General features: G+C 71.5%; 51 protein-coding genes and 1 tRNA gene (2 of these 52 cut by a window edge). 35 read left to right on the top strand and 17 right to left on the bottom strand.

Annotated elements, in window-relative coordinates:
- The 3 genes from tig to BOSE127_RS14070 form a co-directional block, all read left to right on the top strand.
- Positions 1-340, top strand: the end of a protein-coding gene (tig, locus tag BOSE127_RS14060; protein WP_017886005.1) for a trigger factor. Its footprint begins 968 nt before the window's first position; only the last 340 of its 1,308 coding nucleotides appear in the window; its start codon lies beyond the left edge, outside the window; the stop codon is at positions 338-340.
- Positions 341-507: 167 nt separating this feature from the next.
- Positions 508-1,137 (top strand): ATP-dependent Clp protease proteolytic subunit, encoded by a 630-nt coding sequence (locus tag BOSE127_RS14065; RefSeq protein WP_035807635.1) that lies wholly within the window; start codon positions 508-510, stop codon positions 1,135-1,137.
- A 26-nt stretch (positions 1,138-1,163) separates the two neighbouring features.
- Positions 1,164-1,823: an ATP-dependent Clp protease proteolytic subunit gene (locus tag BOSE127_RS14070; protein WP_031259232.1), complete on the top strand. Its 660-nt coding sequence runs from the start codon at positions 1,164-1,166 to the stop codon at positions 1,821-1,823.
- Positions 1,824-1,886: 63 nt separating this feature from the next.
- Here BOSE127_RS14070 and BOSE127_RS14075 read toward each other — a convergent pair whose 3' ends face one another.
- Positions 1,887-2,495 carry a copper resistance CopC family protein gene (locus tag BOSE127_RS14075; RefSeq protein WP_056071387.1) on the bottom strand — a complete coding sequence of 203 codons (609 nt, stop codon included), beginning with the start codon at positions 2,493-2,495 and terminating at the stop codon, positions 1,887-1,889.
- A 50-nt stretch (positions 2,496-2,545) separates the two neighbouring features.
- Positions 2,546-3,280 carry a YcnI family copper-binding membrane protein gene (locus tag BOSE127_RS14080; protein ID WP_017886001.1) on the bottom strand — a complete coding sequence of 245 codons (735 nt, stop codon included), beginning with the start codon at positions 3,278-3,280 and terminating at the stop codon, positions 2,546-2,548.
- Positions 3,281-3,515: 235 nt separating this feature from the next.
- Between BOSE127_RS14080 and clpX the strand changes: the two genes are divergently transcribed.
- Entirely contained in the window at positions 3,516-4,796 is a 1,281-nt protein-coding gene (gene clpX, locus BOSE127_RS14085; protein WP_017886000.1) for an ATP-dependent Clp protease ATP-binding subunit ClpX, read from the top strand.
- Positions 4,797-5,000: 204 nt separating this feature from the next.
- Here the strand turns inward: clpX and BOSE127_RS14090 are convergent, their stop codons facing one another.
- Positions 5,001-7,025: a M3 family metallopeptidase gene (locus tag BOSE127_RS14090; protein WP_159557693.1), complete on the bottom strand. Its 2,025-nt coding sequence runs from the start codon at positions 7,023-7,025 to the stop codon at positions 5,001-5,003.
- A 100-nt stretch (positions 7,026-7,125) separates the two neighbouring features.
- The gene (locus BOSE127_RS14095) at positions 7,126-7,707 is read right to left on the bottom strand and encodes a TetR/AcrR family transcriptional regulator (RefSeq protein ID WP_159557695.1); all 582 of its coding nucleotides are present in this window, start codon (positions 7,705-7,707) and stop codon (positions 7,126-7,128) included.
- A 120-nt stretch (positions 7,708-7,827) separates the two neighbouring features.
- Between BOSE127_RS14095 and BOSE127_RS14100 the strand changes: the two genes are divergently transcribed.
- Positions 7,828-8,667, top strand: coding sequence for an alpha/beta fold hydrolase (locus tag BOSE127_RS14100; protein ID WP_140449372.1), 840 nt, complete (start codon positions 7,828-7,830; stop codon positions 8,665-8,667).
- A 132-nt stretch (positions 8,668-8,799) separates the two neighbouring features.
- Here BOSE127_RS14100 and BOSE127_RS14105 read toward each other — a convergent pair whose 3' ends face one another.
- Positions 8,800-9,051 carry a hypothetical protein gene (locus BOSE127_RS14105; protein ID WP_159557697.1) on the bottom strand — a complete coding sequence of 84 codons (252 nt, stop codon included), beginning with the start codon at positions 9,049-9,051 and terminating at the stop codon, positions 8,800-8,802.
- Positions 9,052-9,116: 65 nt separating this feature from the next.
- Positions 9,117-11,711: a valine--tRNA ligase gene (valS, locus tag BOSE127_RS14110; protein ID WP_056071378.1), complete on the bottom strand. Its 2,595-nt coding sequence runs from the start codon at positions 11,709-11,711 to the stop codon at positions 9,117-9,119.
- Between the two features lie 347 nt (positions 11,712-12,058).
- Between valS and proP the strand changes: the two genes are divergently transcribed.
- On the top strand, positions 12,059-13,564 hold the full coding sequence (gene proP, locus BOSE127_RS14115; RefSeq protein WP_236559558.1) for a glycine betaine/L-proline transporter ProP: 1,506 nt from the start codon (positions 12,059-12,061) through the stop codon (positions 13,562-13,564).
- 149 nt (positions 13,565-13,713) lie between these two features.
- On the opposite strand, the gene BOSE127_RS14120 is transcribed toward proP, so the two are convergent.
- Genes BOSE127_RS14120 through BOSE127_RS14135 form a run of 4 tightly spaced genes read right to left on the bottom strand, consistent with a single transcriptional unit; the run spans position 13,714 to position 18,996 of the window.
- The gene (locus BOSE127_RS14120; protein WP_159557701.1) at positions 13,714-15,462 is read right to left on the bottom strand and encodes an ATP-binding cassette domain-containing protein; all 1,749 of its coding nucleotides are present in this window, start codon (positions 15,460-15,462) and stop codon (positions 13,714-13,716) included.
- Positions 15,459-16,358 carry an ABC transporter permease gene (locus tag BOSE127_RS14125; RefSeq protein WP_159557703.1) on the bottom strand — a complete coding sequence of 300 codons (900 nt, stop codon included), beginning with the start codon at positions 16,356-16,358 and terminating at the stop codon, positions 15,459-15,461. The genes BOSE127_RS14120 and BOSE127_RS14125 overlap by 4 nt, the downstream gene beginning before the upstream one ends.
- Entirely contained in the window at positions 16,355-17,350 is a 996-nt protein-coding gene (locus BOSE127_RS14130; RefSeq protein ID WP_017885991.1) for an ABC transporter permease, read from the bottom strand. Before BOSE127_RS14130 ends, BOSE127_RS14125 begins: the two co-directional genes overlap by 4 nt.
- 5 nt (positions 17,351-17,355) lie before the next feature.
- Positions 17,356-18,996, bottom strand: coding sequence for an ABC transporter substrate-binding protein (locus BOSE127_RS14135; RefSeq protein ID WP_236559559.1), 1,641 nt, complete (start codon positions 18,994-18,996; stop codon positions 17,356-17,358).
- Positions 18,997-19,184: 188 nt separating this feature from the next.
- Between BOSE127_RS14135 and BOSE127_RS14140 the strand changes: the two genes are divergently transcribed.
- The 6 genes from BOSE127_RS14140 (at position 19,185) to BOSE127_RS14165 (ending at position 23,042) form a co-directional block, all read left to right on the top strand.
- A complete protein-coding gene (locus tag BOSE127_RS14140; RefSeq protein WP_159557705.1) occupies positions 19,185-19,382 on the top strand; it encodes a hypothetical protein in 198 nt (65 codons plus the stop codon).
- Complete coding sequence (locus tag BOSE127_RS14145; protein WP_159557707.1) at positions 19,379-19,564, top strand: hypothetical protein; 186 nt, start codon at positions 19,379-19,381, stop codon at positions 19,562-19,564. Before BOSE127_RS14140 ends, BOSE127_RS14145 begins: the two co-directional genes overlap by 4 nt.
- Positions 19,565-19,773: 209 nt before the next feature.
- Positions 19,774-21,519, top strand: coding sequence for a hypothetical protein (locus tag BOSE127_RS14150; protein WP_159557709.1), 1,746 nt, complete (start codon positions 19,774-19,776; stop codon positions 21,517-21,519).
- Positions 21,495-22,070: a hypothetical protein gene (locus BOSE127_RS14155; RefSeq protein ID WP_159557711.1), complete on the top strand. Its 576-nt coding sequence runs from the start codon at positions 21,495-21,497 to the stop codon at positions 22,068-22,070. The genes BOSE127_RS14150 and BOSE127_RS14155 overlap by 25 nt, the downstream gene beginning before the upstream one ends.
- Entirely contained in the window at positions 22,067-22,405 is a 339-nt protein-coding gene (locus BOSE127_RS14160; RefSeq protein WP_159557713.1) for a hypothetical protein, read from the top strand. Before BOSE127_RS14155 ends, BOSE127_RS14160 begins: the two co-directional genes overlap by 4 nt.
- 37 nt (positions 22,406-22,442) lie before the next feature.
- On the top strand, positions 22,443-23,042 hold the full coding sequence (locus BOSE127_RS14165) for an acyl-CoA-like ligand-binding transcription factor (protein WP_159557715.1): 600 nt from the start codon (positions 22,443-22,445) through the stop codon (positions 23,040-23,042).
- A gap of 375 nt (positions 23,043-23,417) precedes the next feature.
- Here the strand turns inward: BOSE127_RS14165 and BOSE127_RS14170 are convergent, their stop codons facing one another.
- On the bottom strand, positions 23,418-24,440 hold the full coding sequence (locus BOSE127_RS14170) for a cation diffusion facilitator family transporter (protein ID WP_071252298.1): 1,023 nt from the start codon (positions 24,438-24,440) through the stop codon (positions 23,418-23,420).
- A gap of 244 nt (positions 24,441-24,684) precedes the next feature.
- Between BOSE127_RS14170 and ileS the strand changes: the two genes are divergently transcribed.
- From ileS to BOSE127_RS14195, 5 genes are read left to right on the top strand one after another with little or no spacing between them, the layout of a single operon-like run.
- Positions 24,685-27,942 carry an isoleucine--tRNA ligase gene (gene ileS / locus BOSE127_RS14175; protein WP_159557717.1) on the top strand — a complete coding sequence of 1,086 codons (3,258 nt, stop codon included), beginning with the start codon at positions 24,685-24,687 and terminating at the stop codon, positions 27,940-27,942.
- Positions 27,939-29,492, top strand: a complete 1,554-nt coding sequence (locus BOSE127_RS14180) for a bifunctional folylpolyglutamate synthase/dihydrofolate synthase (RefSeq protein WP_201300457.1) — start codon at positions 27,939-27,941, stop codon at positions 29,490-29,492. The genes ileS and BOSE127_RS14180 overlap by 4 nt, the downstream gene beginning before the upstream one ends.
- On the top strand, positions 29,489-29,905 hold the full coding sequence (locus tag BOSE127_RS14185) for a DUF4233 domain-containing protein (RefSeq protein WP_017885985.1): 417 nt from the start codon (positions 29,489-29,491) through the stop codon (positions 29,903-29,905). The genes BOSE127_RS14180 and BOSE127_RS14185 overlap by 4 nt, the downstream gene beginning before the upstream one ends.
- Positions 29,906-29,940: 35 nt before the next feature.
- Positions 29,941-30,360, top strand: a complete 420-nt coding sequence (gene ndk / locus BOSE127_RS14190; protein ID WP_017885984.1) for a nucleoside-diphosphate kinase — start codon at positions 29,941-29,943, stop codon at positions 30,358-30,360.
- 14 nt (positions 30,361-30,374) lie between these two features.
- Complete coding sequence (locus tag BOSE127_RS14195; RefSeq protein ID WP_017885983.1) at positions 30,375-31,223, top strand: DsbA family protein; 849 nt, start codon at positions 30,375-30,377, stop codon at positions 31,221-31,223.
- A 68-nt stretch (positions 31,224-31,291) separates the two neighbouring features.
- On the opposite strand, the gene BOSE127_RS14200 is transcribed toward BOSE127_RS14195, so the two are convergent.
- Complete coding sequence (locus BOSE127_RS14200; RefSeq protein WP_159557719.1) at positions 31,292-32,155, bottom strand: DsbA family protein; 864 nt, start codon at positions 32,153-32,155, stop codon at positions 31,292-31,294.
- A 31-nt stretch (positions 32,156-32,186) separates the two neighbouring features.
- Positions 32,187-32,789 carry a vitamin K epoxide reductase family protein gene (locus tag BOSE127_RS14205; RefSeq protein WP_236559560.1) on the bottom strand — a complete coding sequence of 201 codons (603 nt, stop codon included), beginning with the start codon at positions 32,787-32,789 and terminating at the stop codon, positions 32,187-32,189.
- Between the two features lie 347 nt (positions 32,790-33,136).
- Between BOSE127_RS14205 and BOSE127_RS14210 the strand changes: the two genes are divergently transcribed.
- Both BOSE127_RS14210 and BOSE127_RS14215 read left to right on the top strand, forming a co-directional pair.
- On the top strand, positions 33,137-36,055 hold the full coding sequence (locus BOSE127_RS14210; RefSeq protein ID WP_159557721.1) for an Rne/Rng family ribonuclease: 2,919 nt from the start codon (positions 33,137-33,139) through the stop codon (positions 36,053-36,055).
- A gap of 1 nt (position 36,056) precedes the next feature.
- Positions 36,057-36,989, top strand: a complete 933-nt coding sequence (locus BOSE127_RS14215; protein WP_159557723.1) for a hypothetical protein — start codon at positions 36,057-36,059, stop codon at positions 36,987-36,989.
- An 84-nt stretch (positions 36,990-37,073) separates the two neighbouring features.
- Here BOSE127_RS14215 and BOSE127_RS14220 read toward each other — a convergent pair whose 3' ends face one another.
- Positions 37,074-37,346, bottom strand: coding sequence for a DUF4031 domain-containing protein (locus tag BOSE127_RS14220; RefSeq protein ID WP_017885978.1), 273 nt, complete (start codon positions 37,344-37,346; stop codon positions 37,074-37,076).
- Positions 37,347-37,525: 179 nt separating this feature from the next.
- Here BOSE127_RS14220 and rplU point away from each other — a divergent pair, with 179 nt between their 5' ends.
- The 15 genes from rplU to BOSE127_RS14295 all read left to right on the top strand — a co-directional run bounded on the left by rplU (position 37,526) and on the right by BOSE127_RS14295 (position 54,210).
- A complete protein-coding gene (rplU, locus tag BOSE127_RS14225; RefSeq protein WP_027464715.1) occupies positions 37,526-37,834 on the top strand; it encodes a 50S ribosomal protein L21 in 309 nt (102 codons plus the stop codon).
- Between the two features lie 12 nt (positions 37,835-37,846).
- A complete protein-coding gene (gene rpmA, locus BOSE127_RS14230; RefSeq protein ID WP_017885976.1) occupies positions 37,847-38,098 on the top strand; it encodes a 50S ribosomal protein L27 in 252 nt (83 codons plus the stop codon).
- A 104-nt stretch (positions 38,099-38,202) separates the two neighbouring features.
- The gene (gene obgE / locus BOSE127_RS14235; protein WP_017885975.1) at positions 38,203-39,780 is read left to right on the top strand and encodes a GTPase ObgE; all 1,578 of its coding nucleotides are present in this window, start codon (positions 38,203-38,205) and stop codon (positions 39,778-39,780) included.
- Between the two features lie 7 nt (positions 39,781-39,787).
- Positions 39,788-40,606, top strand: coding sequence for a glutamate 5-kinase (proB, locus tag BOSE127_RS14240; protein ID WP_017885974.1), 819 nt, complete (start codon positions 39,788-39,790; stop codon positions 40,604-40,606).
- 796 nt (positions 40,607-41,402) lie between these two features.
- On the top strand, positions 41,403-42,668 hold the full coding sequence (locus tag BOSE127_RS14245) for a glutamate-5-semialdehyde dehydrogenase (protein ID WP_159557725.1): 1,266 nt from the start codon (positions 41,403-41,405) through the stop codon (positions 42,666-42,668).
- A gap of 40 nt (positions 42,669-42,708) precedes the next feature.
- Positions 42,709-42,909 (top strand): hypothetical protein, encoded by a 201-nt coding sequence (locus tag BOSE127_RS14250; protein WP_017885971.1) that lies wholly within the window; start codon positions 42,709-42,711, stop codon positions 42,907-42,909.
- Between the two features lie 11 nt (positions 42,910-42,920).
- Positions 42,921-43,520 (top strand): nicotinate-nucleotide adenylyltransferase, encoded by a 600-nt coding sequence (gene nadD, locus BOSE127_RS14255; protein ID WP_082046874.1) that lies wholly within the window; start codon positions 42,921-42,923, stop codon positions 43,518-43,520.
- Positions 43,517-45,034 (top strand): hypothetical protein, encoded by a 1,518-nt coding sequence (locus BOSE127_RS14260; protein WP_159557727.1) that lies wholly within the window; start codon positions 43,517-43,519, stop codon positions 45,032-45,034. The genes nadD and BOSE127_RS14260 overlap by 4 nt, the downstream gene beginning before the upstream one ends.
- A 132-nt stretch (positions 45,035-45,166) precedes the next feature.
- Positions 45,167-45,541 (top strand): ribosome silencing factor, encoded by a 375-nt coding sequence (gene rsfS, locus BOSE127_RS14265; protein WP_159557729.1) that lies wholly within the window; start codon positions 45,167-45,169, stop codon positions 45,539-45,541.
- A 108-nt stretch (positions 45,542-45,649) separates the two neighbouring features.
- A tRNA-Ala gene (locus BOSE127_RS14270) sits at positions 45,650-45,722 on the top strand.
- Positions 45,723-45,804: 82 nt separating this feature from the next.
- A complete protein-coding gene (locus tag BOSE127_RS14275) occupies positions 45,805-46,728 on the top strand; it encodes an aldose 1-epimerase family protein (RefSeq protein ID WP_056071341.1) in 924 nt (307 codons plus the stop codon).
- The gene (locus tag BOSE127_RS14280; RefSeq protein ID WP_159557731.1) at positions 46,707-48,224 is read left to right on the top strand and encodes an anthranilate synthase component I family protein; all 1,518 of its coding nucleotides are present in this window, start codon (positions 46,707-46,709) and stop codon (positions 48,222-48,224) included. The genes BOSE127_RS14275 and BOSE127_RS14280 overlap by 22 nt, the downstream gene beginning before the upstream one ends.
- A 43-nt stretch (positions 48,225-48,267) precedes the next feature.
- Complete coding sequence (locus tag BOSE127_RS14285; protein WP_235517631.1) at positions 48,268-49,137, top strand: hypothetical protein; 870 nt, start codon at positions 48,268-48,270, stop codon at positions 49,135-49,137.
- Positions 49,134-50,762, top strand: coding sequence for a DNA polymerase Y family protein (locus BOSE127_RS14290; RefSeq protein ID WP_159557733.1), 1,629 nt, complete (start codon positions 49,134-49,136; stop codon positions 50,760-50,762). Before BOSE127_RS14285 ends, BOSE127_RS14290 begins: the two co-directional genes overlap by 4 nt.
- 37 nt (positions 50,763-50,799) lie before the next feature.
- Entirely contained in the window at positions 50,800-54,210 is a 3,411-nt protein-coding gene (locus tag BOSE127_RS14295; protein ID WP_042538478.1) for an error-prone DNA polymerase, read from the top strand.
- 82 nt (positions 54,211-54,292) lie between these two features.
- Here BOSE127_RS14295 and BOSE127_RS14300 read toward each other — a convergent pair whose 3' ends face one another.
- Together BOSE127_RS14300 and BOSE127_RS14305 are read right to left on the bottom strand one after the other, a co-directional pair.
- Entirely contained in the window at positions 54,293-55,804 is a 1,512-nt protein-coding gene (locus BOSE127_RS14300; protein WP_017885963.1) for a sensor histidine kinase, read from the bottom strand.
- Positions 55,801-56,478 (bottom strand): response regulator transcription factor, encoded by a 678-nt coding sequence (locus BOSE127_RS14305; protein WP_017885962.1) that lies wholly within the window; start codon positions 56,476-56,478, stop codon positions 55,801-55,803. The genes BOSE127_RS14300 and BOSE127_RS14305 overlap by 4 nt, the downstream gene beginning before the upstream one ends.
- 170 nt (positions 56,479-56,648) lie before the next feature.
- Here BOSE127_RS14305 and BOSE127_RS14310 point away from each other — a divergent pair, with 170 nt between their 5' ends.
- Positions 56,649-56,981 carry a hypothetical protein gene (locus BOSE127_RS14310; RefSeq protein WP_156155313.1) on the top strand — a complete coding sequence of 111 codons (333 nt, stop codon included), beginning with the start codon at positions 56,649-56,651 and terminating at the stop codon, positions 56,979-56,981.
- 66 nt (positions 56,982-57,047) lie between these two features.
- On the opposite strand, the gene BOSE127_RS14315 is transcribed toward BOSE127_RS14310, so the two are convergent.
- On the bottom strand, positions 57,048-57,671 hold the 3' portion of the coding sequence (locus BOSE127_RS14315; protein ID WP_082046881.1) for an FUSC family protein. Its footprint extends 471 nt past the window's final position; 624 of the gene's 1,095 nt are visible here — the last part of the coding sequence; its start codon lies off the right edge, out of view; it ends in the stop codon at positions 57,048-57,050.

Below are 57,671 nucleotides of genomic sequence, written 5' to 3' on the forward strand. Positions count from 1 at the left end.
GGAGCACCGCAAGGAGGTCTCCGAGTCCAGCGAGACCGCCTTCCGCTCGCAGATCCTCCTCGACGCGATCGCCGAGAAGGAAGAGATCCAGGTCTCGCAGGAGGAACTGACCCAGTACCTCATCCAGGCCGCCGCGCAGTACGGCATGGAGCCGGCCGAGTTCATCAAGGTCATCGACCAGAACGGCCAGATCCCCGGCATGGTCGGCGAGGTCGCCCGCTCGAAGGCGGTCGCGACCGTCCTGTCCAAGGTGACCGTCAAGGACACCAACGGCGACGCCGTCGACCTGTCCGCCTTCACGGCGGGCGTCGCGCAGGAGCCGGCAGGGGACGCCGAGTAACGATCTCGACGCCACCAGTACGACAGACGGGAGGCGCGGTGCCAGCTGGCACCGCGCCTCCCGTCCGTATTTCCGCACCACCGCATTGCTGTCGGCGAACAGACGAGAACTGGTGCGTTGCACCCGATAAGTTCGACAACAAGCGACAACTGAACGGGAGCTTTTCCATGGCCGAAGCAACACTGAACCCCAGTGTTTTTGACCGCCTTCTGAGAGACCGGATCGTGTGGCTCGGCTCCGAGGTCCGCGACGACAACTCGAACGAGATCGCAGCCAAGCTGCTGCTGCTCGCCGCCGAGGACCCTGAGAAGGACATCTACCTCTACATCAACTCGCCCGGTGGTTCGATCACCGCCGGCATGGCGATCTACGACACGATGCAGTTCGTCCCGAACGACATCGTCACCGTGGGCATCGGCCTCGCCGCGTCGATGGGACAGTTCCTGCTGTCCTCCGGCACGCCCGGCAAGCGCTACATCACGCCGAACGCGCGCGTGCTGCTCCACCAGCCCTCCGGCGGCTTCGGCGGCACCGCTGCCGACATCCAGACGCAGGCCAAGGTCATCCTCGACATGAAGCAGCGCATGGCGGAGCTCACGGCCGAGCAGACCGGCAAGTCGGTCGAGCAGATCCTCAAGGACAACGACCGCGACAACTGGTTCACGGCCCAGGAAGCGCTCGAGTACGGCTTCGTCGACCACCTCCGCGCCTCGAGCGCCGAGGTCATCGGCGGTGGTGGCACCGTCGGCGACGGCGAGACGCCCACCAGCGCAGCCGAGCCCGACGCCCAGTCCTGATCACCACCGAAGAAAAGGAAACGAGAATGCATCTCCCCATGCTCGGTGGCGCGCAGAACGTCCCGGCTCCGTCCAATCGGTACATCCTGCCGAGCTTCGAAGAGCGCACGGCATACGGCTACAAGCGCCAGGACCCGTACGCCAAGCTCTTCGAGGACCGCATCGTGTTCCTCGGCGTGCAGGTCGACGACGCGTCGGCTGACGACGTCATGGCCCAGCTGCTCGTGCTCGAGTCGATGGACCCCGACCGCGACATCGTGATGTACATCAACTCGCCCGGTGGCTCGTTCACCGCGATGACGGCGATCTACGACACGATGCAGTACATCCGTCCGCAGATCCAGACGGTCTGCCTCGGCCAGGCTGCCTCGGCTGCGTCGGTGCTGCTCGCCGGTGGCACCCCCGGCAAGCGCCTCGCGCTGCCGAACGCCCGTGTGCTGATCCACCAGCCCGCGACCCAGCAGGGTGGCGGTCAGGCGTCCGACATCGAGATCCAGGCGGCGGAGATCCTCCGCATGCGCACCTGGCTCGAGGAGACGCTGTCGAAGCACTCCAACAAGACGCCGGCGGAGATCAACCACGACATCGAGCGCGACAAGATCATGTCCGCGCAGGAAGCCGTGGAGTACGGCCTGATCGACCAGGTCCTCACCAGCCGCAAGAACCTGCCGGCGCTCGTCAAGTAGCTCCAGCAGGAACGACGAAGGCCCCGCACCGAACGGTGCGGGGCCTTCGTCGTTGCGTTGTGGCTAGTCGTCGGTGTCGTCGGACTCCGGGGCCGGCTTGCGGCGCAGGAGCAGCAACACCGCGACGACCACCCCGACGAGCACGATGCCACCGGCGCCGATCCAGATCGCGTCGGACGCGGCCGAGTCGCTCGACCCCGAGGCCGTACCGGTCGTGGTGTCCGATCCGCCGTCGTCGTCACCCGCGGTGGCGCAGGTCGGGGGTTTCGCCGCGCCCGACGCCGGGGTGAAGCCCGACGGTGCCTTCCACGTGAAGGGGTACTCGTCGGACACGGTGTGGCCGTCGGCGGAGACGATCTGCCACTCGACGGTGTACTTGCCGGAGTCGCCGAGCGCGGCGGCCGTGGTCATCGACGGCCCCTCGACGTCGACGCAGCCGTCCTCGTAGTACCGGCCGTCGGGCCCGACGATGCGGAACGCGAAGCCCGACCCCGATCCGCCGATGTCGAGCAGCTTGTCGTTCGTGGTGATGTCGAAGTCCTCGGGCAGCTCGGTGAGCGTGCCGCGGACCTCCGGGTCGGACGAGATCAGGTAGTTGTGCGCGCTGGCGGGACCGGCGAGCCCGAGGACCGCACCACCGGCGATCGCGACGGCCGCGGCGGTCCCGGCCACGAGCCTCCGGGCAGAGGACCACTGGCGGGACCGACGCGGGCCGCGCTGCGTCACTTGGTGGAGCTCCGACGACGCGTGCCGGCGACGGCGACGACCAGGGCGACGGCGCCGAGCACCAGGCCGCCGAGGCCGAGGAAGCGACCGACCAGGTCGGGGTCGCTCGAGGCGGTCGTGCTGGCAGCCTCGGTCGTCGGGGTCGCGGCGATCGGGTCGCCGTCGTCGTCCGTCGGCTCGGCGGCGGTCAGGGTGATCGAGGGCGCCGGGTGCTCGGGCTCGGCTTCGCCGGCCTGCTGCTCCTGGTTCCACTCGACGCTGCCCTTCTCGCAGGTCTGGATCGCGGGGAACTCGACCAGGTCGCCGGCCTTGCCGTCCGGCAGCGAGAACGAGAGCGCGAAGGTGTCGCGCTCGTCGGCGGGCAGCGGGGTCTTCGCGGTGTACGTGACGCTCGTGACGCGCTCGGCGGCCGTCTCGGCGTGGTCCTCGTCGGAGGCCGAAGCCGAGGCCGACGGGTCGGTGTAGGGCTCGGTCGCCTTCGTGATCTTCCAGTTCGGGTTCACGGTGGGCGTCACCTCGATGACGGACTCCGGCACCTGGAACTCGATCTTCGTGGTGGGGGAGCCGTCGCAGCCGTGCGGGACCGAGAAGGTCGCCGTGGTGTAAGAGTTCGCGGCGGTCGACGTGGCCGTCGCGGACACGTGCGCGCTGGCCGCCGTGGCACTGCCGAGGACGATGACGGCTGCGACGCCGAGGGTGACGGCGCCGCCGGCGGCGAGACGCTTCTGCATGGGGTTCCTTCCGGGTGGTTCTGCACGTGCTGTTCTACAAGTTGTAGAGAAGTCCGGATCACCGTAGCAGGCTCGCACGCCCTGGGCGAACGCGCTGCGCGATTGCGGAGGGGCATCGCGGTCGGTGTCACCGGTTGCGGTTAGGCTCGTGTCCACGACGAGGTGCCCACCAGCAGCGGTGCACCAGCGGTGGTGCGACAGCGCGGCCGGCATGTCCAATCAGGGAGGCACGGGAATGGCACGCATCGGAGAGAGCGGCGATCTCCTCAAGTGCTCGTTCTGCGGCAAGAGCCAGAAGCAGGTCCAGCAGCTCATCGCCGGACCGGGCGTCTACATCTGCGACGAGTGCGTCGAGCTCTGCAACGAGATCATCGAGGAACGTCTGGCCGAAGCCGGCGAGGACACCTCGAGCGGGGACTTCGAACTGCCCAAGCCGCGGGAGATCTTCGACTTCCTGCAGGAGTACGTCATCGGGCAGGACCCGGCGAAGCGCGCCCTCGCCGTGGCCGTCTACAACCACTACAAGCGCATCCGGGCGCAGGGGCAGATCACCGCCGCCGAAGACCGCGACGACATCGAGATCGCCAAGTCGAACATCCTGCTCATCGGCCCGACCGGCTGTGGCAAGACGTACCTGGCGCAGACCCTGGCCAAGCGCCTCAACGTGCCGTTCGCCGTCGCCGACGCCACCGCCCTGACCGAGGCCGGCTACGTCGGTGAAGACGTCGAGAACATCCTCCTCAAGCTGATCCAGGCCGCCGACTACGACGTGAAGCGTGCCGAGACCGGCATCATCTACATCGACGAGGTCGACAAGATCGCCCGCAAGGCCGAGAACCCGTCGATCACCCGCGACGTCTCCGGCGAAGGCGTGCAGCAGGCGCTGCTCAAGATCCTCGAGGGCACGGTCGCCTCGGTCCCGCCGCAGGGCGGTCGCAAGCACCCGCACCAGGAGTTCATCCAGATCGACACGACGAACGTGCTGTTCATCGTGGCCGGTGCCTTCGCCGGGCTCGAGGACATCGTGTCCTCGCGCGTCGGCAAGCGCGGGATCGGCTTCGGGGCGCCTCTGCACAGTGCGACCGACCACCAGGACCTGTACTCCGAGGTCCTGCCGGAAGACCTGCACAAGTTCGGCCTGATCCCCGAGTTCATCGGTCGTCTGCCCGTCGTCACCACGGTGTCGCAGCTCGACCAGGCGGCGCTCATGCAGATCCTGACCGAGCCGAAGAACGCGCTGGTCAAGCAGTACCAGCGGATGTTCCAGATCGACGGCGTCGAGCTCGAGTTCGACCAGGGCGCGCTCGAGGCCATCGCGGACCTCGCGGTGCTGCGCCAGACGGGTGCTCGCGGGCTCCGCGCGATCCTCGAAGAGGTCCTCGGCCCGGTGATGTTCGACGTCCCGTCCGACGACGACGTCGCCCGCGTGGTCATCACCCGCGAGTCCGTGCTCGAGAACGCCGCCCCGACGATCGTGCCGCGGCCCCGGGCCAAGCGCGTCGAGAAGTCGGCGTAGCGCTCCGTTCGCAACGAAGCCCCGCACCGGATCGGTGCGGGGCTTCGTCGTGCTCTGGCGGTCGGCGCGGCCCGCGGATCGACGTCTGGTGCTTCCCACGACGGGTGCGATGGAAAGCGAGATCGGGCGTACCTGGTCGGGAGTTCCGACCGGGTACGCCCGATTCGTGGCGGTACGCCCGGAAGCGCCCGGTCCCGCAGCGCCCTACTCGAGCCCGCGGCGCCGCAGCAGCGGGCCGACCTCGGCGTCGCGGCCGCGGAAGTCCCGGTAGGCCTCGAGCGGGTCCTTCGCGCCGCCGACCCCGAGCAGTCGTTCCGCGAAGCGTCGACCGGCCGCCCGGTCCAGCCCGCCGTTGTCGCGGAACCACTCCACCGTGTCGGCGTCGAGCACCTCGGACCAGATGTACCCGTAGTAGCCGGCGTCGTACCCACCCGAGAACGTGTGGGCGAAGTACGTCGAGGAGTACCGCGGTGGCACGGCCTCGACGGCGATGCCGGCGGCTGCCAAGGCGTCCCGCTCGAACGCCTCGACGTCCGTCACCGCGGCCGCCTCGGCAGCCGACAGTCGGTGCCACGCCTGGTCGAGCAGCGCGGCAGCCAGGTACTCGGTCGTGCCGAATCCCTCGTTGAACCCCTCGGACTCGCTGAGCCCCAGGACCAGCTCGGGCGGCAGGGGAGCCCCGGTCTCGTGGTGCTTCGCGTAGTTCGCCAGCACCGACGGCCACGACACCCACATCTCGTTCACCTGGCTCGGGAACTCGACGAAGTCCCGCTCGACGTTGGTGCCGGAGAACCGCGGGTAGGTGGTGCGGGCGATGAGGCCGTGCAGGGCGTGCCCGAACTCGTGGAAGAGCGTCTGCACCTCGTCCTGGATGAGCAGCGTGGGGGAGCCGGCAGCGGGCTTCGCGACGTTGAGGTTGTTCACCACGACGGGCAGGGTGCCGAGGAGCTCGGACTGCTCGACGACCGGGTTCATCCACGCGCCGCCGCGCTTGCCGTCGCGTGTGTACAGGTCGAGCAGGTACAGGCCGACGGGCTCGTCGTCGTCGCCGGTGACCTCGAAGACCCGGACCTCGTCGTTGTAGCCGTACAGGTCCGGGCGCTCCGTGAAGGTCAGGCCGTACAGGGCGCCGGCGGCGTGGAAGACCCCGTCGTGCAGGACCCGGTCCGCCTCGAAGTACGGGCGGAGTGCGGTGCTGTCCGCGGCGAACTGCTCCCCGCGCAGGATCTCGGTCGCGTACGCCCAGTCCCACGACTCGACGTCGAAGCCGACCGTGCGGGAACGGACGGCCCGTTCGTCGTCGGCGTTCCGGGCGGCGGCACCGACGAGCGAGGACAGCAGGCCGTCGACGGCTTCGGGGGTCTTGGCGGTCTCGTCGGCGGTGACGACGGCGGCGTGGTTCGGGAACCCGAGCAGCTCGGCGCGTTCGGCACGGAGCCGGACGATCCGGAGCAGCACGTCGCGGTTGTCGTACTGGTTGCCCCGACGACCGCGGGCGAGTGAGGCCCGCATGATCCGCTCGCGCAGGGCACGGTTCGCCAGCGACGACAGCCACGGGTGTCCGGTGTACAGCGGCAGCGTGATGAGCCAGCCGTCCAGGCCACGGTCGGCGGCGGCTCCGGCAGCGGCGGACTTCGCGCCGTCGTCGAGCCCCTCGAGCTCGTCCTCGCTCGTCACGTGCACGGCGGACTCGTTGGTGTCCTCGAGCAGGTTCCGCTCGAAGGTCGTCGTGAGGGTCGAGAGTTCCTGGTTGATCGTCGTCAGACGCTCCTTGCCCGCGTCGTCGAGCCCGGCGCCCGCCAGGGTCATCTCGGCGTGGGTCCGCTCGACCAGGCGGAGCGCTTCGCCCTGCAGGCCCGCGGCGGAAGCGCCGTCGAGCACCTCCTGCACCCGTGCGTACAGGCGTGCGTCGAGCGTGATCGCGTCGCGGTGGGCGGCGAGGAGGGGTGAGATCTCGGCCTCGAGGTCGTGCAGCTCCGGGGTCGAGTCGGCCGACGACAGCGTGAAGAACACGTGGCTGACGCGGGCCAGCAGCTGCCCGGACCGCTCGAGTGCGATCAGGGTGTTCTCGACCGTCGGGGCGTGGGGGTCGGTGGCGATGGCCTCGACCTCGGCGCGCTGCTCGGCCATGCCGGCTTCGAACGCCGGTCGGTAGTGCTCGAGTCGCACGTCGCCGAAGGGCGGCAGGGCGTAGGGGAGGGTGCTCGGGACGTCGAACGGGGTTGCCATGGCAACCACCCTACGGACGTCGCGCCGCAACGGGGCGGACGGGAGGCCCGTGGCGGGCTGGCCCCGTGCCTCCCGTCCGCCGTGTCGGTGCGGTCGCGTGTCAGCGCATCGCGGCGTCGATCAGGGTCACCGCGGCGCGGCGCGCGTGCGCGGCGGGCACCGTGGTGCCCGCGATGGCGGCGGTGGTCTGCGCGCCCTCGGCGAGCAGCGCGAGCTGTGCGGCGAGTTCCTCGGCGTGCTCGGGGTCGGCGACGACCTCGGTGGTGAGCTGCTGCACGAACCGCTGGAACGAGTCCTTGTGCTCACGCGCGATCTCGGCGACCGCGGGCGAGGTCGCGCCGAGTTCACCGAAGGCGTTGATGAACCCGCAGCCGCGGAAGGTGTCGTCGCCGAACCACGACTCCAGGAAGTCGTAGACCGCGAGCAGCTTGTCGCGCGGGCTGGCGGCGGCCTCGACCGCACCGTGCACGCCCTGCTCCCACATGTCGTGCCGACCGGCGAGCACCGCGGCGATGAGCTGCTCCTTGCCGGGGAACGCCGCGTAGAGCTTCTTCAGCGAGACGCCTGCGCCCGTGCGGATCTCGTCCATCCCCACCGACTGGATCCCGCGCGTGTAGAACAGCTCGTCGGCGACCTCGACGATGTGCGCTCGGACGTCCGGTTCGACGGTGCTGGCGACCATGTGTACCCCGTTCCCTGAGTGTTCACCGTTCTCGAGTTGCGGCGGGAACGGGCGTTCTCTACTGTAGTCCACATCGGCAGAGAACGATCGTTCTCTGTGAAGTTCAGGGAAGGAACGACCATGGGTGCCATCACCGTCGGAACCGAGAACAGCGTCGACATCGAACTCCACTACGAGGACAAGGGCCAGGGGCAGCCGATCGTGCTGATCCACGGCTTCCCCCTCGACGGCAACTCGTGGGAGGGGCAGGTCCCGATGCTCCTCGAGGCCGGCTACCGCGTCATCACGTACGACCGCCGTGGCTTCGGCCGGTCCTCGCAGCCGTCCACCGGCTACGACTACGACACCTTCGCCGACGACCTGCACACCGTCCTCGAGACCCTCGACCTGCGCGACGTGATCCTGGTCGGCTTCTCGATGGGCACCGGCGAGATCGCCCGCTACATCGGCCGACACGGTGAGGACCGGATCGCCAAGGTCGCGTTCCTCGCCTCGCTCGAGCCGTTCCTCGCCATCACCGACGACAACCCCGACGGCGCCGGCCCGATGTCGTTCTTCGAGGGCATCGCCGCCGACGTGACGAAGGACCGCTACGCCTACTTCACGAACTTCTACCAGGACTTCTTCAACCTGTCGGAGAACCTCGGCACCCGCATCTCCGAGGAGCAGGTGCGGAACGCCTGGAACGTCGCGGCCGGTTCCGGTTCGATCGCGTCCGCGGCGGCACCCCTGACCTGGCCGACCGACTTCCGCCAGGACATCCCGAAGGTCACCGTCCCCGCCCTGATCGTGCACGGCACGTCGGACAACATCCTCCCGATCGACGCCACCGGCCGACGCTTCACGAAGGCCCTGCCCGCTGCGGAGTACGTCGAGATCGAGGGCGCCCCGCACGGCCTGCTCACCACGCACACCGCCGAGGTGAACGAGGTCCTCGCCACCTGGCTCGCCGAGTCCTGATCCCTCGGCGATCACGCGGGCGCTCCCCGGTGGGGGCGCCCGCATCGTGAGCAGAAATGGTCGGGTCCCCGGTGGGGACCCGACCATTTCTGCTCACCAAGCGAACCGCGGGCCGCGCAGCACGCGGCCGCGCTAGTCCTCTTCGCCCGCGTCGTCGGGGTTCGTGACCTGGGCGTGCCCGGCGTCGTCGAGGTGGATCGAGGTGCCGTCGTCGAGCTCGACGATCGGCTTGCCCTCCAGGAACGTCAGGGTCCACCCCCACGTCGCCGTGTCGACGGACTCCGCCGCCAGCTCGTCCTCGACGCCCCGCACGGTGACGACCATCGCCTCGGGCAGTCGCGCAGGCGGCTCCCCACCCACGTTCCAGCGTGTGCCCAACTGCATCCGTGCCTCCTGTCCGGTGGTGGACGGGCCGGGTCGCCGAGGCGACCCGACCCGGATGACCGACGTTACGCCTGCTGCTCCGCGAGCTCGATCTCGGTGACTGCGAGCTCGTCGCCGTCGACGAACGACAGGTTCTCGATGCGGCCGACGGCCGCCAGGTCGACCGCCGCGCGCTCGATGAGCACCCGCGTCTCGGCGGGCGCCGCGACGACCGCACGCGTCACGGGCGTCTTCTGGGACGCCTTCGCCGCCGTCTTCGCACCGCGGATCCCGATGAGCGCCTGTCCGACGGCCGCGAGCAGCCCGGTGGGGGCCGCGTCGGTGGGCAGGTCGGCAGCGGTCGGCCAGGAGGCCCGGTGCACGCTGGTGTCGTGGGTCCAGGCCCACACCTCTTCCGTCGCGTACGGCAGGAACGGTGCCAGCAGTCGGAGCAGCACGTCGATGGCGCCGCGCAGCGCCAGCACCGCGCTCGCCTGCGTCTCGTGCGTCGCGTCGGACGCGGTGCCGTAGGCGCGCTCCTTCACGAGCTCGAGGTAGTCGTCGCAGAACGTCCAGAAGAAGCGCTCGGTGATCTCGAGGGCACGGGCGTGGTCGAACCCGTCGAACGCGGCGGTGGCCTGCTCGACGACCGCGCCGAGCTCGGCGAGCATGTCGACGTCGAGGGCCTCGGTGACGCTCGTGGCGCCCTCGGGCAGCGGGAAGCCGTAGACGAACTTCGCCGCGTTGAGCACCTTGATCGCCAGACGACGACCGACCTTGATCTGCTTCGGGTTCTGCGGGTCGAACGCCGCGTCGGTGCCGAGCTTGGACGAGGCCGCCCAGTAGCGGACCGCGTCGGCACCGTGCTGCTCGAGGATGGACAGCGGCGTGACGACGTTGCCCTTCGACTTCGACATCTTCTTGCGGTCGGGGTCGACGATGAAGCCGGAGATGCTGGCGTGCTTCCACGGCACCACGTCGGCCTCGAGCTGGCTGCGGAGCACGGTCGTGAACAGCCACGTCCGGATGATGTCCTGCGCCTGCGGGCGGACGTCGTACGGGTACACCAGGTCGTAGAGCGCCGGGTCGGTCTCCCACTTGCCCGCGAGCTGCGGGGTCAGCGACGAGGTCGCCCAGGTGTCCATGACGTCGAGCTCGCCCTGGAACCCGCCGGCGACGCCGCGCTGGTCCTCGGTGAAGCCGGGGGCGGGCTCGGAGGCCGGGTCGACGGGCAGCTGCGCCTCGGTCGGCACGATCGGCTGGTCGAACACCGGGTTGCCGTCGGCGTCGAGCGGGTACCAGACCGGCAGCGGCACGCCGAAGAAGCGCTGGCGCGAGATGAGCCAGTCACCGGACAGGCCGCCGACCCAGTTGTCGTAGCGGACGCGCATGAAGTCCGGGTGGAACGCGATCTCCTCGCCGCGCTGACGGAGCGTGCTCTTCAGCTGCTCGTCGCGCGCACCGTTGACGATGTACCACTGGCGGGTCGACACGATCTCGAGGGGCTTGTCGCCCTTCTCGAAGAACTTCACCGGGTGCTGGATGGTCTTGACGTCACCGATCAGCTCGCCCGACTCGGTGAGCGCGTCGACGACGACCTTCTTGGCCGAGAACACGGTCTTGCCGGCCATCTCGGCGTAGAGCTCCTGGCCCTTCGCGGACTCGATCCATGCGGGCTCGTCGGAGCGCACGCGGCCGTCGAAGCCGATGATCGCGCGGTTCGGCAGCTGCAGCTCGCGCCACCACACGACGTCGGTGGTGTCACCGAAGGTGCAGACCATCGCGATGCCGGCGCCCTTGTCCTTCTGCGCCAGGTGGTGTGCGAGCACCGGGACCTCGACGTCGAACAGGGGGGAGCGGACCGTGGTGCCGAAGAGGTCCTGGAACCGCTCGTCGTCCGGGTGTGCCACCAGGGCGACGCAGGCCGGCAGGAGCTCCGGGCGGGTGGTCTGGATGACGACGTCGTCCCCACCGTCGGTGCGGTGGAAGGCGATGCCGTGGTACGCGCCGGGCATCTCCTTGTCCTCGAGCTCGGCCTGCGCGACCGCGGTGCGGAACGTGACGTCCCACAGCGTCGGGGCGTCGGCCTGGTAGGCCTCGCCGCGCTCGAGGTTGCGCAGGAAGGCGCGCTGGGCGCTCGCTCGTGAGGTGTCGTCGATGGTGCGGTACGACTGGGTCCAGTCGACCGACAGGCCGAGCGTGCGGAAGAGCTCCTCGAACTGCTGCTCGTCCTGCACGGTCAGGCGCTCGCACAGCTCGATGAAGTTGCGGCGCGACACGGGCAGCTGGTCGGCGGCCTTCGAGGACTTGCCGTCACCGCCCTCGAACGGCGGCGTGAAGTCGGGGTCGTACGGCAGGGTCGGGTCGCAGCGGACGCCGTAGTAGTTCTGCACGCGACGCTCGGTCGGCAGGCCGTTGTCGTCCCAGCCCATCGGGTAGAAGACGTGCTTGCCGCGCATCCGCTCGAACCGGGCCTTGAGGTCGGTGTGCGTGTACGAGAACACGTGCCCGATGTGCAGCGAACCGGAGGCGGTCGGCGGCGGGGTGTCGATCGACCAGACGGCGTCGCGGTGACCGGCGGCGTCGCGGTCGAAGCGGTACGTGCCGTCCTGCTCCCAGACGGGCCCCCAGACCTGCTCCAGTCCGTCGACGCTGGGCTTCTCGGGCATGGGTTTGGTCATGGTGCGCCTTCCGTCCGTGTGTGCGGCACCGAGTCCGTGATGAGGTGCCTGAGTGTTGCGCGCCTGACGCGCGGTGCCCCAATCGTAGCGGCCGCGCACGCGTCCTGAGCCGGGCAGCGGGGCGTCCGCGGCCCGCTGCCGACCGGGACTTACCACACCGACCTGTCGGACACGCCAAGAGCCTGCTAGTCTGTCGGAGTTTGTCCGGCGAACGCAGGGTTCGCAGGAGCTGCAACGTCGCCGTCCGCCGGACGCCCGAAGGAAGCACCGCACCCCGGAGGAACGACTTGGCACCGAACAACGCACCCCAACCGCACGGCGATCGGCCGTTGCGCACGAAGGGCGCCGTGAAGCGCGCTCGTCGCGATCTCACGAAGGACGACGTCACCGTCGTCGAGGAGTCGCTGCTCAAGCGTGCCGTCGCGGCTGCCGCGCTCGGCAACGCCATGGAGTGGTTCGACTTCGGCATCTTCGCGTACCTGACGGTCACCATCTCGCAGGTGTTCCTGCCGCAGGGCGACCCGGCCGCGAACATCGTCGCCACGTTCGGCTTCTTCGCCGCCGCGTTCATCGTGCGCCCGATCGGCGGTGCCGTGTTCGGCCCGATCGGCGACAAGATCGGCCGACAGAAGGTCCTCGCGCTGACGATGATCCTGATGGCCGTCGGCACGCTCATGATCGGCCTGATCCCGTCGTACGACACGATCGGCTTCTGGGCTCCCGTCCTGCTGCTCGTCGCCCGCTTCGTGCAGGGCTTCTCGACCGGTGGTGAGTACGGCGGCGCCGCGACCTTCATCGCCGAGTACTCGCCCGACAAGCGCCGCGGGTTCATGGGCTCGTGGCTCGAGTTCGGCACGCTCGCCGGCTACGTGCTCGGCGCCTCGATCGTCACCGGCCTGCAGTTCGGCCTGTCCGAGGACGCCCTGCTCAGCTGGGGCTGGCGCATCCCGTTCATCGTCGCGGGCCCGCTCGGCCTGATCGGTCTCTACCTGCGCCTCAAGCTGGAAGAGACCCCGGCGTTCCAGAAGCAGCAGGAGCAGGCCGCCGAGCGCGAGGGGCAGAAGACCCCGTTCCTCAAGCTCTTCGCCGAGAACTGGCGCTCGCTCATCATCTGCATCGGCCTGGTCCTGGTCTTCAACGTGACCGACTACATGCTGCTGTCGTACATGCCGACCTACCTCGAGCAGAACCTCGGCCAGAACGCCACGTTCGGCCTGATCCTCATCGTCATCGTGATGCTGCTCATGATGGTCGTCATCACGTTCGGCGGTCGCCTGTCCGACAAGTTCGGGCGCCGTCCGGTGCTCGCCGCCGGCTGCATCGGCTTCATCCTGCTGTCCTGGCCGGCCCTGAAACTCGTCCAGACCGGCACCGGCGTCGGCGTGTTCGCCGGCCTGCTGATCCTCGGCGTCGTGCTCGTCACGTTCACCTCGACCATGCCGTCGACGCTGCCCGCGCTGTTCCCGACGATCATCCGCTACGGCGCCCTGGCGATCGCGTTCAACGTGTCGGTGTCGCTCTTCGGTGGGACCACCCCGCTCGCCACCGCCGCGCTCATCAACGCCGCGAAGGACGCCGGGTACGGCTGGGCCGAGGACATCCCCGCGTTCTACCTGATGCTCGCCGCCGTCATCGGCCTGGTCGCGGTGTACTTCACCAAGGAGACCGCCGCGAGCCCGCTGATGGGCTCCGGTCCGACGGTCGGGTCCGAGGACGAGGTCGCCGGCGTGATCGAGGACTACAACGACCCGACGTCGGAGCTCGCGCAGTCCGACTGGGCGAAGGAGTTCTCGACGAGCGAGATCCCGATCATCTCGGCCGAGGCCGCATCGAAGGAGCCCTCCGGCTCCTGAGGACCCAGCCGCCCCGCGGCAACCCGGCCAGGAGGCCCGGCGCACGTTCCGTCTCGGAACGCGCGCCGGGCCTCCTGGCCGTTCCGAGCCGTTGGCGACGTCACGCGCGCAGTGACAGTCCGCGGGCGCGGCACCGTGTGGACCGTCGCTCAGCCCGTGGAGTCGGCCGCGGTCCCCGTGGCTGGATCCGCGGCGGGACCCGCTGCCAGCCGCTCCGCGGCGTGCAGCAGCCGCGCGGTCACCGGGTGGGCGGGGCGCGCGAAGACCTCGGCGGCGGGGCCGTGCTCGACGACCGCGCCGGCGTGCACCACGAGCACGTCGTCCGCCATCCGCCGGACCGCCCGCAGGTCGTGCGACACGAACACCATCGCCACCCCGGTCTCGTCGCGGAGCCGTTCGAGCAACCGGAGCACGGCGTGCTGCACCGTGGCGTCGAGGGCGGTCACCGGCTCGTCGAGCACGATCACCTCGGGGCTGGTCGCCAGCGCGCGGGCGATCGCGAGCCGCTGCCGTTGCCCGCCGGACAGGGTGCGGGGGGAGCGGGACCGCAGCACGGGGTCGAGGTCGACCTGTCGCAGCGCCGCGTCGACCCGTTCGCCGAGCGCTCCGCGCGCCCGCCGTTCGTCACCGCGTGAGAACGCGTCCGCGAGGACCCGTTCGACGTTCCACCGTTCGTCGAACGTCGCGCCGGGGTCCTGCACGACGGCCGCGAGCCGGTGCCGTCGGGGGCGTCGCTCGCGCTCGGGCAGCGGGACCCAGGGTTCGCCGTCGAGCGTGACCGTGCCGGCGTCGGGCGTCTCGAGCCCGAGGAGCATCCGCGCCAGCGTCGTCTTGCCCGAGCCCGAGGCGCCGATCACCCCGAGCACCCGGCCCCGCTCGAGCCCGAACGACACGTCGTCCACCGCGAGCAGCCCGCCGTACCCCCGCGAGAGCCCCTGCGCCGCGAGCACGTCCCTCGCACCGTGTGAGGTTGCGCGTTCGGTGCCCCGGTTGCCGATCGGCGCACGGTACGGAGTCGTGTGGCCGGTGCGAGGTTGGCCGCTCGGTGCATCGTCAGAGGACTGCACGGAGCCATCGACCTCGCACCGCCCGGCAAGATCGGCACCGTGCGGTGGCGCCGGCTCCGCCGCGGCAGCACCGGCAGCGCGCACCAGCGCCCGTGTCGCGGGGTGCTGCGGCGCCGCGAAGACCCCGGTGACCGCACCCTGCTCGACGATCCGGCCCTCGTGCACGACGGCGACCCGGTCGGCCCACCCCGCGACGAGCCCCAGGTCGTGCGTGATGACGAGCAGTCCGGCGCCCCGCCTCTGCGCTGCCCGCAACTGCTCCATCACGGTGACGGCGACCCCGGCGTCGAGCGCCGTCGTCGGTTCGTCGGCGACCAGCAGCGCGGGGGACCCGACGGTGGCCGCGGCGATGAGGGCACGCTGTCGCATCCCACCGGACAGTGTCCCGGCGAGCCGGCCGTCGGTCGCGGTGTCCGGGTCGAGGCCCACCGCGGCCAGGGCAGCACGCACGGCGTCCACGCGCTCGGCCGCACGCATCTCGGTGTGCAGGCGGAGGCTGTCGGCGACCTCGCGCCCGACGGGACGCAGCGGGTCCAACGCGCCCAGCGCCTCCTGGCCGACGTAGCCGATGCGCGATCCCCGCAGCCGGCGCCACCGCCGGTCCGTGTACCCGCCGACGTCGACACCGTCGACCGTGAACGTTTCGGCGTGCACGGCGGCGCCGGGCGCGGACAGGCCGAGCACGGCGCGTGCGGTGACGGTCTTGCCCGAGCCGGAGGCGCCGACCAGGGCGACGCACTCGCCGGCGTCGACGCGCAGGTCGACACCGTGCACGATCGGGGTCCCGCCGATCGCGACGGTGAGTCCGCGGACGTCGAGGACGGCGCTCACCGCGCGGCCCCGCTCCGTCGGATCGCCCGGCCGAGCACGGTGACGGCCGTTGCGAGCACGACGATCGCGAGTCCGGGGAAGGTGCTCATCCACGGCGCGGTCTGCAGGTAGGTCCGGCCGTCGGCGAGCATCGCGCCCCACTCCGGCGCGGGTGGGGGCGTGCCGACACCGAGGTAGCTCAGCGCCGATGCCCACACGACCGCCTGCCCGACCCCGAGCGTGGCGACGGCGACGACGGGCCAGAGCGCCGTCGGCAGCACGTGCCGGACGACGGTGCGGGCGGGGGAGCGGCCGAGCAGCACGGCGGTCTCGACCACCTGCGAACCGCGGGCCGTCCGGACCAGGCCCCGCACGATCCGGGCGTAGCCGGGAGCGGTCGCGAACCCGACGGCGAGCACCGCCGGCACCGGACCCGGACCGGTCACGGCGATGACGACCAGGGCGACGAGCAGCAGCGGCAGGGCGAACGCGACCTCGGTGACACGGCCGATGACGGCGTCGAGCAGGCGGCCGAGCCGTCCGGCCCCGGCGCCGAACCCGGCGACGACACCGAGCAGGACGCCCGCTCCGCCGCCGATCAGGGTCGCGGCGACGCCGACGACGAGCGAGGCGCGGGTCCCCGCGACCACCCGTGCCAGGACGTCGCGGCCGGACTCGTCGGTGCCGAACGGGTGTGCGCCGCTCGGGGCGGTCAGTGCCTGGGTCGGGTGCACCGCGAGCGGATCGCCGCCGCCCAGCAGCGCTGGCCAGGCCGCCGCGACGACGGCGACCAGGACGACCACCGCCGCGGCGGTGCCGCCGACGCCGAGCGTCCCCCCACGGACGCGCTCGGTGCCGACGGCGGTCTGGTGGGCGGACGCACCGGTCTGGAGGCCCGGGTCGGCGATCCCGCTCACCGCGCGCCCGCCGGACGGCCGGGCCCACGGCGTCGCGCGGTGCCGGGGCGCGCGGTCGCGTTCCGTGCGGTGCTGCGCGGGTCGACCACACGCTCGACCAGATCGGCGACGGCCAGCACGACCACGTACGCGGCCGCCGAGACCATCGCGATGCCGGCGACGAGGGGCATGTCCCGCTGGGTGACGGCGGTGACCAGCGCGCGGCCGATGCCGGGCAGGGCGAACACGGACTCGACGACCACGGCCCCGGAGACGAGCGATCCGAAGGCCCACGCGGACAGTGCGATCCCGGGCAGGGCGGCGTGCCGGAGCAGATGCCGTCCGAACAGTCCGAGGCGGGTCTCGCCCCGGCCCCGGGCGGCGAGCGCGAAGGCCGAGCGCTGCGCGTCCACCACGCCGTCGCGCACGGTCTCGGCCAGGTACCCGGCGACCGGCACGGCCACGGTCAGCACCGGCAGCACCCAGCCGCGTGCGGTGCCGTCACTGACCGCCGGCACCCACCCAAGGGACGAGGCGAACACCACGATGAGCACGCTGCCGAGCCAGAAGTGCGGCATCACGCTCGCGGTGACGCTGAGGGCGCTGGTGAGCCCGGCGGCGATGCGGCCGCGCTGCGTCGAGGCCCACGCGGCGACGATCGCCAGCACCCAGGCGACGACGAGCCCGGCGACCGCGAGCGTCAGCGTGACGGGCAGCTGCTGGCCGAGGAGCGTCGCGACCGGGGTGCGGAACGCGTAGGAGTCACCGAGCTGCCCGGTCGCCAGGCGGCCGAGGAACACCGCGTACTGCACCAGGACCGGCTGGTCGAGGCCGTACTCGTGGCGGACCTGGGTGACGGCCTCGGCCGAGGCCTGCGACCCCGGGCCACCGAGGATCGCGAGCGCCGGGTCACCGGGGATGAGCCGGATCGCGACGAAGACGATCGTCGCGACGGCCCAGAGCACGCCGATGCCCCCGGCGAGCCGCCGGACGGCCCACCAGACCCACCGCATCCGTGTCAGCGGTCGATCCAGGCGGTGCCGAACCAGGGCGTCGAGACCGGGGTGGTCCGGATGCCGTGCACGGCCGAGCGCACCAGGAAGTGGTTCTGCTGGTCGTACAGGGGGAGCACGGTGTCGCTCGCCAGGATCGCCTTCTGCGCCTGCTCGTACAGGTCGGCGCGCTCGTCGGCGTCCGAGGTACGGGCGGCCTGCTCGAGCAGCCGGTCGAGCGCGGGGTCGTCGAGCTGGGCCAGGTTCGCGAAGTAGCCGGACGGTGCCGGTTCGATGCTCGCGCTGTCGTACAGGATCCGCAGGACGTCGGGGCCGACCTTCGTGTACGGGGCGCTCACGACGTCGTACTCGTTCGCGGCCAGGGCGGCGTACCAGCTGGACAGGTCGAGCTCGTCGAGCACGACCTTGAACCCGACGGCCTTCTCGGACGCCTGGATCTGCTGGAACAGGCTGCGCTCGGCCGGCACCGACTGGTTCGTCGAGACGGGGAACGTCACGGTGAGCTGCTGGCCGTCCTTCTCGCGGATGCCGTCCGAGCCGACCTTCCACCCGGCGTCGTCGAGCAGCTGCTTCGCCTTCGACGGCGAGTAGTCGAAGCGGCTCTTGTCGGAGTACGCGAGCGGCTCAGCGCTCGAGAGCACCGAGTACGAGCGCTTCGCGGTGCCGAGGAACAGCGACTGCAGGCCCGGGTCGATCTCGGCGCCGGCGATGAAGGCCTGGCGGACTGCCTGGTCGCGGAACACGCCGTGCCCGGAGTTCAGTTCGAGCCGGTTCGAGGCGCCGGGGCGGGGGGCGTCGAGGTCGCGGATCGCGCCCTTCGCCGACGCGGCCTTGAGCTGGTCGGGCTGGGCGTTGTCGATCACGTCGACCTGGCCGGACTGCAGCGCGGCGTAGCGCGAGGTCGAGTCCGGCAGGAACCGCCACGTGATGCCCGACAGGCGCGGCTTCGTCTTGCCCCAGTAGTCGGTGTTCTTCGTCAGGGTGACGCGGTCGCCGTGCTTCCAGCCGGTGACCCGGAACGGGCCGGTGCCGACGGGGGACTCACAGTTCGTCGCCTGCTTCCGTTCGAGCGCCTTCGGGGACTCCATGCCGACCCAGGGCTGCGAGAGGGACTCGAGCAGCGCACTGTCCGGCCGGCTCAGCGAGAGCGTCACGGTGTGGTCGTCGGTGGCGGTCGCCTTCGTGATGGACTGCAGCGCAAGGTACCCGGTGCTCGAGGCGGTGGCCGGGTCCTGCACGTGCTCGATGTTCGCCACGACGGCGGCGGCGTCGAACGGGGTGCCGTCGCTGAAGGTGACGTCGTCGCGCAGGGTGAACGTCAGGGTCTTCCCGTCGTCACCCGTGGTCCACTTCGTCGCGAGTTCCGGCGTGGGCTTGCCGTCCTCGAGCCCGACGAGCTCCTCGATGTACTGCGTCGCCAGGAGCGCCTGCGGGTAGTTGCCGCCGACGTGCGGGTCGAGGCAGGTCGGTTCGGCGTCACCGGAGGCGTAGGTGAGCGTGCCGCCCGCGACCGGGGTGCTGCTCGTGGTGCCCGCCCCTCCGCCCGAGCAGGCGGACAGCAGCAGCAGGAGGGTCGCGGCACCGGCTATGCCGGTCGGACGCGCCAGGCGTCGGCGATGTTTCTGCACTGCGTCCAGTTTCTCCACAGAACGAGCGTACCCCGCCTTGGTGCCCGGTGTGAATCGTCGATGGTGTCGTTGACAACATCTCGACTCTGCGATTGCATGTTGGGGATCGCTCGACAACAACGATCGCAGGCCGGCTACACGGTCGGTCATCGAACGAAACGAACGAACACAAGGGGGAGACGATGTCTTCGACATTGGATCAACGGGTGAACGACCAGCTCCGACTGGTCTCGTCCGAGCATGAGCCGCTGGCCGCAGGGACGGCACAGCCGGTCTTGACCACGCCGGCAACGGTGGCCTTGGGGTACGCCGCAGTCATCGGCTACGCAGCCGAAGGCGCGGCCTTCACCGCAGGGGCAACAGCGGTCGTCGGTGCGTACACGGTGGGTCGAGCCGCGGGATGACCGGCCTCGACACTGCCGTCAACAGGCAGATCGCGGCGGTACTCGCCGAGTCCCGTGCATCCGCCGTGGTGCCCGGGGAGTGGAACGCCCAGCCCACGCTGACGACCCCTGCCTTCCTGGCCGGTGTCGCCATCAGCTCGGCCGTCATCAACGCGTACAACGCCGGCATCAACGCCGGTTAGCACGCGCACCGCGCCGGGGCGGTGACACCGGGACACCGGTGGCACCGCCCCGGTTCGGGCGCGGAACGCGAGGGGGAAGAACATTGTCACCACGATCATCTCCGGGGCAGACGATGGGGATGCTGCTCCGGCGCTCCTTGCGCGCGCGACCCATCGGCGCGCGCGAGACTCTCGACACTGCCCAGCGGTTGTCGGCGGCGTCGGGACTCATGGCATCGCTCGAAGGACTGGCGTTGCTCGGGTCGCGACACGAGCGGCACCGGCTTCGCGACGAGTGGCGACACGCCAGACACTCGTTCGACCGAGCCCCGGCCCCGGTCCGTGCCATCGTCGCCGCCACTGGCCCCATCCCGACCCGGGTCGTGCTGCAGTCGGTCCGCGCTGCGGCGTCGATCTACCTCATCGCCGCGCCGAGGAACGCGCCGGCGCGCAACCTGGTGACGCTGGCATCGAGCGTGATCACCACCGCGCTGTACCCGGCGCAACGGCTGGGCAGCGACGGTGCAGATCAGGTGACCGCACTCAGCCAGGCCTTGGTGGGTTTCGCCGGATTCGCACGACCGGGGCCCGTCCGGGACGCGTTGCTCTGGAGCCAGGCGATCCAGGGCACGATGTCCTACGCCGTCGCCGGGGTCGCCAAGCTCGTCGGCCCGGACTGGCGCTCCGAACGTGCCCTGCTCGGCATCATGCGCACACACACGTACGGCAGCCCCGTGCTGTGGCGTCGGGCGAAGGAGCTGCCGCGCACTGCCCGAGCGGTATCCGCAGGCATGCTCGTCTTCGAGTGCGCGTTCCCGCTCGCGTACCTGCCCGTGCCGTGGGCGCCGCGCATCTTCCTCGCCGGCGCCGTCGGGTTCCACGCCTTCAACGCCGCCGCGATGGGACTCGGTCGCTTCCTGCCGAGCTTCATGTCCCTCCACCCGGCGATCGTGTACACCTCTGCAGCGAACAGCAGGCGTCCCTCCGCCGCGTTCCCGCTCATCGCCGCTGCTGCGCTGGCCGTGACCGTCGGGTCGTTCGCCGCGCAGAGCGTCATCGCGTCGGAACGGATCCGGCGCCGTGACGCTGGCAGGAGCACCGTGCCGCTGCAGGGTGGACGCCAGCTCGTCGTCGATCGTCAGGGCGAACCGAGGACCGGAACGGTCGTACTCGAGGGTGGTCTCGGAACACAGATCGACGAGTTCGAGACGCTCCGCCGTGCCCTCGTCGATGCTGGGCTCCTCGTGGTCTCGTACCGGCGTTCTGACGACGGCTGCCCGGCAGGAGCACTGCTGGACGCGCGAGCGGCCGAGCTGGCCGAGCTGCTGCGTGCGGTCGACGCCGACGTGCCCAGCCCGCCGGTGGTGCTCGGGTACTCACTGGGCTCCGAGATCGTCCGGCGTGCCGTGCGCGACCACGACCTCCCGGTGGCGGGTGTCGTCGCCCTCGACCCGTCGCACCCCGGCGAACTCGCCCGGTCAGCGAAGAAGGCCGACACGGTCGCGCCGATCACGGAATCGATGCGTGTGTTCCGCCTCGCCACCGCCGCGCGACTGGGCATCCTTCTCGACGCACCGTCGTGGATCGGTGTGCTCGATCCGTCACGTCGGCGCGACGCAGTCGCGGAGCACCGATCGGCACGGACGTGGCGCCGAACCTGGCGCGAGTGGAACGCCGTTCGAGTGAGCCTCGTGCAGCAGGGACCGCCGGAGCCGTCACGGGTGCCGGTCCGGGTCGTCTCGGCTGGACGGACGCTGCGGAACGACGCGCTGCAGGCGACCCTGCACACCGAGCTCACCAGGACCGTCACTGGCGACGACCACGACGTGACGATCGTGCCGGGTGTCGGTCACGACGACGTGATCCGCGAACCGGTTGCGGTCAACGCGGTCATCGAGGCTGTCGAGGCACTGCTGCCGAACCAGGACGGGACGCCAGAAGAGGAGATGCCATGGCCGCGCGCATCCGCGGGGTAGGCGAGGCGCTCGCAGTCGTGGCTGCTGCGGCTGGACTGGTGGTCACCGTCCTCGGTCAGGTCCCGAGCCCGGCATTTGGTCGGGCTCGCGCAGGCGACTGGTTCGGGCTCGTCCCGAACTGGCGTTTCTTCGCGCCGAACCCGGCCCAGCACGACTTCTCGGTGTACGTCCGACCGGTCCGCCCCGTCGGCGAGCCCGAGGCGCCGTGGACGCGTCCTCGGGTCGTGGCGGAGCGCAGACTCCACCACTCCGTCTGGTTCCCGGGCCGCCGCGCCGACAAGGGGCTGTTCGACCTGTGCAGCGACTTCCTGCCGCTCCTCGACGGGGACCGACCGGAACGCATCGAGACCCGACCGGTCTTCCGCGTCCTGCGCGCCTGGGTCGTCGCTGACCTGCTGGCAGCCGGCGCGGACCGGACACCCCACCAGCTCGCGCTCGTGCGGTTCGCGGGTGCCGACGACACGATCGAACCCGAGGTGCTGTTCGTCTCGAGTCCGTTCGCGGTGGAGCCTGACACTGCCATCACCCCTGACCGAGAGGAACGACCATGACCGAGATCTCCAGCGCGATGGGCTTCATCGCCGCGGTTGAGGTGGCTGCCGCCGTGCTCATCGTGATGCACACCACCGTCGGCCTGCCGGCCAGGCTCCGCCCGTGGGTGACCAAGTGCACCATCGTCACCCGCACGGGCGCCGTGGGACTCGCTGCGAGCGCGATCGTGGTCGCGGCTGCCGTCCTCGGCGCGGTCTCGTGGTGGTGCTCGACGACGGACCCGACGTGGGCGTGGGGCGTCCTCGGCTCCCTCCTGCTGCTGCTCGTCGGTGCCGCCGCTGAGTCGTCGATCCACCAAGCCGTCGCCGGGCGGCGCCGGCTGGCACGCCGGTAGGCGCCGGAGCCCACCGTCGGCGCGGGACAATGGGCCCATGGACGAACCGATCCGCCGCGGTGGCCGACCCCGACGCTCGAGCGCCGAGGTGCTCGCGGACGCCGCCGCCGAGCTCTTCCTCGAGCAGGGGTACGGACGCACCACGGTCGACCAGATCGCCGCCCGCGCCGGGGTCAGCCGTGCGACGTTCTTCAACTACTTCCCGGCGAAGGCCGACGTGATGTGGCTCGAACTCGACGCCGCCGTCGCCGGGCTGCCCGGGTACCTCGCAGCGTCCACCGGGTCGAGTGCCGTACGGGCCGTCGAACAGGCGCTCCTCGACGCCGCTCGCGCCCACGACCCCGAGCGGGTGCCGTGGGCGGTCGCGCAGGCCGAGGTCATGGGCATCGGGCCCGAGCTGGTGGCCGGCGTCGCGGTCCGGGTGACGGCGCAGCACGAGGCCGTCGCCGCCTTCGTCGCGGGCCGCACGGGGGAGCAGCCGCGAGCGCTCTGGCCGCAGACGGTGTCCGGTGCGATGCTCGGGGCCGCCGCCGCCGCGTTCGGGGTGTGGGTCACCGACGGGGTCGGGCGCCGAGCGCTCGTCGAGTACGTCGCGGCGGCGCTCACACCGGTGGTCGCGGGCCTCGACGCTCGCTGACACGCCGGCGTCTTCCGCCCCCGGACACGCCGTCGTCCTCGTACGACGCCGCCTCGTCGCCGAGACGCCGCCGATTCCGGCGGCGTCTCGAGCACATTGCGGCGTCTTGCTGACACACCGGCGTCTTCCTCCCGCGTGTGGGGCGGTGGACGCGACGGCAAGACGGACGGGAGGCCCGTGGCGGCCCGGCACCGCGCCTCCCGTCCGCCGCGCGGTCGCTCACGGAACACGCCGTCGTCTTTCTACGACGCCGCCTCACCGGCGAGACGCCGCCGAATCCGGCGGCGTCTCGAGCACATGGCGGCGCCTTGCCGACACACCGGCGTCTCGCGACCCGAGCCCTGCCGCCACGCCGCCCCGCGACCCGGCCCGCGCTCACTCCGTGCGCAGGGTCCCCGCGCCACCGGCCGCCACGTCGGACGCGGTGCCGTCCCGAACGACCTCGGGGACAGCGCCGTCGGTCGGCACCAGGGACTCATCGCCCGGGTAGCTCAGGGTGAGGACGGCCTCCTCGATGTACTGGCTGTCCTCGAGCGACTGCTCGACGTCGCGCAACCGCACCGCGACGTGCTCCTCGGTCTCGTTGCCCGTCAGGTCGACGGCCGCGACGAGGTACACCCGCGACGGCCCCACGAACTCCAGGTGCAGGTAGGTGACGCGCTCGACCTGCGACCGGCCCAGCAGCTCGACGAGCACCGCGTTCTCGAGCTCCGGCGACGTGCTCTCGCCGAGCAGGAACCGGCGGTTGCGGTCGATCAGGACGATCGCCACGACACCGAGCAGCACACCGATCGCGATGGAACCGAGTGCGTCGAACACCGCCAGCCCGGTGACCTGGTGCAGGAACACCCCGAGGAACGCCACGACCAGGCCGATCAGCGCCGCCGCGTCCTCGGCGAACACCGCACGGAGCGTCGGGTTCGACGACTGCAGCACGTGCCGCAGCACCGGCACCTTCCGCTTCGTCGCGGCACCGTGCGCCTGTCGGTACGCCTGCAGGAAGCTCGTGCCCTCGAGCACGAACGCGAGCCCGAGCACGACGTAGTTGAGGACGACGTCCTCGGCCGGCCCGGTCTCCCCGAACTCCGAGATGCCGTGGTAGATCGAGACGATCGCACCGGCCGTGAACAGGCCGAACGCGGCGAACATCGACCAGATGTACGTCTCGCGTCCGTACCCGAGCGGGTGCGCGGTGTCCCGCTTCTTGCCGCCCCGGCGTTCGGCGACGAGCAGGAACACCTCGTTGCCGGTGTCCGCCCACGAGTGCGCCGCCTCGGCCACCATCGACGCCGAACCCGACACGAGCGAGGCGATCGTCTTCGCGATCGCGACGAGCAGGTTCGCCCCGAACGCGATCAGGACGGTGACGAGTGACTCGGGGCGATCTTCTGCGGGCATCGCTCAAGCATGCTCCCGTCCGGTAAAGTCGTGTTCCACGAGCATCGATCCGGCCATCACCGGGGAGCTTCCGGAAGAACACGGGGCGCACCAGCGCCTCCGTCAGTAGAACCGGGCGGGTTCGGGACCGTCACCACCCCCGACACAGAGTGGTCGCACAGCGCGCGTTGGGCGGCAAACGAGGTGGTACCGCGGAACCTGCTTTCGTCCTCGTGGAGATCGAGCGAACCCACAAGGAGTCCCGGTGCCGTACCCGTTGAACGCCGATGCCGATGGCGTCGTCCCCTCGCCGAGCTTCCCCGCCGTCGAGCGGGGCATCCTCGCCTTCTGGAAGCGTGACGACACGTTCCAGGCGTCCATCGACGCGCGCCAGGGCTGCCCGGAGTGGACCTTCTACGACGGCCCGCCCTTCGCCAACGGCCTGCCCCACTACGGGCACCTGCTGACCGGGTACGCCAAGGACGTCTTCCCGCGTTACCAGACCATGCGCGGCAAGCAGGTGCACCGCCGCTTCGGCTGGGACACCCACGGCCTGCCCGCCGAGCTCGAGGCGATGCGCCAGCTCGGCATCACCGAGAAGCACGAGATCGACGCCATGGGCATCGACGTCTTCAACGCCGCCGCCAAGAAGTCGGTGCTGCAGTACACCGACGAGTGGCAGGAGTACGTCACCCGCCAGGCGCGCTGGGTCGACTTCGAGGACGACTACAAGACCCTCGACGTCACCTTCATGGAGAGCGTGCTCTGGGCGTGGAAGCAGCTCTGGGACAAGGGCCTGGCGTACGAGGGCTTCCGGGTCCTGCCGTACTGCTGGAACGACCAGACGCCGCTGTCCAACCACGAGCTGCGCATGGACGACGACGTCTACAAGATGCGCCAGGACCAGTCCGTCACGGTCTCGTTCCCGCTGCACGGCGACCGCGCTGCCGCGCTCGACCTGAACGGTGTGCGGGCGCTCGCCTGGACGACTACCCCCTGGACCCTGCCGACGAACGCCGCCCTCGCGGTCGGCCCGGAGATCGCCTACGCGGTCGTCCCGGCCGGGCCTGGAGGCGCGGCTGACGGTGCCGAAGCGGGTTCCGCCTCGTACCTCCTCGCGTCCGACACCGTGGCCGCGCACGCGAAGGAGCTCGGCTACGCCTCGGGTGACGAGGCGCTCGCCGCCGTCGCGCGCACGCTGACGGGCGCCGAGCTCGACGGCGTCGAGTACGAGCGGCTGTTCGACCACCTGGCCGATGCCGAGGGCTACGAGAACGCGTGGCGCATCCTGGTCGCCGAGTACGTCGAGACCGGTGAGGGCACCGGCATCGTGCACCAGGCACCGGCCTACGGTGCCGACGACCAGGAGGTCTGCGCCGCCGCCGGCATCCCCGTCGTGCTGTCCCTCGACGAGGGCGGCGTCTTCACGTCGCAGTTCGGCGAGGTCGCCGGCATGCTCTGGTCGGACGCGAACAAGCCGCTGACCAAGGCCGTCCGCGACGCCGGGCGACTGCTCCGCCAGGCGTCCTACGAGCACAGCTACCCGCACTGCTGGCGGTGCCGGAAGCCCCTCATCTACAAGGCCGTCTCGTCGTGGTTCGTCCGCGTCACCGAGCTCCGCGACCGCATGGGCCAGCTCAACCAGGACATCAACTGGGTGCCGGACAACGTCAAGGACGGCCAGTTCGGCAAGTGGGTCGGCAACGCCATCGACTGGTCGGTCTCGCGCAACCGCTACTTCGGCACGCCGATCCCGGTGTGGCAGTCCGACGACCCCGAGTACCCGCGCACCGACGTGTACGGCTCACTCGCCGACATCGAGCGCGACTTCGGTCGCCTGCCGGTGAACGCCGAGGGCGAAGTCGACCTGCACCGCCCGTTCATCGACGACCTGACGCGGCCGAACCCCGACGACCCCACGGGCACCTCGACGATGCGCCGGATCACCGACGTGTTCGACGTGTGGTTCGACTCCGGGTCGATGCCGTACGCCCAGGTGCACTACCCGTTCGAGAACCGTGAGTGGTTCGAGTCGCACAACCCGGCCGACTTCATCGTCGAGTACATCGGGCAGACGCGCGGCTGGTTCTACGTCATGCACGTGCTCTCCACCGCGCTGTTCGACCGACCCGCCTTCCAGAACGTCATCAGCCACGGCATCGTCCTCGGCTCGGACGGCCAGAAGATGTCGAAGTCGCTCCGGAACTACCCGGACGTCTCCGAGGTCTTCGACCGCGACGGCGCCGACGCCATGCGCTGGTTCCTGATGTCCTCGTCGGTGATCCGCGGCGGCAACCTCGTCGTCACCGAAGAGGGGATCCGGCAGGGCGTCCGCGAGTTCATGCTGCCGCTGTGGTCGACGTACTACTTCTTCACCCTGTACGCGAACGCCTCCGGGGAGTCGGGCTACCAGGCCACCCGGAGCACCGCGAGCACCGACGTGCTCGACCGGTACCTGCTCGCGAAGACCCGGGTGCTCGTCACCGACGTCACCGCGCACCTCGACGCGCTCGACACCCCGCTCGCGGCCCAGGCCGTCCGTGACTTCGCCGACGTGCTCACGAACTGGTACGTCCGTCGCTCGCGCGACAAGTTCTGGACCGGGGCCGACGCGGCCGCCGGCGCCGAGACCCGTGCGGCGTTCGACACGCTGTACACCGTGCTCGAGACCCTGACCCGGGTCGCCGCCCCGCTCGCGCCGCTCGTCACCGAGGAGATCTGGAAGGGCCTGACCGGCGGGCGCAGCGTCCACCTGACGGACTTCCCGGACCCCGACGAGTTCCCCGCCGACGACGCCCTGGTCGATGCGATGGACCGCGTGCGCGACGTCGCCTCGAAGGGCCTGGCGCTCCGCAAGGCCACGGGCAAGCGCGTCCGCCTGCCCCTCGCCACGCTGACCCTGGTGGTGCCGGACCCGGCCGCGGTCGGACCGTTCGCCGACATCCTGCGTGACGAGCTCAACGTCAAGCGCGTGGTGCTCGAGGCGCAGGCCGAGGAGTCCCTGGCGCAGTACGGCATCGAGCGGAAGCTCACCGTGAACGCCCGCGTCGCCGGCCCCCGCATCGGCAAGCAGGTGCAGCAGGTCATCCCGGCCGCCAAGAAGGGCGACTGGACCGCCACCGACTCCGGCGTGACCGTCGGCGGCATCGACCTGATCGAGGGCGAGTACTCCCTCGACCTCACCGTGGCCGATGCCTCGGTGGCCGTGGCGTTCCTCGACGAGGGTGGCTTCGTGGTGCTCGACACCGTGACCACGCCCGAGCTCGAGGCCGAGGGGCTCGCCCGCGACGTCGTCCGCGCCGTCCAGCAGGCCCGCCGCGACGCCGACCTCGACGTCAGCGACCGCATCGCCCTGACCCTGCGGGTGGACGACACCGCCGACGGCGCGGTCCGTGCACACCAGGACCTCATCGCCGGTGAGACCCTGGCGACGAGCGTCGAGATCGTGCCCCTCGGGGCGAGTGACACCACCACCGACGTCGGTGACGGTGCGAAGGTTTCCGTGGAGGTGGCACGCGCATGAGCGACGACGACCAGTACGACGACCACGAGGCGAACGAGGAGTTCGTCGGACACGACGAGTTCGACGGCCGCGACGAAGACGGCATCCGGATCCCGGTCGGCCCGGCCGGTGACGGCCCTGCCGACGCCGTGCCCTACGGGGGTGACGACGACGAGGTCCGCCGTGTCGAGGCCGCCCTGTACGCCCGGATCGGTGAACAGGCCCCCGAGCGACGGCTGACCGCAACGCGCCGTGCCGTCGAGCTGCTCGGCGACCCGCACCTGGCGTACCCGGTGATCCACGTGACCGGGACGAACGGCAAGACGTCCACCAGCCGCACCATCGAGAGCATCGTCCGTGCCCACGGTCTGCGCACCGGCCTGATGACGAGCCCGCACCTGGTGTCCATCCGGGAGCGCATCGTGATCGACGGCCAGCCGATCGCAGCGGACCGGTTCACCTCGAACTGGGACGACATCGCCCCGGTGCTCGAGATCACCGACCGGGAGCTCGCCGACAAGGGCGAACTCCCGCTGACCTTCTTCGAGGCGCTCACCGTGCTCGCCCTGGCGTGCTTCGCCGAGGCACCGGTGGACGTCGCCGTGATCGAGGTCGGCATGGGCGGCGAGTGGGACTCCACCAACGTCGTGCAGAGCCAGGTGTCGGTGTTCACGCCGATCGCCATCGACCACGCGAAGCAGCTCGGCGCCACCGTCGCCGAGATCGCCCGCACCAAGTCGGGCATCGTCAAGCCGTCGTCCGCCGTGGTGTCGAGCCGGCAGGTCCCCGAGGCCCTCGCCGAACTCGAGCGCGCCGCCGAGCTCACCGAGTCCACCCTGGCCGTCGAGGGCACGGGCCCCTTCGAGCCGGTCACTGACCGTCGCGGAGCGGCGGGCAGTCCGAGCTTGCAGGGAGGGTTCAGCGTCGTCGACGTCACCCCGGCCGTGGGCGGACAGCTCATCACCGTGCAGGGCATCGCCGGTCGCTACGACGACCTGTTCCTGCCGCTGTTCGGCCGGCACCAGGCCGAGAACGCCGCCGTGGCGATCGCGGCGGTCGAGTCGTTCCTCGGCCGTGGGGCCCAGGCCCTCGACGAGGACGTCCTGTCCGAGGGCATCGCCGGCACGACCAGCCCCGGTCGACTGCAGCCGATCGCCACGGACCCGACCGTCGTCGTCGACGCCGCGCACAACCCGCACGGTGCGAAGGCCCTGGCCGAGGCACTGCCGGTCGCGTTCCCGTCGGAGCACGTCGTCGGCGTCGTCGGGATCCTCGGCGACAAGGACGCCCGCGGGTTCGTCCGCGCGCTCAAGGACACCGTCGCCACCTTCGTGGTCACGCAGCCGCCGGGGGAGCGTGCGCTCGACGCCGATGCCTTCGCCAAGGTGGTCGTGGACGAGATCGGCGCGGACCGCGTCGTCGTCGAGCCGTCCCTGGCGTCCGCCCTGCAGCAGGCACGCGACCTGGCCGACGAGGCGGACGCCGAGGACGCCCTCGTGCTCGTCGCGGGCTCCATCGTGATGGTGGGCGCGGTCATGGACCTCGTGCACCGCGAAGGCGAGACGAAGTGACGGACGCACCAGGGGCCTCCCGGCCGGGCCGCGCACCGCGCACCCGGAAGCCGCGCCGCGAACGCGGAGCGCAGGAGAGCCTGCTCTCGATCACGCTCGTGCTCGAGGCGATCATGTTCTTCTTCCCCATGCTCGTCGTGTTCGGCAAGGGCACGCTGCCGCCCGCAGCGGCCTTCGGCGGCGGCGTCGGCGCGATCATCGTCCTCGCAGCTGCCTCACGTCTGACGGGCAAGCGGGCCGGTGTATGGTTCGGGTGGCTGCTGCAGGCGGCCATCCTCGCCACCGGGTTCATCGAACCGTTCATGTTCGCGGTCGCCGTGGTGTTCCTGGCGCTGTGGGTCTTCTGCTTCGTCAAGGGCGGTCAGCTGGACCGTCAGAACGCCGCGCGCCGAGCGGCCATGGGCGAGGACTGACCACCACATTCGACCCCGAACACAGGGAGTACTGCGTGTCCGACTTCGAAGAGACCCTCGTCCTCGTCAAGCCCGACGGTGTGGCCCGCCAGCTCACCGGTGAGATCCTCCGCCGGATCGAGGCGAAGGGCTACGAGCTCGTCGACCTGAAGATGCTCACGGCGCCGCGCGACCTGCTCGACGCACACTACGAGGAGCACCAGGGCAAGCCGTTCTTCGAGCCGCTCGTCGAGTTCATGCAGTCCGGTCCGGTCGTCGCCGTGCGCGTCGCCGGCAACGGTGCGATCGCGGGCTTCCGCTCGCTCGCCGGCACCACCGACCCGACCTCGGCTGCGCCCGGCACCATCCGTGGTGACCTGGGCCGCGACTGGGGCCTCAAGGTGCAGCAGAACCTGGTCCACGGTTCGGACAGCCCCGAGTCGGCCGCGCGCGAGCTCGCGCTCTGGTTCGCCTGAGCGGCGGGGACGACATGACGAACAACGACCGACCCACCAAGAACGAGCGGCGTCAGCACGCGCGCGAGGTCGCACGCCAGCGTGCCGACGCCGAGAAGCGCCGCAAGCGCCGCAACAAGTGGTTCCTGCAGGGCGGCATCGGCCTGGGAATCGTGGCGATCGCCGCGATCATCACCATCGTCGTGGTGAACGTGAACAACGCACCGGTGCTGTCCGCCGCCGGGCCGAAGAACATGGCCACCGGCGCGATCCAGTTCACCGGCAAGGACGGCAAGGTCACCCCCGTGACCACGCCGGCCGTGGCCGCGACGGGTTCGGCATCGCCGGCCCCCACGGCGAACAGTGACGGTGCCGTCGCGGTCACCGAGTACGTCGACTGGGCCTGCCCCGTCTGCAAGCAGTTCGAGGGCGCCTACGCCGACCAGATCCTCGACAAGGTGAAGTCGGGCGACGCGACGCTGGCGATCCAGCCGGTGTCGATCCTCGACCGCAGCTACCCGGGTTCCCGGTACGCCAGCCGTGCTGCGAACGCCGCCATGTGCGTGGCGAACTACGACCCGGACAAGTTCCTCGACGTGCAGACGCAGTTCTTCGACAACCAGCCGGCCGAGGGCACCAAGGGCCTGACCAACTCCGAGATCGCGAAGCTCGTCAAGGCGGGCGGCGCGACGGGTTCGGACCTGTCCCAGTGCCTGTCGACCGAGCGGTTCAAGGGCTGGGTGACGAAGTCGACGCAGGCCGTCACCTCGAACGAGGCACTCGCGGGTCCGCAGGGGTTCGGCACGCCGACGGTCGTGGTCGACGGCAAGCGCCTCGACGACCTGAGCACGGTCATCACCGCGATCGACGCCGCGGCGAAGTAACACCTCGGCACGACGAACGGCCCCCGCTCCCGATGGGAAGCGGGGGCCGTTCCACGTTGCTCCTCGGGCTAGGACGCGCGGTCGTGCCGCCGGACGAACGACGCGAACGCCTCGGGGTCAGCGAGGGACGTCGAGCCGTCCGGGTCGTACTGCTCGCCGTCGACGAGGATCGTGGGCGTGCTCGTGATCCCGTCGAGCGTCGAGTTCGGCACCGGGTCCTGCACCGCCCGGTTCGTGGCGTCGGCGACCCACCCGGCGAAGCGCTGCCCGGTGATGCACGAGGCGACCTCGGGGGCCCTCGCCCCGGCTCCGCGGGCGAGGGACGCCAACTCGTCGTTGGTCAGCCCGCGGGTGTTCTCGGACGGCTGGTGCCCGGAGAGCGACGCGTTGTAGGCCAGGAACGCGTCCGGGTCGTGGTCGGCGACGCAGGCAGCAGCCGCCGCAGAGCGGGTGGAGTACCGCGAGCCGAGCGACAGCCGGTCGAGCAGCCCGAGCGGGTGCAGCTCGAGGGTGGCGGTCCCGTCCTCGACCCACTGCCGGATCTGGGGCATCTGGGCCGTCTCGAACTGGTTGCAGTACGGGCACATGTAGTCCGCGTAGACCACGATGGCGGTCTTCGAGCCGTCCTGGTCGGTCGGTGTCGGCGTCCCGCCGGCGAGGACCGCGCGCGTCTCGACGGGCACGATCCTGCCGTGCACACCGGTCAGCAGGACACCGTCGCTCGCCGCGTTGCGTGGGCCGGGACCCGCGGGCTGCACCGATCCCGCCACCAGGACGACGACCACCGCGACGACCGCGAGCCCACCGATGACGGCTCCGCTGATGCCCAGCGTGCGGAGGCGACGGCGGCGCGACTGCTCCTTCGCCCGTGTCGCCCGCGCGCGTTCCCGTACGGCGTCCCGACGCGCCCTGCTGGTCTCCTGCTCGCTCATCGATCCCGAGCGTAGGGGCAGTCCGGACGGCTCAGAAGACGGTCAGGACCGCCGGGAACATGATGATGATCGTGACGATGATGACCAGGTAGTTGGCCAGCGGGAACGTCCAGCAGAAGGGCAGGAGCGTGCGCCCGACGCGCTGTGCTCCGGCGCCGAAGCGTCCCTGCGCCATGTTCCAGATCGTGAAGACCCAGAACATCGGGATCGTCATCGACCAGACGAGCATGCACCACGGGCACAGGGCGCCGATGACGAAGACGGTCTGCGTGAACAGCCAGGTCACGAACACCCACGCCAGGAACACGCCGGTGTTGAACGCGATCCAGAACCAGCGCGAGCCGTTCCGGAACCCGGCCAGCATCAGCACCGCGACGGCGATCGGGGCGACGAACCCCATGACGCCGAGCAGCGGGTTCGGGAACCCGAACAGGTGGCCCTGCCAGCTGGCCATCACGTCGGAGCAGTTGATGAACGGATTGACGTCACAGCTCAGGACGGCCTTGGGGTTCTCGTACTTCGCGAACTCGTCGAGGACGAGCCGGAACGCTGCGTACAGGCCGACGAGCCCGGTGACGAGCAGGAAGACCGCCATCGCGATCGGACGACGGGGGGCAGGTGCAGACGCGGTCACGCGGTCATCATCGCACGCGGGTTCCGGTGCTTTCCGGGTGTGGCATGCGATAATGCCTGGAGGTCGTGCGGCCAACCGCACACCGAAGAGAGCTTTCCGAGCGACGCCCCACCGGGCAGACCTCGGACGATCAGGTGCGGTGAGAGCGCACTGTGGTCGGGCAGCGTCACTCCGACGACGAGCCGACCCGGGCCGGGTGCCCGGACCGGAACGGGCGCGGACGCAACGAGAAGTTGACGCGGACCGGTCACGAGACAGCGAGCGCGGGGGCGTCGACGCCGCCCGCCACGACACAGAATTCCCGCCACCCGAAAGGGTGCGAGTGGGGCCGAGGAGTGCACCAGTCCATGGTGGAGCAGAACAACGACAACACGACCAACGACGAGAACGCGCCGAAGCGCCGGAGCCGCCTGTTCGGCGGTCGCCGCGCCCGGTCGTCCGGCCAGGAGGCCCGTGGGAGCGCCGAGCAGGCACCCCACGCCGACGAGACCCTCGCGCTGACGGGCGGCGCTGACGCCCGTCCCGCGGCCAGCGTCGCGTCGCCCGGTTCGCCGGACTCTCCCGTCTCGCCGTCGGAGCCGACCGACACCGGGGCGGTCTCCGTCGCGGTCGAGGCCGTCGCCGACAGCGGTGCCGAGCCGCACGACGTGAGCACGCTGACCGGTGACCTGCCGGTCGTGACGGGCGACCAGTCGGGCACCGTGACCGACGGGGCGGACGCGGACCGCGCCTCCCGTCCGACCGAGGCCGCGCCCACGGCCGAGGCGAGCGACGACGCGGCACCAGCCGACGAGCCGGTCGTGCCGAAGGCCACGAGCACGCTCAGCCTGATCTTCCACGCCCCGGTGCTGCCGGACCTGCCGCAGCGCGCGCCCCGGTTCGAGCGCGACCGCGATCGTGACCGCGACCGCGACGAGGACGACCGCTACGACCGCGAAGACCGCTTCGACCGCGATCGCGACCGTGACGACCGCGACGACCAGGGCGGTTCCCGCCGTCGCTCGCGTCGCCGTGGCTCGAGCGCCGACCGCGAGGCCCGCGAGCCGCGCGACCACCAGGAGCCGCGCCGTCGTGAGCCGGAGCTCATCACCGAGCCGCAGCGCATCAAGGGTTCGACCCGTCTCGAGGCGAAGAAGCAGCGTCGTCGCGACGGTCGCGACGCCGGACGCCGCCGCCAGGTGGTCAGCGAGGACGAGTTCCTCGCGCGCCGGGAGAGCGTCGACCGCCAGATGATCGTCCGCTCCAGCTCGTCGACGATCGAGATCGGCGTGCTCGAGGACGGCATCCTCGCCGAGCACTACATCACCAAGTCCGAGAACGTGTCGCTCATCGGCAACGTCTACCTCGGCAAGGTGCAGAACGTCCTGCCCTCGATGGAGGCCGCGTTCGTCGACATCGGCCGCGGCCGGAACGCCGTGCTCTACGCCGGCGAGGTCGACTGGAACTCGGTCGACACCAGCCACGGTCGCCGCATCGAGGCAGCCCTCAAGCCGGGCGACAAGGTCCTGGTGCAGGTCACGAAGGACCCGGTCGGCCACAAGGGCGCCCGTCTGACCAGCCAGGTCTCGCTGCCCGGTCGCTACCTGGTCTACGTGCCGAACGGCTCGATGAACGGGATCTCGCGCAAGCTGCCGGACACCGAGCGTGCCCGTCTGAAGAAGATCCTGAAGGAGGTCCTGCCGGAGCACGCGGGCGTCATCGTGCGCACCGCTGCCGAGGGAGCCACCGAGGAGCAGCTCACCCGCGACGTGCAGCGCCTGACCAGCCAGTGGGAGGCCATCCAGAAGAAGGTCGCCGGTGGCCAGGCCCCGGTGATGCTGCACTCGGAGCCCGACCTGCTGATCAAGATCGTCCGCGACGTCTTCAACGAGGACTTCACCAAGCTGATCATCGACGGCGAGGCCGCCGGCGGCACCATCGACGAGTACCTGACGGCCGTCGCTCCGGACCTGAAGGACCGCGTCGTCCGCTACGACGGCCCCGACTCCTTCGAGGAGTTCCGCCTCAACGAGCAGATCGACAAGGCGCTCGACCGCAAGGTCTGGCTGCCCTCCGGTGGTTCGCTCGTCATCGACCGCACCGAGGCCATGACGGTCGTCGACGTCAACACCGGCAAGTTCGTCGGTTCCGGCGGCAACCTCGAAGAGACGGTCACGAAGAACAACCTCGAGGCCGCCGAGGAGATCGTCCGGCAGCTGCGCCTGCGTGACATCGGCGGCATCATCGTCGTCGACTTCATCGACATGGTGCTCGAGGAGAACCGCGACCTCGTGCTCCGCCGTCTGGTCGAGTGCCTGAGCCGCGACCGCACGAAGCACCAGGTCGCCGAGATCACCTCGCTCGGCCTGGTGCAGATGACCCGCAAGAAGATCGGTGTCGGTCTGCGCGAGTCGCTCGACGAGGTCAACGCCAAGATCAACGACAACAACGCCGACCCGGGTCCGAGCAAGGGCCGTCGCAAGGGCCGTGGCGGGAACGGCAACGAGAACGGCCGCTCCGGCAACGGCACCGGGAACTCCGGTTCGTCGGGTTCGTCGGGTTCGTCGAACGGTGGGTCGAGCCAGGCGCACCAGATCACCGACGACGTGAAGAACGCGCTGTCCCGGATCGCCGCCTCGACCCTGTCGCACGACGAGCAGGAGGCCGCGGCCGCCGCGACCGAAGCCGAGGCGCCGTCCTCGGCGGACGCATCGACCAGCACGGACAGTGCGGGCGGCGAGCAGCCCACCGGTTCGAAGCGCCGTCGCCGGGGCCGTGGTGGGCGCGGGGGAGACCAGCAGACCGCTGCCACCCCGGAGACCCCGGAGGCCCCCGAGGCCACCGAGGCACCGGAGGCACCCGCCGCCGAGCCCGTCGTCGAACCCGAGGCGCGCGCGCCGAAGGCCAGTGCGACGAAGGGCAGCGCCCCGAAGGCCGCCGCGCCGTCCGTCACCGAGCCCGAGGTCGCGAGCGCACCGAAGGCGAAGGCCCCGGCCCGTCGTCGCGTGAGCTCGAGTGCCACGGTGACCCCGACCGACAACTCGGTGGCGATCCTGGACATCCCGATCGCCGCAGCGCCCAAGCGCGAGCCCCGCGCGGTCGCCCCGGACGCAGAGTCCCTGCTCGACTCGGTGCTCCAGGCGCTCCCTGAGCCGAAGCAGCCCGGACAGGGGCGCTCGCGTTCCCGCCGGGTCTCGTCGCCGAGCATCAGTGCGCCGGCCACGCCGACGGAGGAGCCGGCCGACGACGCCGACGGCACCGACGGCGCTGTGATCCTGGGGAGCTGACGTGACGAACCCGGGCGACCCGCAGCAGCAGCGTGGGTACTACGGTGCGGGCTGGTCCCAGCCCGCACCGCCCGGCCCGGGTGGTCAGCAGCCGGGTGGGCAGCAGCCGCGTGGTCCGGTGCCGCCGCAGCAGGGTGGTGTGCCGCAGTACGGCCGCCAGCCCGGTGCGGGTGCGCCGTACGCCCCGCCGCGACCGCCCCGTGCCCCTGCCGACCCGCGGCGGGCCTTCGCGCCCGGTGCCTCGGTGACGAACACGGCCGGGGCGCTCATCGCGGTGGTCGCCCTGGTGCTCGTGGAGTTCGTTTCCGGGCTCTTCGGCCTGCTCGGCACCTCGCTCGTGGTCAGCCCGTTCCAGCACTACGGCGCGGGGACGAGCCTGCTCGGCAGCTTCACGACCAGTGTCTTCGTGGCGCCGTTCCCGTACTACGCCGGGGCGTTCCTGGCCCTGGCCTTCCTGACGCCGATCGACCGCCGCAGCCCGCTGCCGAGGCTCCTGCTCCGCGTCGTGCTCGCCGGCGCCGCGGGCACGGTGGCCCTGATGCTGGTCGGCGTCTTCACCGGGTCCTTCGGCGCGGCCACCGCCGGCGGCTCCAAGCTCGTCATCGACGTGCTCACGCGTCCGCTGCAGAACGGGCTGCCGTTCACCGTGATGCTCCTGGCGACCGCCACGGCCGCCTGGCTCTGGCTCGGTCGCCCGCGCCGCGCCCGAGGCTCGTCGACGACCTCGGGCAGGCCGGGCACCGTCCGACCCGCCGACGCGGTCCCGCCGTCGACGATCCAGCAGCAGCCACAGCAGCAGCCGCCCGCACCCTACGGGCAGGGACGCGTCCAGCCCGACCCGCACGGCCAGTACGGCGGGCAGTACGGCGCCGGGCCGCGCTCCGACCAGCAGCAGCCCCCAGCGAACCCCTGGGGCGGCCCAGCGCCCCGCTGAGCCCGCTCGCGGGCCCTGTGAGCCGGCTGCGCACCGTGCGAGGTGCGGGCCGGGCAGACCCGCACCGCGCCTCCTGGCGGGCGCTCAGAGGCCGCGCTTGTCCCGCTGCGCCACGCGCAGCCCACTGCGGATCAACCGCAGCACGAGCTCGCGACCGGTGACGGCCGAGGCGCCGGCGGCCACCAGTTCGTCGTACCGCGAGAGCGGGACGTCGTAGTGGTCGTGGTCGAACGCGCGGGGCGGCACGCCGGCCCGCGCAGCGAACGCGTGGAGTTCCGCGTAGGATTCATCACTGACGAGGTGCGACCACAGTGTGTCGTGGGCGGGCCACGTCGGTGGGTCGATCAACACGGTCACCGTGCAATCGTACGGGTGTCGCCGTTTGACCGGACCCAGGGTGATCGAGTATTCTCGGTCCCTGGTGTCAGCGGGCCGTTCTGCCTGCGTCGCCGATCGGGCCCGGCCTTCCGGGAGCCGCTCGTGCAGAAGTGGGCACCCGAGACTTCCCTCAAGCAGAGTTACGTAAGGATTTCCACGTGGTTTACGCAGTAGTGCGCGCCGGCGGCCGTCAGGAGAAGGTCGAGGTCGGCACCATCCTGACCATCGACCGTGCCAAGGCGGACGACAAGGGCAACATCGACCTCGCCCCCGTGCTCCTCGTGGACGGTGACAAGATCACGTCGGCGGCTTCCGAGCTCGCGAACGTGACCGTCACCGCCGAGGTGCTCGACGACCTCCGTGGTCCCAAGGTCATCATCCAGAAGTTCAAGAACAAGACCGGGTACAAGAAGCGCCAGGGTTTCCGCGCTGAGCTGACCCGCGTCAAGATCACCAAGATCGCGTAAGGGAGTCAACTCATGGCACACAAGAAGGGTGCGAGTTCCACTCGCAACGGTCGTGACTCGAACGCACAGCGCCTCGGCGTGAAGCGCTTCGGTGGCGAGGTCGTCAACGCCGGCGAGATCATCGTCCGCCAGCGCGGCACCCACTTCCACCCCGGCGCCAACGTCGGCCGTGGTGGCGACGACACGCTGTTCGCCCTCTCGTCCGGTTCGGTCGAGTTCGGCACCAAGGGTGGCCGCAAGGTCATCAACATCGTCAACGCGTAGTCGTTCGAACGACTGCAGCTGGAGGGGCGGGCCGAGTGCCCGCCCCTCCTTCGCTTTTCCCGCCGACGATCCCGTCGGCACAACGAAACACCTGGAGTGGACCCATGGCGACCTTCGTCGACCGCGTGACCCTGCACCTCAGCGCGGGGCACGGCGGCAACGGCTGCGTGTCGGTCCGCCGTGAGAAGTTCAAGCCCCTGGCCGGGCCCGACGGCGGCAACGGCGGTGACGGCGGCGACATCGTGCTCGTGGCCGACCCGCAGGTGACGACGCTGCTCGGCTACCACCGCTCCCCGCACCGCTCGTCGAAGAACGGCCAGCCCGGCATGGGCGATCACCGCAGCGGTGTCAGCGGCGAGGTCCTCGAGCTCCCGATGCCCGTCGGCACCGTGGTGTACGACGAGTCCGGCGAAGTGATCGCCGACCTCACCGAGCCCGGCATGCGCGTCGTCGTGGCCCCCGGTGGGCAGGGTGGCCTCGGCAACGCGGCGCTCTCCACCACCAAGCGCAAGGCCCCCGGCTTCGCGCTGCTCGGCACCGAGGGCTGGGCGGGGGACATCAGCCTCGAGCTGAAGACCATCGCCGACGTCGCCCTCGTCGGGTTCCCGAGCGCCGGCAAGTCCTCGCTGATCGCGGCGGTCTCGGCCGCCAAGCCGAAGATCGCGGACTACCCGTTCACCACCCTCACCCCGAACCTGGGCGTCGTCGAATCCGGCGACACCCGCTTCACCGTCGCCGACGTCCCCGGTCTGATCGAGGGCGCGTCCGAGGGCAAGGGCCTCGGCCTGGAGTTCCTGCGGCACGTCGAGCGGTGCGAGGCGCTGCTCCACGTCATCGACTGCGCCACGCTCGACCCGGGCCGCGACCCGATCAGCGACCTCGACGTCATCCTCGGCGAACTCGAGCGCTACCCGGTCCCCGAGGGCCAGGTGCCGCTGCTCGAGCGCCCGCAGCTCATCGCCCTGAACAAGATCGACGTGCCCGAGGCGCAGGAACTCGCAGAGTTCGTCACCGCCGAGCTCGAGGGCCGCGGCTACCGCGTCTTCCCGATCTCCACGGCGTCCCGCAAGGGCCTCCGCGAGCTGACGTTCGCCCTGGCGGACGTGGTCGAGCAGGCCCGCGCCGCCCGTGCGGCCGAGCCGGTGCCGGAGCGCATCGTCCTGCGCCCCCGCTCGGTCAACGAGAAGCCCTTCACCGTGCGCGCCGAGGGCGGCGAGGAGCACCGCTTCTACCGCGTCCGCGGCGCCAAGCCGGAGCGCTGGGTCCAGCAGACCGACTTCACCAACGAAGAGGCGATCGGCTACCTGGCCGACCGGCTCGCGAAGCTCGGCGTCGAGGACGGTCTGTTCAAGGCCGGAGCCGTCGCCGGGTCGACGGTCGTCATCGGTGGCGACGGCGGCATGGTGTTCGACTGGGAGCCCACGCTCACGTCGACCGCGGAGCTCATCACGAGTGCCCGTGGCACCGACGCCCGCATCGGTGCGACCTCGCGTCCGACCCGCAACGAGCGGCGCGAGGAGTACTTCGAGCGGATGGACGCCAAGGCCGCCGCCCGTGCCGAGCTCGAGCAGGAGCGCGTCTCCGGGCTCTGGGTGGACGACGACGTCGTGACCAGTGACCAGCTCGGCACCGGCGACCAGTTCGACGGCGACCAGGTCGAGACCAGCGACCAGAAGGACTGACCGCGGCATGACCGACACGACCGCCCGCACCGACCTCGGACCCGTCACCCGGCGCGAGGACATCCCGCGTGCGCGGCGGATCGTGGTCAAGGTCGGCTCGTCGTCGGTCAGCGGTGACGCCGCCGGGCAGATCGGCCCGCTGGTGGACGCCCTGGCGGCGGCCTACGGGCGGGGCACCGAGGTGGTGCTCGTGTCGTCCGGCGCGATCGCGACCGGGTTCCCGTTCCTCGGGCTCCAGGGGCGGCCGGACGACCTGGCCACGCAGCAGGCGGCGGCGGCCACCGGGCAGAACGTCCTGATGTTCCGGTACCAGAAGGAACTCGACCGGCACGGTGTCGTCGCGGCGCAGATCCTGCTCACGGCGGGCGACCTGCAGAACCCCACGCACCGGGTGAACGCCCAGCGCGCCATCGACCGGTTGCTCGCGCTGCGAGTGCTGCCGATCGTGAACGAGAACGACACCGTCGCCACCCACGAGATCCGCTTCGGCGACAACGACCGGCTCGCGGCCCTGGTGGCTCGGCTGCTCGGTGCCGATGCCCTGGTGCTGCTCTCCGACGTCGAGGCGCTCTACACGGCACCCCCGGAGCAGCCCGGTGCGACCCGCATCGACGAGGTGCCGTTCGGCGACGAGCTGGCCGGGGTCACCTTCGGGTCGATCGGCACGGCCGGCGTCGGTACCGGGGGAGCGGGGACCAAGGTCGCCGCTGCGCGGCTCGCGGCCGAGGCGGGCACCGCGGTGCTCGTGACCGACACGGCGCTGGTATACCGCGCCCTGGCGGGCGAACACGTCGGCACCTGGTTCCACGCCGCGCCGCGCCGCTGAGGGCGGGCCGGGCCGGGCGACTGGCAGCGACTGGTCACGGCTCCCCGTTGTGACGGCGCCGACTGGTCGGGGACCGTCGGCGCGGGCGTCGCGGAGCGACGGTCTGCGACCGCTCGGCGGGCGTGACGCGACGTGTTGTGACCGGCGGGTCCAGGCAGTCGACGGGGTGGACGCGACCGCCTGGAGGGCCGGTGCGGGTCCCGGGACCGGTGGCGGGCCTCCGGGCGGTCACGACTCTCTGTCGGGTCACCGGTGCGTGGTCGGGACTCGTCGCTTCGGTCGCCGCTGGGCGACGTTCTGTGACCACTCGGAGGGCGGGGGACGACGTGTCGTGACCGGTCGGCGGGGTGGACGCGACCGCCTGGAGGCCCGGTGCGGGTCCCGGGACCGGTGGCGGGCCTCCAGGCGGTCACGGCTCCCCGTCGGGACGGCGCTGACTGGTCGGGGACCGTCGGCGCGGGCGTCGCGGAGCGACGGTCTGCGACCGCTCGGCGGGCGTGACGCGACGTGTCGTGACCTGCGGGTCCAGGCAGTCGACGGGGTGGACGCGACCGCCTGGAGGGCCGGTGCGGGTGTCGGGACCGGTGGCGGGCCTCCGGGCGGTCACGACTCCCCGTCGGGTCACCGGCGTGTGGTCGGGAACCGTCGTTGCGGTCGCCGCTGGGCGACGGTCTGCGACCGCTCGGCGAGCGGGGACGACGTGTCGTGACCGACAGGAACGGCGGACCGGGCCTGGAGGCGCGGCGAGCGTCCGGCTCGCCCGTCACGACCCGGGTGGCGGACCTACAATCGGTCCATGTCGTCGATCGCGCCCGCCCCGACCCTGACCGACAAGCTCGTGGCGGCACGCGCCGCCTCGTCGGCGCTCGCGACCGCCACGACCGCGGTCAAGGACGCGGCCCTCGCGGCGATCGCCTCGGCGGTGCGTGCAGCGACGGACGAGATCGTCCGCGCCAACCACGACGACCTCGTCGCGGGTGAGGACGGCGGCCTGTCGTCGGGGCTGCTCGACCGGCTGCGGCTCGACCGGGTCCGGATCGAGGCCCTGGCTGCCGCGGTCGAGCACGTCGTCGGGCTCACCGACCCCGTGGGGGAGCACGTGCGCGGGTCGCAGCTGCCGAACGGGCTCCAGCTCACCCAGGTGCGTGTGCCGTTCGGTGTCGTCGGGGCCATCTACGAGGCACGCCCGAACGTCACCGTCGACATCGCTTCGCTCGCACTCAAGTCGGGCAACGCCGTCGTGCTCCGCGGTGGATCGGCGGCCCAGCACACGAACGCCGTGCTCGTCGCCCGGATCCAGGACGCGGTCGAGTCGGTCGGACTGCCCCGCGACCTGGTGCAGACCATCGACGAGTTCGGCCGCGCCGGCGCCACCGAGCTCATGCGCGCCCGCGGGCTGGTCGACGTGCTGATCCCACGGGGGAGCGCCGCGCTCATCCAGACCGTCGTCACCGAGTCGCAGGTGCCCGTCATCGAGACCGGGGCAGGCGTCGTGCACGTGTTCCTCGACGCGTCCGCGCCGGAGCAGCGTGCGGTCGACATCGTGCTGAACAGCAAGGTGCAGCGACCGAGCGTGTGCAACGCCCTCGAGACCCTGCTGGTGCACGAGGCGGCGGCCGAGCGACTCCTGCCGGTGCTGGCCGACCGGCTGCGGGCATCCGGCGTCACGCTGCGCGGCGACGACGCCACCCGGGCGATCGTGCCCGGGGTGCTCCGAGCCACCGACGCCGACTGGGCGACCGAGTCGATGGACCTCGACCTGTCGATCCGCGTCGTGCCCCACGTCGACGCGGCGATGGCGCACATCGCCCGGTGGTCCACGCACCACACGGAGTCGATCGTCACGAACGACGTCGACACCGCCGAGCGGTTCCTGGCGAGCGTCGACTCGGCGGTGGTGATGGTGAACGCCTCCACTCGGTTCACCGACGGCGGTGCGTTCGGCTTCGGGGCCGAGGTCGGCATCTCGACGCAGAAGCTGCACGCGCGCGGTCCGATGGGGCTGCCGGAGCTCACGAGCACGAAGTGGATCGTGCGCGGCTCCGGGCAGATCCGCGGCTAGACTGAACGGCGTCTTTCCCCGACCGAACGGAGCACGAACGATGACCCTCCTCGCAGAAGCTGCTGAGCACGCCTCCGGGGCGCCCGCGTTCGTGTTCCCCATGGTCGGCGCCCTCTTCTTCATCTTCCTCGGCTTCGTGACCTGGAGCTTCCGCGACGTGGCGTACCGTCACTCCCAGAAGTTCGAGGCCACCCGCCACAACGAGTCGGGTGTCGACGAGTTCGGTCACACCAAGATCTGACCGACCACTCGATGCTCGAGACCACCGGACGGCCACGCATCGGCGTGATGGGTGGCACGTTCGACCCCATCCACCACGGGCACCTGGTCGCGGCGTCCGAGGTGGCGCGGGCGTTCGACCTCGACGAGGTCGTCTTCGTCCCCACCGGGCAGCCGTACATGAAGTCCGACGTCACCGACGCCGAGCACCGGTACCTGATGACCGTCATCGCCACCGCGTCGAACCCGATGTTCACCGTCAGCCGCGTGGACATCGACCGTCCGGGGCCGACGTACACCGTCGACACGCTGCAGGACCTGCACGAACAACGACCGGATGCCCAGCTCGTCTTCATCTCGGGCGCAGACGCCGTTCAGCAGATCGTCGACTGGAAAGACCATGATGGTCTCTGGGACCTGGCACACTTCGTCGCCGTGACGCGTCCGGGACACGCCTTGAGCATCACCGGATTGCCCGAGCGGGACGTAAGCTTGCTCGAGGTCCCTGCACTGGCCATATCGTCGACGGATTGCCGTGACCGGGTTCGACGGGGTTCCCCCGTCTGGTACTTGGTTCCCGACGGTGTCGTCCAGTACATCTCCAAGCACCATCTGTATCGGAGCGTTGCATGAGTTCGTCCGACGCGCAGCCGCCCCTGTCGCGGCGCCAGGCGCGCGAGCGGGAGCGTGCCGCCGCGGCCGGTTCGCAGCCCGCGACGCCGCCCCCGACCGTCGCCACGCCCGCGGCCGAGACCCCCGAGTCCCGTCGTCGCCCCGGGTCGCACGTTGCCCCCGCACCAGGCGGCCCTGCCCAGTCGTCCACGCCGGGTTCGGCGCAGGATGCCCCGGGCTCCGCGCCGTCCGTCCCGGTGTCGGCGCCCGCGGCCGGTGTGCCGCCGTTCCCGCCGGCGTCCGCGACCGAGATCGTCCCCGGCAGCGGTGGACTCACCCGTCGGCAGATCCGGCAGCTCCGCGCCGCCGAGCGCCAGGCGGTCCTGCCGGTCCCGCTGCAGAACCCCACGCCGCAGTCCTCCGACCGCACCGTCGAGGACGTCATCGGCTCGGTCGACACGATCGACCCCGCCGCGGCGCAGCAGAGCACTCCGGATGCCGAGGCCGAGCGCGACGAGCAGTCCGTTGCGCCGACGGTCCTCGACCAGGCCGCGGTCGCGCAAGCCACCGAGGCCGACGGGTCCCCGGACGCGATCGAGGCCCTCGACGAGGCCGCTGCGCATGCCGAGGAGCCCCGCCGCCACCGCTCGACGTGGTCGCCGCCCGCCGACTCCGACTCGGACGGCACCCACTCGGACGGCACCGAATCGGACGCCACCGACTCGGACGCCACCGACCCGGACGCCACCGCACCCGAGGCGTCGGTCCTCGACGCCCCGGCGGACGACGCGACCGACGATGCCCAGGCCGACGAGACGCCCGCCGACGCTCCGGCCGGGTCGGCCGACACCGCGCCCGGGTCGCGGCCCGCCGTCACGCCCGTCCCGATCCCGACGAACGCCGCAGCAGCGACCCCCGCGGTGTTCCCGCTCTCGCTCGACGCCGAGGACGACGACACGAACGAGGTCCCGCTGCCCGGCGCCGTGACCGAGGCCCCGAAGGCCCCCGCCGCGTTCCAGCGGCCCACCGAGCCGAAGCCGGTGACCACGGCCTTCGCGCCGCCCGCCGGCCACTGGTCGCAGCAGGCGCACGACTCGAACGACTCCGAGGTGCACGACGCCGAGACCGGCACCCGCCGCGTCGCCGTGACGAACACCAACGCGATCATCCTGCCGAACTCGGCCCTGGCCGACCCGACGGGTGCCCTCAACGCGACGGGCGAGGTGATCCTCACCGGATCGATCGACCTGCCGGCGTCGCTGTCGTCGACCGGGTCGCACCGTCCGATCGACGGGGCCGAGGTCGACCGCCTGCTCGAGCAGCAGGACGAGCAGCCCGAGACCGACGCCAGTCCGGTGCGGGCGAGCCGTGCGGTGTCCAGTCACACCTCGACCCGTCAGGTCGTGCTCGCCGCCGCCAAGTCGAAGGAGTCGCGAACGCCGCTCATCCTCGGTGTCGCGCTCGGCTCGGTCGGCATCGCCGCAGCGGCGGTCATCGTCGTCGCCCTCGTCACCACCCATGCGTTCGGCGGCTGACCGCTGCCGTCCCCGACGACCGTTCTCCACCACCCCGCCGACCCCGGCCTGGCCGCTGTCGGCGGGGTGGCTTATGATCGTGACCCATCAAGCGAACCGGCTGTCCGTCGGTTCGACGACCGGAAGGAATCCGTGACCGCCTCCACTCGCGCACTGGAACTCGCGCAGGCCGCAGCACTCGCGGCTGACGCCAAGCAGGCCGAGGACCTCGTCGCTCTCGACGTGACCGGGCCGTTGCAGCTCACGGACGTGTTCCTGCTCGCAACCGGTCGGAACGAGCGCAACGTGCAGTCCATCGCCGATGCCGTCGAGGAACGCCTCCTCGAGCTCGGTGCCAAGACGCTTCGCCGCGAAGGCCGTGCCGAGGGCCGCTGGGTCCTCATCGACTTCGGTGACGTCATCGTGCACGTCTTCCACGACGAAGACCGCCAGTACTACTCGCTCGAGCGTCTCTGGGCCGACTGCCCGACCATCCCGCTCGAGCTCCCGGTGGAGCACACCGCCTGATCAGCGACGCGCCCGGGTGGCGGCTTCGATTTCGTTGCCCGGCGTTCGCATGGTGTACGCTTCTATGGTGCCTCCGGGGAACCGGTTGGTGCAGAAGCAACACGATCTGGGTCTGTGGCGCAGCTGGTAGCGCACCTGCATGGCATGCAGGGGGTCAGGGGTTCGAGTCCCCTCAGATCCACCCGAAACCCCCGTCGTTCCTCGGAGCGGCGGGGGTTTTCTCGTGCGCCGATCGCCACCCGGTGGCCCGATACGCTGAGCGCATGAGCAACGACGCGCCGCTGTCCGGGTCCCCACTGACGATCGCCTCCGCCGGCTACACGGCCGACATCGCCACGGTCGGAGCGACGCTGCGGACCCTGCGGCACGAGGGTCGTGACCTGGTCGTGCCGTTCGACGCCGACCAGGTCCGTCCGGTCTTCCGCGGCGCCGTCCTGGCTCCGTGGCCGAACCGGATCGTCGACGGCGAGTACTCCTTCGGCGGCGTCGACCACGAGCTGGCCCTCACCGAGCCGGCACGGCACCACGCCCTGCACGGACTCGTCGCGTGGACCGACTTCCGGGTGCAGGAGCAGGCGGACGACCGGGTCGTGCTCGTCACGACCGTGCAGGCGCAGGAAGGCTACCCGTACCGCGTCGAGGTCACCGTGGAGTACCGGCTCGACGCCGAGGGGCTGCACACGACGATCACCGGGACGAACACCGGGGCCCAGGCCGCGCCGTGGGGCACCGGCCCGCACCCGTACCTCGTGGCGGGTGCCGGCACCGTCGACGACTGGACCCTGACGCTCCCCGCCGCCCAGGTGCTCGAGGTGACGCCGGACCGGCTCATCCCGACCGACCTGGTCCCCGTCCACGACGAGTTCGACCTGCGCACGCCCACGCTGATCGGCGACCGGTTCATCGACCACGCCTTCACCGGGTTCGACCGCGACGCCGGCGGACTCGCCACGATCGCCGTCACGGCGGCGGACGGTCACGGGGTCCGTGCGACCTTCGGGCCGGAGTGCGGATGGGCCCAGGTGCACACCGCCGACCACGTCGTGCCCGAGTACCACCGCGCGGGTCTCGCCGTCGAGCCGATGACGTGCGCGCCCGACGCCTTCAACGACGGCGAGGACCGCGGCCTCGTGGTGCTCGCCCCCGGTGCCTCGCACGCCGCCGCATGGACGATCGCCGCGGTCTGACCGACCCCGACCCCGGCGTCCGCGTCGAGGTCCGCCGACTCGACCCCGTCCCCGACCTGGCGGCCCTGGCGGCGCGGGTCTCGGGGGACCTGGTGTGGCTCGACTCCGGGCTGCCGGACGGTGCCCCCGCCACGGCTCGGCCCCGGGCGCGCTGGTCCGTGCTGGCCTGGACGGACGGGCCGTTCGCCGCTCGGTTCCGGCACCAGGGCCGCCGTGCGCACCTGACGGTCGCCGCGCCCGCCGAGGGGTGGTTCGGGCGGGCCCGTTCCGAGGATCGTCCGGCCTTCGCGGTGCTCGCGGACCTGCTCCGACGCACGCCCCGCCTGCCCGAGCCGGTCGTCGGGTGCGGGTTCGCGCTCGGGTGGGTCGGGTTCCTCGGGTACGAGCTCGGCCGCGAGTCCGACGGCCCGGACCGCACCGCCGACGGGCACGCCGACGCTGACCTGCGGTTCGTCGACCGTGCCCTCGTCGTCGACCACACCGGTGACGCGTGGGCGCTGGCGCTCGTCGCCGACGCCGAACCGGAGGCCAGTGCGCACAACCGTGCGTGGCTCGAAGACGTGACCGCCCGCATGCCGTCGGCCGATGTCGGCGACGCGGCCACGGGCCTCCCGGCCGGGGTGTCCGCGGCGACCGGACGCGTGTCGCGCGCCGCCTACGAGCAGGCGGTCGACGTGTGCCGTGCGGAGATCCGCGAGGGGAACGCGTTCCAGGTCTGCCTCACCACCGCCTTCGCGGTCGGCCAGGAGGCCCGTGGCGGCCCCGGTACGGACCCGCACCTGGACGAGTACCTGCGGATGCGGGCGTCGGACCCCGTGCCGTTCGGCGCGTACCTGCGGCTCGGCCCGCTGCGCGTGGCGAGCCGGTCGCCGGAACGGTTCCTGCGGATCGACGCGGCCGGAGCGGTGCTCGCGGAGCCGATCAAGGGCACCCGACGGCGACTCGCCGACGCGGCGGCGGACGCGGCTGCGCGGGACGACCTGGCGACGAGCCCGAAGGACCGCGCCGAGAACGTGATGATCGTCGACCTGCTGCGGAACGACCTGCTGCGGACGGCGGTGCCCGGGTCGGTGCACGTCGAGCGGTTGTGCGAGGTCGAGACGTACGCCAGCGTGCACCAGCTGGTGTCGACGATCGGGGCGGTGCTGCCGCCGGGGGCGTCACGGGCCGACGTGGTGCACGCGGCGTTCCCACCGGGGTCGATGACGGGTGCGCCGAAGCGCAGCGCCACGGCGATCGCGGACCGGCTCGAGGGGGCTCCGCGCGGGGTGTACTCCGGCGCGATCGGGTACTTCTCGGCGAGCGGGGCGGTCGACCTGTCGGTGGCGATCCGTAGCCTCGTGACCGTGCTCGACGCGTCGGGGGCGGTGTGTTCCCGGACGCTGGGAGCCGGGGGAGCGGTGACGTGGTCCTCGGTGGCAGCGGACGAGGCGGACGAGGTCGAGACGAAGACGCGGTCGGTGCTCGGTGCAGTGGGGGCGGCCGTCGGCTGGTGACCTGACGCGTTTCGAACACGTGTTCGACACGGACTGTCCACAGATGTCGGACGCGATTGACATCATCGAACACATGTTCGAATATGAGGGCATGCAGACGGCGGCGGCACTCCGGTCGCCCACCCCGGACCGGGGCGGGCGGAGCGGTGCTGCACGTGGCGGCAGCGGTGCGGCCGGTGGCGGTGTGCGTCGCGGGTCCGATCACCTGGGCGACGCGCGGGCCGCGCTCGACCGCATCACGTCCCTGCGGTCCCGGGTGGCCGACATGGAGTCCACCCGGGTCGACACCGCCGGGCTCCCCACCGCCCCGGCGCTCGAACCCCTGCTGCCCGGCGGCGCGATCCGGGTCGGTGGCACCTACGCCGTCCCCGAGTCGGTGCTGCTCGCGATCACGATGCTGCAGGCGGCCTCGGCGGCCGGCGCGTGGTGCGCGGTCGTCGGGGTGCCGTCCTTCGGGATCGAAGCCGCCGCAGCCGCGGGGATCGACCTGGAGCGGCTCGTGCTCGTCCCCGATCCGGGCGACCAGTGGCTCGCCGTGACGGCGGCGATGGCCGACGTCGCGCAGATCGTCCTCACCCGACCGCTCGGCCGGGTCGTGCCGGGCGACGTGGCACGGCTCTCGGCCCGACTGCGACAGCGTGGTGGGGCGCTCGTCGCGCTCGGGTCCTGGCCCGGAGCGGACGTCACGCTGCGGGTCACGTCGTCGACGTGGAGCGGCATCGGACAGGGCCACGGCCACCTGACGGAGCGCCGGGCCACCGTGACCGCGACCGGGCGTGCCGGTGCGGTGCGTCCGGCGACCGCAGAGCTCCTCCTGCCCGCGGCCGACGGCGCGGTCCGGGCCGCGACGCCCGTGCCGACGGTGGGCTCCGGGGACACCCGTGTGCTGCGGCCCGTGGCGGTGGCGTCGTGATCGCCCCGGAGCGCGTCCGGACCGACGCGATCACCCGTGGGGCAGCACTGCCCGAACCACCCCCGACCCGGACCATCGTGCTCTGGTGCCCGGACTGGCCGGTCATCGCGGCTGCTCGGGCCGGTGGGACCCCGCCGGAGCAGCCCCTCGCCCTGACCGCGAAGGGGCTCGTGTTCGCGAGTTCGGCGTCCGCGCGAGAACAGGGCGTCGTGCGGGGACTCCGCGTGCGGGAGGCGCAGGCGCGGTGCCCCGAGCTCCTCGTGCAGCCCTACGACGACGCCCTCGACCACCGTGCGTTCGAGCCCGTCATCCGTGCGGTCGAGGCAGCGGTCCCCGGGGTGGAGGTGCTGCGGCCGGGCACCCTCGCGCTCCGCGCCCGCGGGCCGGCCCGGTACTACGGCGGTGAGCGAGCGGCGGCGGCGACCCTGGCCGGCATCGCGGCCGACCACGGCGCCCCCGCGGTGCGGGCCGGGGTGGCCGACACCCCGTTCGCGGCGGACCAGGCAGCCCGGGCGCGCCCGGTGCGTCCCGGTGAACGCGTGCGGCTCGTGCCCGTCGGGGGATCGGCGGACTTCCTCGCGCACCTGCAGCTCGGCGTGCTCGGCGACCCCGACCTCGCGACGGTACTCGACCGGCTCGGCATCACCACGCTCGGCGACTTCGCGGCACTCGGCGACGAGCAGGTGCGTGACCGCTTCGGTGTGGCCGGAGCGTTCCTGCACCGGTTGGCCGCGGGCCGAGACCCGCGCGAGATCGCGGCGCGGGAGATCCCACCGGAACTCCGGGTCGAGGCGTCGTTCGAACCCCCGCTGGACCGTGCCGACCAGATCGCGTTCGCGTTCCGACGCTCCGCCGACGACTTCGCCGAGCGACTCCGGGCCGCGGGGCTCGTGGCGACGACCATCCGGGTGGGGATCGTCGACGAGCGTGACATCCTGCTCGAACGGACCTGGGCACACCCGCGCTGGTTCGACGCCGCCGACGTGGTCGACCGGGTGCGGTGGCAGCTCGCCGGCGGGGTGGACCCCAGCGGGCTCGAGGCACCGGTCACCTCGGTCGTGCTCGAGCCGGTCGCCGTCGACGACATGGCGAACCACGAGCGCGGGCTGTGGGGCTCCGGCCCGGACGAACGCGTGCACCACGGCCTCGCCCGGATCCAGGGCATGGTCGGCCACGACGGTGTGGTGAGTCCGCGCGTCGGCGGTGGCCGCACCCTGTCCGAGCGCGTGGTGCTCGTGCCGTGGGGCGACGCACCCGCGGGTGGTGAGCGCGCCCTGGCGACCGTCCGCGACCGTCCGTGGCCCGGCAAGCTCCCCGGTCCGCCGCCCGCCACCGTGCTCGAGCGCCCCCGACCGGTCGACGTGGTCGCTGCCGGTGGTGCGAGCGTCGACGTCGACGAGCGCGGCGTGCTGTCCGGCGCTCCCGAACGGTTCCGTGCCGAGGGCGACCGGGGCGGCGGCTTCTCTGCCGTGACGGCCTGGGCGGGTCCGTGGCCACTCGTCGTCCGGTGGTGGGAGTCCGGCGGCCGACGCCTGCACCGGCTGCAGCTCGTCGACGCCGAGGGGCGTGCCTGGTACCTGGTGCTCGCGGACCACCGCTGGTGGGCGGAGGCGATCGCGACGTGACCCCGACCCCCACCACCACCAACAGGAGCGTGTCCTGATGGGCTACAGCAACCCACCCGTCCCGTGGTCGCAGTTCGAGCGCGCGCTGTCCGACAAACGGAGCCCGGGCACCGCGCACGACGGCGACGGCGGCGACAGCCCGGCGTGGTCGCGGAAGCGCGAGCCGTACGTCCCGTCGCCGATCGACACCGACGGCGGCCCGGTCGTGCCGTACGCCGAACTGCACGCGCACTCGGCCTTCAGCTTCCTCGACGGCGCCAGTCAGCCCGAGCACCTGTTCGAAGAAGCCGCCCGGCTCCGGCTGCACGCCCTCGCGCTCACCGACCACGACGGCTTCTACGGGGCAGCCCGGATGGCCGAGGTCGCCGAGTCCTACCCGCAGGTGGGCACCGTCTTCGGCACCGAGCTGTCCCTGGGGCTGACCGAACCGCAGAACGGTGTGCCCGACCCCGAGGGCTCGCACCTGCTCCTGCTCGCCGACGGGCAGGACGGCTACCACCGCTTGGCCGGCGCGGTCACGAGCGCGCACCTGGCCGCCGGATCCGAGAAGGGCAGCCCGCAGTACGACCTCGACGACCTCGCCGCACGCGCGGACGGCCACTGGCGTGTCCTGACCGGGTGCCGGAAGGGCACCGTGCGGCAGGCCCTCGAGCAGGGTGGGGAATCCGCCGCCGACACCGCGCTCCGGGTGCTGCTCGACCGGTTCGGCAGCCGCAACGTCGTGGTGGAGCTGCTCGACCACGGCGACCCGCTCGACAGCGCCCGCAACGACGCCCTGGCCGCCCTGGCCACGAAGCACGCACTGCCCCTGGTCGCCACCGGCAACGTGCACTACGCCACCCCGGACCGGTTCCCGGTGGCCACCGCGCTCGCGGCGGTCCGTGCTCGCCGCAGCCTCGACGAGATCGACGGCTGGCTGCCCGCGGCCGACACCGCCCACCTGCGCTCCGGCGCCGAGATGGCCAGACGGTTCGGGCGCTACCCCGGCGCGGTCGAACGGACCGTGGAGCTCGCCGACGAACTCGGGTTCCGGCTGAAGACGGTCAAGCCCGGGCTGCCCGACCTCGACGTCCCGGACGGACACACCGCGATGTCGTGGCTGCGCGAGCTCACCTGGACCGGTGCCCGGCGGTTCTACCCGGGCAGCGCCGACGGCGTCGAGCCCCGCAAGCGGGAGCGCATCGAACGTGAGCTGTCCGTGATCGAGGAGAAGAACTTCCCCGGGTACTTCCTGATCGTGCGCGACATGGTGCAGTACGCCCGCGGCCGGGGCATCCTCTGCCAGGGGCGGGGTTCGGCGGCGAACTCGGCGGTCTGCTACCTGCTCGAGATCACCGCGGTGGACTCGATCCGCTACGGGCTGCCGTTCGAGCGGTTCCTGTCGGCGATGCGCGACGAGGAGCCCGACATCGACGTCGACTTCGACTCGGACCGCCGCGAAGAGGTGATCCAGTACGTCTACGCCAAGTACGGCCGGCACAACGCCGCCCAGGTCGCGAACGTGATCACCTACCGGCCCAAGGGCGCGGTGCGCGACATGGCGAAGGCGCTCGGCCACAGCCCCGGACAGCAGGACGCATGGTCGAAGCAGGTCGAACGGTGGGGTTCGGTGACCGAGAGCCAGGACCACGACATCCCACCGGCGGTCGTCGGACTCGCGAGCGACGTCCTCGGGTTCCCGCGGCACCTCGGCATCCACTCCGGCGGCATGGTGCTGACCGACCGCCCGGTGGGCGAGGTCGTGCCGATCGAACACGCCCGGATGGACGGCCGCACCGTGCTCCAGTGGGACAAGGACGACTGCGCCTACATGGGGCTCGTGAAGTTCGACATGCTCGGGCTCGGCATGCTCGCCGCGTTGCAGTACTCGTTCGACCTGGCGGCAGAGCACTGCGGTGAGCGCTGGGAGATGCACTCCATCCCGAAGGAGGAACAGGGTGTCTACGACCAGCTCTGCCGCGCGGACACGATCGGGGTGTTCCAGGTGGAGTCCCGCGCGCAGATGGGCACCCTGCCCCGACTGCTCCCACGGCGGTTCTACGACCTGGTGATCGAGGTCGCACTCGTCCGCCCCGGGCCGATCCAGGGCGGCGCAGTGCACCCGTACATCCGACGGCGCACCGGCGAGGAACCGATCACCTACATGCACCCGGCGCTCGAACCCGTGCTCGAACGCACCCTCGGGGTCCCGCTGTTCCAGGAACAACTCATGCAGATGGCGATCGCGGTCGGCAACTGCTCCGGGGACGACGCCGACCTGCTGCGGCGGGCGATGGGGTCGAAGCGCGGACACGAGAAGATCGACCGGCTGCGGGACAAGCTCTACGCGGGGATGGCGGACAACGGCATCCACGGCGCCGACGCCGACGCGATCTACGCGAAGATCCAGGCCTTCGCGAACTTCGGCTTCGCGGAGAGCCACTCGATCAGCTTCGCCCTCATCGTCTACGCGAGCGCGTGGATGCGGCTGCACTACCCGGGGGCGTTCCTGGCAGCGCTGCTCCGGGCGCAGCCGATGGGGTTCTACTCACCGCAGACCCTGGTCGCCGACGCCCGGCGGCACGGTGTCCGCGTGCTGCGACCGGACATCCTGCGGTCCGGGGTGGACGCCACGCTCGAACCGCTGCCGGACGGGGACGCCCCGGTCGGTGCCGACGCCTGCCTGGCTGCCGAGCAGCCCCCGGTACTGCCGTTCGACAAGGCGCTCCCCGACGACACAGCGAGCCACCGTCGCGACGGTGCCTTCGCCGTGCGGCTCGGGCTCGCCGAGGTCGCGTCGCTCAGCCGGAAGAGCGCCGAGAAGATCGTCGCCGAGCGGGACACCAACGGCCCCTTCCGCGACATGTCGGACCTGGCCCGCCGGGTCGGACTCACGACGCCGCAGCTCGAGGCCCTCGCTGCCGCCGACGCCTTCGCCCCGTTCGACATCGACCGCCGCGGTGCGATGTGGTCGGCTGCGCAGGCCGCGGCCGAGCGTCCGGACCAGCTGCCGGACACGCAGGTGTTCGTGCAGCCGCCGTTGTTCGGTCAGATGACGAGCGGGGACGTGCTCATCGCGGACATGTGGTCGACGGGCATGACGACCGACGACCATCCCGTCCGGCACGTGCGCGACCGGCTCGCAGCCCGCCGGGTGCTCAGCGTGCAGGACACCGCGACCGCCGAGACCGGACGACGGGTCGAGGTCGGCGGGATCGTGACGCACCGGCAGCGTCCGGCGACCGCGTCCGGCATCACGTTCCTGAACGTCGAGGACGAGACCGGGCTGGTCAACGTCATCTGCAGCGTCGGGGTGTGGGGGCGCTACCGCCGGGTGGCGCGGGAGTCCCCGGCGGTGATCGTCCGGGGCATCCTCGAGCGGTCACCCGACGGCGTGGTCAACCTGGTGGCGGACCGCATCGAGCACCTGTCGCTGTCCGTCCGCACCCGGTCGCGCGACTTCCAGTGAGCGGTCCTGCGCCGGTGATCGGTCGTGCTCGGGTGATCGGTCGTGCTCGGGTGAGCGGTCCTGCTCGGGTGGGCGGTCGAGCTCAGCGCACCTCGGGCAGGGTGATCGTGACCTCGAGCCCACCGGCGGGCACGTTGCGGAGTGACGCCGTGCCCCCGGCGCGTTCCGCCACCGCGCGGACGATCGCGAGTCCCAGACCGGAGCCGCCCGGCAGGGCGCCGGCGCCCGTGGAGGGGTCGGGGTTCGGGCGGGACGTCCGTGCCTCGTCCGGACGCGTGAACCGGTCGAAGGCCACGGGGATGAACGACTCGGGTACACCGGGGCCGTCGTCGGTGATCTGCAGCACGCCCTGGCCGCCGGTGCTCCGCCAGGACACGAAGATGCCGCCACCGCGGGGGAGTGCGGCCACGGCGTTGCCCGCGATGTTCGTGACGAGCTGGGCCATCCCACCCGTGTCGATCCGGTAGCGCGGTTCCACGGTGCCGCCGCCGATGCCCGGGCCGGACCCGCCGACGGCGACCGGCGGCTCCAGGTCGAAGTCGACGGTGACGTCCTTCGCCGACGCGATGAGCCGGACGCGGTCGACCGCTGCCATCACCTCGTCGCCGAGGTCCGACCAGGCGGTCTCCGGCCGTCGGTCGCCGTCCTGTTCACGTTGCTCAGACTCCTCGATCCGCGACAGTGCGAGCAGGTCGTTGGCGAGCCGGGACAACCGCGCGACGCTGTGCTTGGCGCGTTCGATGTGGGCGGCGAGGGCGGCGGCGTCGTTGCCGTCGAGCGAGGCGAGGTCGAGCTGGGTCGTCAGGATGGCCAGGGGCGTCCGGAGCTCGTGGCTGGCGTCCGACACCATCTGGCGTTCACGCTCGGTCGCCTGCCGGGTCCGGGCCAGGAAGGCGTTGAGCGTCGTCGCCAGGGATGCCAGCTCGTCCCGGGCGGGGCCCACCGGCAGTTCGGCGCGCTCCGGGGCGACGGAGAGCCGTTCGGCCTCGCGGCGCATCCGGTTCACCGGACGCAACGCGGTGGTCGCGAGCACCCAGGACGCCACGCCGAAGGCGAGCAGGATCGCCAGGCCGGTCAACGACAGGGTCGTCGTGAGGTCGTCGACGACGATGGCCTCGGCCTGCGAGTTACGGGCGGCGACGACCGTCCACCGGCCGGCCTCGTTGACGGGGTGCTCCACGACGACGCGGTACTCCGAGCCGGATGCCGTGATGATCGAGGTGCCGGCAGGGGTGGACCGCAGACTGCCGAGCGCCTGCTCGACGCGGTCCGGCATCGTCGAGAGCACGATCTCGCCGGACGGGGACACGACGGCGACGAGCTGCGCGTTGCCCGGTGACGACAGGTCGGGGTCGCTGTCGACCTCGAGCGTGGCGACGTAGGGGTCGGCATCGGCGTCGAGCAGCGTGCGGGTCGCACTCGCGACGACGCTCACCACCTGGAACCGCATCACCAGGACGAGCAGCAGGATCACGATCGCCGCGATCGCCGTCGAACCGATCGTGATCCGGGCACGCAGCGACAGCAGACGCAGCGGCCGGATCGGACCACCGCGTCGGTGGTCCGATCGTGGGGCGTCGTCGGCCCCGCTCACGCCCCGAGCAGATCCAGGCGGTACCCGCGACCGCGGACCGTGGCGATGGCGACGGTGGCCTCGTGCGCGGTGAGCTTCTTGCGGAGGTACGAGATGTACTGCTCGACCACGTTCGGGTCGACGTGCTGCGAACCGTCCCAGACCTCTTCGAGGATCTTCGGGCGGTCGACGACACTGCCGGCGGACCGGGCGAGCAGGCGGAGCAGGGCGAACTCCGTGGGGCTCACGGCGACGCGCTGGCCCTTAATCGAGATGCGGCGTGCCTCGGAGTCGATGGAGACGTCGCCGACCTCGATCGTGCGGGGAGCCCCGGCGGACTCACGACGGCCGAGCGCACGCAGCCGAGCGGTGAGCTCGGCGAAGGCGAAGGGCTTGGTGAGGTAGTCGTCCGCACCGGCGTCGAGCCCGAACACACGGTCGTCCACGGCGTCGCGCGCCGTCACGAGCAGGATCCGCACGGGGTCCTCGCGCTCACGGATCCGCCGGGCGAGCTCGAAGCCGGACATGCCGGGCATCATCACGTCCACGACCGCAAGGTCGAACGCCTGCTCGCCGAGCGCGATGAGCGCCTCGACACCGTTCTCGACCGCCGTCACGCGGTACCCCTCGGCCGCGAGTCCGCGCTCCATCAGGGCCCGCATCTCGTCGTCGTCCTCGACCACCAACAGCCGCATAGTGGACCTCCTCGGACCCATCGTGGCATCGAACCGTCGCCGAGGGCCGTTCTCAGGCCGAACTCGCTGAATCTCGTCACAGGACAGGGCGGAACGGTCTGTCCCACGTTCTAGGGACGTGAGCGTCGCTTGCTTCGTTGCTAGGCTCCGGCAGCGGACAGCGCGACCCGATGCGCCGCCCGCACTGGGGGATCATGAACGACTCGATCGACCACCCGGCAATCGTGCGCCTGCGCGCCGAACTGGACGCCGCGTGGAAGGGGATCGGCACGCTCGCACAGCTGGAGGACGTACCGCGCGACCGCGTGGTCGCAGAGCTGCGGACGGCGGTGCCGGACGTGGCGAGCCGTGCCGCACGCGAGGTCGGCATCGAGGCCGTCGTCGCCGAGATCAACCGGTACGCCGACACCGGGGTCCCCGGTGCGACCGACGTCGTGCCGACCGAGGTGATCTGGTCCGACGTGGTGCGGACGGCGTCGGAGGCGGCCTGCGCGGCACGCTGAGGTGGACCCGGCACAACGTCTGCGCGGCACGCTGAGCAGACCCGGCACCGCGCAAACGCGACGCGCCTAGTCGTCCTCGCCGAGCAGTTCCCCGCGCACCCGTCGGATGTCCTCGAGCAGCGCCCCGATGAGCACCCAGTGCCGGGAGTTCGGACGCACCACCTCGAGCGGCGCGGTGAGTGCCGGCTCCGAGGCCTCCGCCCACGGCTCGGCGTCCGGTCCGAGCGCAGCAGCGTCCGCCCCACCGGCCCCGGGTGCCGGGTCGAGCCGCGTCGACTCGACCCGCGCACTGAGCGCCCGCACGTCCGCCCCGATCCGCGCCACCTCGGTCGCGATGCCGTGCACCACCGGATCGTCCCGCAGGTCCGGGGCGGTGTTGTCGCGGATCGCCCGGGTCATGCCGGTGACCCGGGTCACCAGGATGCGCAGGTGGTCGGTGACCACCACGTCGCGGTCGAGGATCGTCCGGTGCCGGCCGCTGCGCGGGTTCATCGTCAGGGACTCGCGGGCCGACCCCAGGGACGCCTCGGCCTTGGCGTGCTGCTGCCGGAGGGCCCGGGCCGCGACGAGGGCCTCGTCCCAGCGTGCGCGGTCCCACCCCTCGGTCAGGCCGATCGCGATCCGCTCGAACGCCACCGCGGTGTCGCGGGCGAGCCGGGCGACGGCGAGGTGCGCCGGCTCGAGCAGGAC

The organism is Curtobacterium sp. 8I-2, assembly GCF_902506155.1.
GTDB classification, from domain to species: Bacteria; Actinomycetota; Actinomycetes; order Actinomycetales; family Microbacteriaceae; genus Curtobacterium; species Curtobacterium poinsettiae.

Coding starts and splice junctions, on each gene's coding strand:
- BOSE127_RS14260 (WP_159557727.1), top strand. CDS start 43,517: ATGAGTTCGTCCGACGCGCAGCCGCCCCTGTCGCGGCGCCAGGCGCGC.
- proB (WP_017885974.1), top strand. CDS start 39,788: ATGACCGACACGACCGCCCGCACCGACCTCGGACCCGTCACCCGGCGC.
- BOSE127_RS14285 (WP_235517631.1), top strand. CDS start 48,268: ATGTCGGACGCGATTGACATCATCGAACACATGTTCGAATATGAGGGC.
- BOSE127_RS14250 (WP_017885971.1), top strand. CDS start 42,709: ATGACCCTCCTCGCAGAAGCTGCTGAGCACGCCTCCGGGGCGCCCGCG.
- BOSE127_RS14100 (WP_140449372.1), top strand. CDS start 7,828: ATGGGTGCCATCACCGTCGGAACCGAGAACAGCGTCGACATCGAACTC.
- BOSE127_RS14310 (WP_156155313.1), top strand. CDS start 56,649: ATGCGCCGCCCGCACTGGGGGATCATGAACGACTCGATCGACCACCCG.
- BOSE127_RS14150 (WP_159557709.1), top strand. CDS start 19,774: ATGGCATCGCTCGAAGGACTGGCGTTGCTCGGGTCGCGACACGAGCGG.
- nadD (WP_082046874.1), top strand. CDS start 42,921: ATGCTCGAGACCACCGGACGGCCACGCATCGGCGTGATGGGTGGCACG.
- rpmA (WP_017885976.1), top strand. CDS start 37,847: ATGGCACACAAGAAGGGTGCGAGTTCCACTCGCAACGGTCGTGACTCG.
- BOSE127_RS14280 (WP_159557731.1), top strand. CDS start 46,707: ATGGACGATCGCCGCGGTCTGACCGACCCCGACCCCGGCGTCCGCGTC.
- BOSE127_RS14180 (WP_201300457.1), top strand. CDS start 27,939: ATGAGCGACGACGACCAGTACGACGACCACGAGGCGAACGAGGAGTTC.
- BOSE127_RS14145 (WP_159557707.1), top strand. CDS start 19,379: ATGACCGGCCTCGACACTGCCGTCAACAGGCAGATCGCGGCGGTACTC.
- BOSE127_RS14105 (WP_159557697.1), bottom strand. CDS start 9,051: ATGCAGTTGGGCACACGCTGGAACGTGGGTGGGGAGCCGCCTGCGCGA.
- clpX (WP_017886000.1), top strand. CDS start 3,516: ATGGCACGCATCGGAGAGAGCGGCGATCTCCTCAAGTGCTCGTTCTGC.
- BOSE127_RS14170 (WP_071252298.1), bottom strand. CDS start 24,440: ATGCCCGCAGAAGATCGCCCCGAGTCACTCGTCACCGTCCTGATCGCG.
- BOSE127_RS14245 (WP_159557725.1), top strand. CDS start 41,403: ATGTCGTCGATCGCGCCCGCCCCGACCCTGACCGACAAGCTCGTGGCG.
- BOSE127_RS14210 (WP_159557721.1), top strand. CDS start 33,137: ATGGTGGAGCAGAACAACGACAACACGACCAACGACGAGAACGCGCCG.
- BOSE127_RS14065 (WP_035807635.1), top strand. CDS start 508: ATGGCCGAAGCAACACTGAACCCCAGTGTTTTTGACCGCCTTCTGAGA.
- valS (WP_056071378.1), bottom strand. CDS start 11,711: ATGACCAAACCCATGCCCGAGAAGCCCAGCGTCGACGGACTGGAGCAG.
- BOSE127_RS14195 (WP_017885983.1), top strand. CDS start 30,375: ATGACGAACAACGACCGACCCACCAAGAACGAGCGGCGTCAGCACGCG.
- BOSE127_RS14080 (WP_017886001.1), bottom strand. CDS start 3,280: ATGCAGAAGCGTCTCGCCGCCGGCGGCGCCGTCACCCTCGGCGTCGCA.
- BOSE127_RS14275 (WP_056071341.1), top strand. CDS start 45,805: ATGAGCAACGACGCGCCGCTGTCCGGGTCCCCACTGACGATCGCCTCC.
- BOSE127_RS14090 (WP_159557693.1), bottom strand. CDS start 7,025: ATGGCAACCCCGTTCGACGTCCCGAGCACCCTCCCCTACGCCCTGCCG.
- obgE (WP_017885975.1), top strand. CDS start 38,203: ATGGCGACCTTCGTCGACCGCGTGACCCTGCACCTCAGCGCGGGGCAC.
- BOSE127_RS14295 (WP_042538478.1), top strand. CDS start 50,800: ATGGGCTACAGCAACCCACCCGTCCCGTGGTCGCAGTTCGAGCGCGCG.
- BOSE127_RS14305 (WP_017885962.1), bottom strand. CDS start 56,478: ATGCGGCTGTTGGTGGTCGAGGACGACGACGAGATGCGGGCCCTGATG.
- BOSE127_RS14130 (WP_017885991.1), bottom strand. CDS start 17,350: ATGCGGTGGGTCTGGTGGGCCGTCCGGCGGCTCGCCGGGGGCATCGGC.
- BOSE127_RS14070 (WP_031259232.1), top strand. CDS start 1,164: ATGCATCTCCCCATGCTCGGTGGCGCGCAGAACGTCCCGGCTCCGTCC.
- BOSE127_RS14095 (WP_159557695.1), bottom strand. CDS start 7,707: ATGGTCGCCAGCACCGTCGAACCGGACGTCCGAGCGCACATCGTCGAG.
- BOSE127_RS14155 (WP_159557711.1), top strand. CDS start 21,495: ATGGCCGCGCGCATCCGCGGGGTAGGCGAGGCGCTCGCAGTCGTGGCT.
- BOSE127_RS14160 (WP_159557713.1), top strand. CDS start 22,067: ATGACCGAGATCTCCAGCGCGATGGGCTTCATCGCCGCGGTTGAGGTG.
- BOSE127_RS14200 (WP_159557719.1), bottom strand. CDS start 32,155: ATGAGCGAGCAGGAGACCAGCAGGGCGCGTCGGGACGCCGTACGGGAA.
- BOSE127_RS14165 (WP_159557715.1), top strand. CDS start 22,443: ATGGACGAACCGATCCGCCGCGGTGGCCGACCCCGACGCTCGAGCGCC.